Annotated in this window: 50 protein-coding genes, 1 tRNA gene and 2 pseudogenes (1 of these 53 running past the window's edge); 23 read left to right on the forward strand and 30 right to left on the reverse strand. The window is 33.1% G+C overall.

The annotated features are described in order from the left end of the window. Window positions 1-279 precede the first annotated feature (279 nt). Window positions 280-975 carry a LytR/AlgR family response regulator transcription factor gene (locus AC061E_RS08125; protein WP_478285774.1) on the forward strand — a complete coding sequence of 232 codons (696 nt, stop codon included), beginning with the start codon at window positions 280-282 and terminating at the stop codon, window positions 973-975. A gap of 12 nt (window positions 976-987) precedes the next feature. Here the strand turns inward: AC061E_RS08125 and priA are convergent, their stop codons facing one another. The 4 genes from priA to nadC form a co-directional block, all read right to left on the reverse strand. Beyond that, window positions 988-3,438 (reverse strand): replication restart helicase PriA, encoded by a 2,451-nt coding sequence (gene priA, locus AC061E_RS08130; RefSeq protein ID WP_478285775.1) that lies wholly within the window; start codon window positions 3,436-3,438, stop codon window positions 988-990. A 69-nt stretch (window positions 3,439-3,507) separates the two neighbouring features. Continuing rightward, entirely contained in the window at window positions 3,508-3,936 is a 429-nt protein-coding gene (locus AC061E_RS08135; RefSeq protein ID WP_478285776.1) for a DUF2147 domain-containing protein, read from the reverse strand. Between the two features lie 63 nt (window positions 3,937-3,999). Beyond that, on the reverse strand, window positions 4,000-4,908 hold the full coding sequence (locus AC061E_RS08140; protein ID WP_478285777.1) for a YihY/virulence factor BrkB family protein: 909 nt from the start codon (window positions 4,906-4,908) through the stop codon (window positions 4,000-4,002). Then, on the reverse strand, window positions 4,905-5,762 hold the full coding sequence (nadC, locus tag AC061E_RS08145; RefSeq protein ID WP_478285778.1) for a carboxylating nicotinate-nucleotide diphosphorylase: 858 nt from the start codon (window positions 5,760-5,762) through the stop codon (window positions 4,905-4,907). The genes AC061E_RS08140 and nadC overlap by 4 nt, the downstream gene beginning before the upstream one ends. A gap of 471 nt (window positions 5,763-6,233) precedes the next feature. Here nadC and AC061E_RS08150 point away from each other — a divergent pair. From AC061E_RS08150 to rlmH, 3 genes and pseudogenes are all read left to right on the forward strand, one after another. Next, window positions 6,234-6,476, forward strand: a pseudogene (locus AC061E_RS08150) (hypothetical protein); the annotation flags it as partial. Between the two features lie 33 nt (window positions 6,477-6,509). Continuing rightward, the gene (locus tag AC061E_RS08155; RefSeq protein WP_478285779.1) at window positions 6,510-7,001 is read left to right on the forward strand and encodes a CIA30 family protein; all 492 of its coding nucleotides are present in this window, start codon (window positions 6,510-6,512) and stop codon (window positions 6,999-7,001) included. Window positions 7,002-7,059: 58 nt separating this feature from the next. Further along, window positions 7,060-7,533: a 23S rRNA (pseudouridine(1915)-N(3))-methyltransferase RlmH gene (gene rlmH / locus AC061E_RS08160; protein WP_478285780.1), complete on the forward strand. Its 474-nt coding sequence runs from the start codon at window positions 7,060-7,062 to the stop codon at window positions 7,531-7,533. 39 nt (window positions 7,534-7,572) lie between these two features. Here the strand turns inward: rlmH and AC061E_RS08165 are convergent, their stop codons facing one another. Together AC061E_RS08165 and folP are read right to left on the reverse strand one after the other, a co-directional pair. Beyond that, window positions 7,573-8,193 carry a hypothetical protein gene (locus tag AC061E_RS08165; protein ID WP_478285781.1) on the reverse strand — a complete coding sequence of 207 codons (621 nt, stop codon included), beginning with the start codon at window positions 8,191-8,193 and terminating at the stop codon, window positions 7,573-7,575. A gap of 3 nt (window positions 8,194-8,196) precedes the next feature. After that, the gene (folP, locus tag AC061E_RS08170) at window positions 8,197-9,021 is read right to left on the reverse strand and encodes a dihydropteroate synthase (RefSeq protein WP_478285782.1); all 825 of its coding nucleotides are present in this window, start codon (window positions 9,019-9,021) and stop codon (window positions 8,197-8,199) included. 159 nt (window positions 9,022-9,180) lie between these two features. Here folP and AC061E_RS08175 point away from each other — a divergent pair, with 159 nt between their 5' ends. From AC061E_RS08175 to tpiA, 5 genes are all read left to right on the forward strand, one after another. Next, entirely contained in the window at window positions 9,181-9,726 is a 546-nt protein-coding gene (locus tag AC061E_RS08175) for a DUF1599 domain-containing protein (RefSeq protein WP_478285885.1), read from the forward strand. Window positions 9,727-9,745: 19 nt separating this feature from the next. Next, window positions 9,746-10,846: a BT_3928 family protein gene (locus AC061E_RS08180; protein ID WP_478285783.1), complete on the forward strand. Its 1,101-nt coding sequence runs from the start codon at window positions 9,746-9,748 to the stop codon at window positions 10,844-10,846. 181 nt (window positions 10,847-11,027) lie between these two features. Continuing rightward, window positions 11,028-11,219, forward strand: coding sequence for a cold-shock protein (locus tag AC061E_RS08185; RefSeq protein ID WP_478285784.1), 192 nt, complete (start codon window positions 11,028-11,030; stop codon window positions 11,217-11,219). A 218-nt stretch (window positions 11,220-11,437) separates the two neighbouring features. Then, a complete protein-coding gene (locus tag AC061E_RS08190) occupies window positions 11,438-11,938 on the forward strand; it encodes a TlpA family protein disulfide reductase (RefSeq protein ID WP_478285785.1) in 501 nt (166 codons plus the stop codon). A gap of 45 nt (window positions 11,939-11,983) precedes the next feature. After that, on the forward strand, window positions 11,984-12,736 hold the full coding sequence (tpiA, locus tag AC061E_RS08195) for a triose-phosphate isomerase (protein WP_478285786.1): 753 nt from the start codon (window positions 11,984-11,986) through the stop codon (window positions 12,734-12,736). A 51-nt stretch (window positions 12,737-12,787) separates the two neighbouring features. Here tpiA and AC061E_RS08200 read toward each other — a convergent pair whose 3' ends face one another. Continuing rightward, the gene (locus AC061E_RS08200) at window positions 12,788-14,011 is read right to left on the reverse strand and encodes a porin (RefSeq protein WP_478285787.1); all 1,224 of its coding nucleotides are present in this window, start codon (window positions 14,009-14,011) and stop codon (window positions 12,788-12,790) included. Window positions 14,012-14,103: 92 nt separating this feature from the next. On the opposite strand from AC061E_RS08200, the gene prmA reads away from it, so the two are divergent. Further along, window positions 14,104-14,937, forward strand: a complete 834-nt coding sequence (prmA, locus tag AC061E_RS08205; RefSeq protein ID WP_478285788.1) for a 50S ribosomal protein L11 methyltransferase — start codon at window positions 14,104-14,106, stop codon at window positions 14,935-14,937. 34 nt (window positions 14,938-14,971) lie between these two features. Further along, window positions 14,972-15,247, forward strand: a complete 276-nt coding sequence (locus AC061E_RS08210) for an ATP-dependent Clp protease adaptor ClpS (RefSeq protein WP_478285789.1) — start codon at window positions 14,972-14,974, stop codon at window positions 15,245-15,247. A gap of 161 nt (window positions 15,248-15,408) precedes the next feature. Here the strand turns inward: AC061E_RS08210 and AC061E_RS08215 are convergent, their stop codons facing one another. Together AC061E_RS08215 and AC061E_RS08220 are read right to left on the reverse strand one after the other, a co-directional pair. Further along, window positions 15,409-15,825, reverse strand: coding sequence for a DUF6691 family protein (locus tag AC061E_RS08215; protein ID WP_478285790.1), 417 nt, complete (start codon window positions 15,823-15,825; stop codon window positions 15,409-15,411). A 14-nt stretch (window positions 15,826-15,839) separates the two neighbouring features. After that, the gene (locus AC061E_RS08220) at window positions 15,840-16,400 is read right to left on the reverse strand and encodes a YeeE/YedE family protein (RefSeq protein WP_478285791.1); all 561 of its coding nucleotides are present in this window, start codon (window positions 16,398-16,400) and stop codon (window positions 15,840-15,842) included. 169 nt (window positions 16,401-16,569) lie between these two features. On the opposite strand from AC061E_RS08220, the gene AC061E_RS08225 reads away from it, so the two are divergent. From AC061E_RS08225 to AC061E_RS08235, 3 genes are all read left to right on the forward strand, one after another. Beyond that, window positions 16,570-17,019: a 2-dehydro-3-deoxyphosphooctonate aldolase gene (locus tag AC061E_RS08225; protein WP_478285792.1), complete on the forward strand. Its 450-nt coding sequence runs from the start codon at window positions 16,570-16,572 to the stop codon at window positions 17,017-17,019. A 146-nt stretch (window positions 17,020-17,165) separates the two neighbouring features. Next, on the forward strand, window positions 17,166-17,984 hold the full coding sequence (kdsA, locus tag AC061E_RS08230; RefSeq protein WP_478285793.1) for a 3-deoxy-8-phosphooctulonate synthase: 819 nt from the start codon (window positions 17,166-17,168) through the stop codon (window positions 17,982-17,984). An 18-nt stretch (window positions 17,985-18,002) separates the two neighbouring features. Next, complete coding sequence (locus AC061E_RS08235) at window positions 18,003-18,848, forward strand: hypothetical protein (protein WP_478285794.1); 846 nt, start codon at window positions 18,003-18,005, stop codon at window positions 18,846-18,848. 510 nt (window positions 18,849-19,358) lie between these two features. On the opposite strand, the gene AC061E_RS08240 is transcribed toward AC061E_RS08235, so the two are convergent. From AC061E_RS08240 to corA, 5 genes are all read right to left on the reverse strand, one after another. Continuing rightward, a complete protein-coding gene (locus AC061E_RS08240; RefSeq protein ID WP_478285795.1) occupies window positions 19,359-20,738 on the reverse strand; it encodes a M28 family peptidase in 1,380 nt (459 codons plus the stop codon). Window positions 20,739-20,877: 139 nt separating this feature from the next. After that, entirely contained in the window at window positions 20,878-22,974 is a 2,097-nt protein-coding gene (locus tag AC061E_RS08245; RefSeq protein ID WP_478285796.1) for a glycoside hydrolase family 97 protein, read from the reverse strand. 7 nt (window positions 22,975-22,981) lie between these two features. Next, complete coding sequence (locus AC061E_RS08250) at window positions 22,982-24,181, reverse strand: acetate/propionate family kinase (RefSeq protein WP_478285797.1); 1,200 nt, start codon at window positions 24,179-24,181, stop codon at window positions 22,982-22,984. An 84-nt stretch (window positions 24,182-24,265) separates the two neighbouring features. Next, entirely contained in the window at window positions 24,266-26,359 is a 2,094-nt protein-coding gene (pta, locus tag AC061E_RS08255) for a phosphate acetyltransferase (protein ID WP_478285798.1), read from the reverse strand. A gap of 49 nt (window positions 26,360-26,408) precedes the next feature. Next, a complete protein-coding gene (gene corA, locus AC061E_RS08260) occupies window positions 26,409-27,479 on the reverse strand; it encodes a magnesium/cobalt transporter CorA (protein ID WP_478285799.1) in 1,071 nt (356 codons plus the stop codon). Window positions 27,480-27,789: 310 nt separating this feature from the next. On the opposite strand from corA, the gene AC061E_RS08265 reads away from it, so the two are divergent. Then, on the forward strand, window positions 27,790-30,351 hold the full coding sequence (locus tag AC061E_RS08265; protein WP_478285800.1) for a zinc-dependent metalloprotease: 2,562 nt from the start codon (window positions 27,790-27,792) through the stop codon (window positions 30,349-30,351). 556 nt (window positions 30,352-30,907) lie between these two features. Here the strand turns inward: AC061E_RS08265 and AC061E_RS08270 are convergent. Beyond that, a complete protein-coding gene (locus tag AC061E_RS08270) occupies window positions 30,908-31,633 on the reverse strand; it encodes a bacteriorhodopsin-like (protein ID WP_478285801.1) in 726 nt (241 codons plus the stop codon). A gap of 107 nt (window positions 31,634-31,740) precedes the next feature. Between AC061E_RS08270 and AC061E_RS08275 the strand changes: the two genes are divergently transcribed. After that, window positions 31,741-32,640 carry a Brp/Blh family beta-carotene 15,15'-dioxygenase gene (locus tag AC061E_RS08275; protein ID WP_478285802.1) on the forward strand — a complete coding sequence of 300 codons (900 nt, stop codon included), beginning with the start codon at window positions 31,741-31,743 and terminating at the stop codon, window positions 32,638-32,640. Between the two features lie 107 nt (window positions 32,641-32,747). On the opposite strand, the gene dnaK is transcribed toward AC061E_RS08275, so the two are convergent. The 4 genes from dnaK to AC061E_RS08295 form a co-directional block, all read right to left on the reverse strand. Then, on the reverse strand, window positions 32,748-34,631 hold the full coding sequence (dnaK, locus tag AC061E_RS08280) for a molecular chaperone DnaK (protein ID WP_182651308.1): 1,884 nt from the start codon (window positions 34,629-34,631) through the stop codon (window positions 32,748-32,750). 253 nt (window positions 34,632-34,884) lie between these two features. Next, on the reverse strand, window positions 34,885-35,268 hold the full coding sequence (locus AC061E_RS08285) for a YchJ family protein (protein ID WP_478285803.1): 384 nt from the start codon (window positions 35,266-35,268) through the stop codon (window positions 34,885-34,887). A 28-nt stretch (window positions 35,269-35,296) separates the two neighbouring features. Next, entirely contained in the window at window positions 35,297-35,527 is a 231-nt protein-coding gene (locus tag AC061E_RS08290) for a hypothetical protein (RefSeq protein WP_478285804.1), read from the reverse strand. Between the two features lie 6 nt (window positions 35,528-35,533). Continuing rightward, window positions 35,534-35,683: a hypothetical protein gene (locus AC061E_RS08295; RefSeq protein ID WP_478285805.1), complete on the reverse strand. Its 150-nt coding sequence runs from the start codon at window positions 35,681-35,683 to the stop codon at window positions 35,534-35,536. A gap of 248 nt (window positions 35,684-35,931) precedes the next feature. Here AC061E_RS08295 and AC061E_RS08300 point away from each other — a divergent pair, with 248 nt between their 5' ends. Next, window positions 35,932-38,775 carry a PAS domain S-box protein gene (locus AC061E_RS08300; protein ID WP_478285806.1) on the forward strand — a complete coding sequence of 948 codons (2,844 nt, stop codon included), beginning with the start codon at window positions 35,932-35,934 and terminating at the stop codon, window positions 38,773-38,775. Continuing rightward, entirely contained in the window at window positions 38,772-39,167 is a 396-nt protein-coding gene (locus AC061E_RS08305; RefSeq protein ID WP_478285807.1) for a response regulator, read from the forward strand. Before AC061E_RS08300 ends, AC061E_RS08305 begins: the two co-directional genes overlap by 4 nt. Before the next feature lie 15 nt (window positions 39,168-39,182). Here the strand turns inward: AC061E_RS08305 and AC061E_RS08310 are convergent, their stop codons facing one another. Then, on the reverse strand, window positions 39,183-39,725 hold the full coding sequence (locus AC061E_RS08310) for a hypothetical protein (RefSeq protein ID WP_478285808.1): 543 nt from the start codon (window positions 39,723-39,725) through the stop codon (window positions 39,183-39,185). Window positions 39,726-39,809: 84 nt separating this feature from the next. Between AC061E_RS08310 and AC061E_RS08315 the strand changes: the two genes are divergently transcribed. The 5 genes and pseudogenes from AC061E_RS08315 (at window position 39,810) to AC061E_RS08335 (ending at window position 42,303) form a co-directional block, all read left to right on the forward strand. After that, window positions 39,810-40,055 carry a hypothetical protein gene (locus AC061E_RS08315; RefSeq protein ID WP_158728551.1) on the forward strand — a complete coding sequence of 82 codons (246 nt, stop codon included), beginning with the start codon at window positions 39,810-39,812 and terminating at the stop codon, window positions 40,053-40,055. A gap of 162 nt (window positions 40,056-40,217) precedes the next feature. Then, window positions 40,218-40,658, forward strand: a complete 441-nt coding sequence (locus AC061E_RS08320) for a KTSC domain-containing protein (protein WP_144891936.1) — start codon at window positions 40,218-40,220, stop codon at window positions 40,656-40,658. A 221-nt stretch (window positions 40,659-40,879) separates the two neighbouring features. Next, a complete protein-coding gene (locus tag AC061E_RS08325) occupies window positions 40,880-41,644 on the forward strand; it encodes a DUF4369 domain-containing protein (RefSeq protein WP_478285809.1) in 765 nt (254 codons plus the stop codon). A gap of 18 nt (window positions 41,645-41,662) precedes the next feature. Further along, window positions 41,663-42,049 (forward strand): annotated as a pseudogene (locus AC061E_RS08330) (TlpA family protein disulfide reductase); the annotation flags it as partial. A gap of 173 nt (window positions 42,050-42,222) precedes the next feature. Further along, window positions 42,223-42,303, forward strand: a tRNA-Tyr gene (locus AC061E_RS08335). Window positions 42,304-42,449: 146 nt separating this feature from the next. Here AC061E_RS08335 and AC061E_RS08340 read toward each other — a convergent pair. The 10 genes from AC061E_RS08340 to AC061E_RS08385 all read right to left on the reverse strand — a co-directional run. Beyond that, window positions 42,450-45,578, reverse strand: a complete 3,129-nt coding sequence (locus AC061E_RS08340) for a TonB-dependent receptor (RefSeq protein ID WP_478285810.1) — start codon at window positions 45,576-45,578, stop codon at window positions 42,450-42,452. Between the two features lie 579 nt (window positions 45,579-46,157). Then, complete coding sequence (locus AC061E_RS08345) at window positions 46,158-46,889, reverse strand: rhamnogalacturonan acetylesterase (RefSeq protein WP_478285811.1); 732 nt, start codon at window positions 46,887-46,889, stop codon at window positions 46,158-46,160. A 7-nt stretch (window positions 46,890-46,896) separates the two neighbouring features. Further along, on the reverse strand, window positions 46,897-48,243 hold the full coding sequence (locus AC061E_RS08350; RefSeq protein WP_478285812.1) for a glycoside hydrolase family 28 protein: 1,347 nt from the start codon (window positions 48,241-48,243) through the stop codon (window positions 46,897-46,899). Window positions 48,244-48,474: 231 nt separating this feature from the next. Next, window positions 48,475-50,484: a pectate lyase gene (gene pelA, locus AC061E_RS08355; RefSeq protein WP_478285813.1), complete on the reverse strand. Its 2,010-nt coding sequence runs from the start codon at window positions 50,482-50,484 to the stop codon at window positions 48,475-48,477. A 10-nt stretch (window positions 50,485-50,494) separates the two neighbouring features. After that, window positions 50,495-52,120: a glycoside hydrolase family 43 protein gene (locus AC061E_RS08360; RefSeq protein WP_478285814.1), complete on the reverse strand. Its 1,626-nt coding sequence runs from the start codon at window positions 52,118-52,120 to the stop codon at window positions 50,495-50,497. Window positions 52,121-52,123: 3 nt separating this feature from the next. Next, window positions 52,124-53,323 carry a glycoside hydrolase family 88/105 protein gene (locus AC061E_RS08365; RefSeq protein WP_478285815.1) on the reverse strand — a complete coding sequence of 400 codons (1,200 nt, stop codon included), beginning with the start codon at window positions 53,321-53,323 and terminating at the stop codon, window positions 52,124-52,126. 24 nt (window positions 53,324-53,347) lie between these two features. Further along, window positions 53,348-54,505 (reverse strand): glycoside hydrolase family 88/105 protein, encoded by a 1,158-nt coding sequence (locus AC061E_RS08370; RefSeq protein ID WP_478285816.1) that lies wholly within the window; start codon window positions 54,503-54,505, stop codon window positions 53,348-53,350. Between the two features lie 68 nt (window positions 54,506-54,573). Further along, entirely contained in the window at window positions 54,574-55,524 is a 951-nt protein-coding gene (locus AC061E_RS08375; RefSeq protein ID WP_478285817.1) for a DUF4861 family protein, read from the reverse strand. Window positions 55,525-55,699: 175 nt separating this feature from the next. Then, the gene (locus AC061E_RS08380; RefSeq protein ID WP_478285818.1) at window positions 55,700-57,355 is read right to left on the reverse strand and encodes a RagB/SusD family nutrient uptake outer membrane protein; all 1,656 of its coding nucleotides are present in this window, start codon (window positions 57,353-57,355) and stop codon (window positions 55,700-55,702) included. Window positions 57,356-57,366: 11 nt separating this feature from the next. Then, a protein-coding gene (locus AC061E_RS08385) for a SusC/RagA family TonB-linked outer membrane protein (RefSeq protein ID WP_478285819.1) crosses the window boundary here: on the reverse strand, window positions 57,367-57,671 show its final stretch. Its footprint extends 2,836 nt past the window's final position; the window shows 305 of its 3,141 coding nt (coding positions 2,837-3,141); the start codon falls outside the window, past its right edge; the stop codon is at window positions 57,367-57,369.

Genomic DNA, 57,671 nt, shown 5'->3' on the forward strand with positions numbered 1-57,671 from the left:
GTGATCTAAGCCATAAGCGCCCGGTTCATCGAGCACGAATCGATATTTTAAATCCCGTTTTACCTGAACTTCAGATAAAACGGGATTTAAAATGAAAACAGTTTCATAATGATTCATAAAAATATATTTATTGTTAATTTGTGTGCAAAAGTAGCAAAAAAATTAAATAAAAAAAGCTTTTATAAGTTTTTATCGATGTAAAGTAAAAAAATCCGATTAATTGAAACAACTTAAAAAAAAAGTAGTACATTTACACGATCTAATAAATAAAACTTTATTATGAAACTAAACTGTGTAGTAGTTGATGATAGTTCTATACAAAGAATGATTATCGCAAAGTTAGTAAATAACCATCAAAACCTTAATCTACTTGGGGATTTCTCTAATGCAATTGAGGCTAAAAATTATATATCAATACATAACGTTGATCTAATCTTTCTAGATATTGAAATGCCTGTAATTAGTGGTTTTGATTTTTTGGATGGTTTAAAAACAAAACCTCAAATTGTTTTCATTACATCAAAAGCTGAATATGCTATGAAAGCCTTTGATTATGATGCGACAGATTATCTCCAAAAACCAATTGCAATAGATCGTTTTAATGCATCAGTTAAAAGAGCTATTGATAATTACCAATTAAAAAAAGAAAACAAAGAAGAAGAAGGCGAACATATATTCATTAAAAGTAACCTGAAAAAACTTAAAATTTTTACGTCTAAAATCAAATGGATTGAGGCTTTTGGTGATTATGTAAAAGTTGTTACTGAAGACGACAGTAATTTAGTGCTCTCTACTATGAAAGCTTTTGAAAACGATTTATCCAAAGATAAATTTGTTCGCGTACACAAATCATATATCATTAACATCGACAAAGTAGAACGCTTTAATAGTAAATTTGCCGAAATTGGATCTACAAAAATACCTTTAAGCCGTCACAAAAAAGAGGATTTAGTAAAAGCTTTATCTTATTCTTAAATCATCCCAATATCAATAGTAATCAACATTTAGAATTACTTTTATAGCTCTAAATTGTGCAACAGCCTCAAAACTATTCATTATTTTATGGATAGTTTTTTTTGTGTTTACAAGAGATGTAGTATTCGGAATTTTAATAAGTATCGTACGAATGTATTCATTCCTAATTCTACTTATTGCAGGTTCCTCCGGCCCTAATACAGGCATATTTAAATTTTGACTTAATACCTGATACAACCAAGCTGAACCTTCGTTAACTTTGTCATAATTACGCTGTTTAAGTGTCAGCTTGATCAACCTAAAATAAGGAGGATATTTATAGATTTGACGGTCATACAGTTGCTCCTGATACATTCCGTTGTAATCATTATGAGTTACTTGTTGGATTGTATTATGATTGGGATTATAGGTTTGAATAATTACTTTACCTTGTTTTACAGATCGTCCCGCACGTCCTGCAACTTGTGTCATCATCTGGAAACTTCTTTCAAACGCTCTAAAATCCGGATGAAATAACATATTATCTGCGTTCAAAATCCCAACTAAAGTGACATTATCAAAATCCAAACCTTTGGCAAGCATTTGAGTACCTACTAAAATATCGATTTCTCTATTTTTAAAACTATCAATAATTTTTTCAAAACCAAATTTCCCTCTTGTAGTGTCTTGATCCATCCTACCTATTTTGGAATTCGGAAATAATACTGCTAATTCTTGTTCTATTTGCTCCGTTCCAAACCCTTTTGTAGTCAAATCTATACTTGAACAAGCATGACAATTTGTAGGCTTAGCCATACTATAGCCGCAGTAATGACAACGCAACTGATTCTTATTTTTATGAAATGTTAAACTTACATCACATTGCTGGCAATGAGGCACATGCCCACAAGTAATACATTCCATTATAGGAGAATACCCCCTCCTATTTTGAAATAAAATAACTTGTTCTCCTAAAACTAACGCATCAGTAATAGATTGAATAAGATTATCACTGAAATGGCCATGCATTTTCTTTCTAAAATATTTATCTTTTAAATCAACTAATTCTATCTGTGGCATCATCACATTTCCATGACGCTTTGTTAGTTCTACAAGTCCAAACTTACCTGATTTAGCATTATAATACGTCTCTAAACTTGGAGTCGCAGATCCTAATAATACTTTAGCTTTATGGGCTTGAGCCAAAACTATAGCCGCATCACGGGCATGATAACGTGGTGAAGGATCAACTTGTTTAAAAGTTTGTTCATGCTCTTCATCAACAATCAACAATCCTAAATCTTGAAAAGGCAAAAACAAAGCCGACCTTGCCCCTATTACAACTTGCGCTTTATCTGATTTTTGTAAAACTTGATTCCAAACCTCAATACGTTCATTATTATTATATTTCGAATGAAAAACAGCCACCTTATTACCAAAATAAGCTCTTAGTCTACCTACTAATTGAGTCGTCAAGGCTATCTCTGGAAGTAGATACAATATTTGACTTCCTAATTCTAGGTATTCTTCTATGAGCTTTATGTAAATTTCTGTTTTACCGCTAGAAGTTACCCCATGCAACAAGCAAACCTCTTTAGTAGAAAAATCAGCTTTAATTTCACTTAATGCAAGCTGCTGATACGTATTTAATTCAAGCAAATCCTCAGTCAATTTGCCCTCAAAAAAAACTCTGTCTTGTTGTAAATAATAATCTTCAAAAATCTCTTTCTCAATTAATGCCTTAACAATCACAGAAGACGAATGGCTAACTTCAATTAATTTTTTTACAGTAATAGGCTTTTTCTCGGTTGCACTTATTTGAAAATAAGACATCACAACATCTCTTTGCTTTGCCGCATTTTTTAAAGTTTCTAATAATTCATTCAATCCCTGATTCGAATCAAATTTAGGATGCAATCGAACATAGCGAACCAACTTAGGCTTATAATTTTCTTGAACTTCTTCATGAAGAACTAGAATATTTTTATCAACTAATTTTTGAATAACAGGAAAGATATTTTTTTTATTCAAGATGGAAATTATATCCTGAATTTTTAATGAATTTTGTTGCTGAAGTGCTTCGTAAACAAGAAATTCATCATCTGTTAATTGACTTGGATCAACAAAAGAATTACTTTTTTGGGAAATAACAGTTTCGCTCTCTAGGAGCAAAGCACTTGGTAATGCTCCCCTGTATACATCTCCAATAGCACACATATAATAAGATGCGATCCATTGCCAATGCTGAATTTGAATTTCAGTTACAATAGGAGTTTCATCAAGAATTTGGTTGATTTCCTTTGCTTCGTATAATGATGGTTCGTTTTGATGAATTTCAATAACAAGTGCAGTGTAAACTTTACTTTTCCCAAACGGAACAGCTACGCGCATTCCCTTTTTTATAAAATGGAATTCTGCTTCAGATACAGCGTATGTAAAGGTTTTAGCTAAGGAAAGCGGCAAGATTACTTCAACAAAATACATCAATTTTGAAATTAAGAGTTATGAATTTGAGCTATGTATTACTGTAAACTCATAACTCTTACTGCTTATTTACTTAACGCGATTCCAGGTTTGAGTTCTTCCAAACAAAGATACACCGATGTAACCACGAACATTTAATCTATCATTACCTTCAAGAGCAATAAAACATTTATATTGTTTACCTGTAACGGGATCTAATATTTTTCCAGAATTATATTCTTTCCCCTCTTTTTTTAAACCTTTGATAATAACAAGCCCCATAATAGGTTTGTTTTTCTCTTCTCCAGTACAAGCGGTACAAACACTTTTCTTTTTATCTACATCAATAATATCAATAATTTTACCATAGATCATACCTGATCTTTCGTAAATTTCAACAATTGATTTAGCTTTGCCTGTTTCATCGTCAATTGTTTTCCATTTTCCTAAAACGGAGTTATTTTGACCATAAAAACTCATTGCTACAAATAATGCAAAAATTGTAATCGTATTTCTCATCGTATTCATTTTTCTTGCCGTTGAAAAGACAAAGCTGCACTAACAGCTATTTTAATTAAACATTTACTCTTTCTTTAACTTCAATTTATTGATGGTAGCATTCAACTCAAATCCTAAAAGCAAAATCATGCAATTGATCCAAATATAAAACATCAATATTAATAAGGTCCCTATTGAACCATACAATTCATTATATTTTGAAAACTTTACAACCCAAATACCAAATAGGTACGAATCTAAAATAATTAAAATTGTAGTAAAAACGGATCCTATTGAAATAAAAGCCCTGTTTTTATCTTGTTTTGTTCCAAATTTAAATAAAATAGAAGTTGTCATTAAAATCATCAAAATAACAAAGACATACCTTCCTATTACTATCAATTGAATTTGATCACTAAAAACTGTCTTCTGCAAAAGTACTTCAAATACAACGATTGTTGCAACCGTTACTATTAACAAAAAAGACAACAACATTGACATTCCTAAAGCAACTATATACTGCCTTATAAATCCTCTTTTTACCAGCACATGTCTTGATGTTTCAAAACCTCCTAAAATCCCATTTAGTCCATTTGCCATTAAAAAAATAGATAAAATAAACCCAGATGACAACAAACCCGAGTCACTATTATTTAAAATGTCACTTATTATTTTATAAATAGCATCATACGTATTTGGAGGAACTCCATCTTTTACAAATAGTAGAAAATCTTCCTGAAAACCATCAATAGGTATGAACGGAATAAGATTTAATATGAACAGCGCAAAAGGAAATAAAGCCATAAAAAAACTAAATGCAACAGCACTAGCATGATAGGTCACCGCACTTTCAATAATTCCTATTACATAAAGCTCTATTAAATAATACAAAGACAAGCCCTGTAGCCATGGTAGCTTTATTTTTTTTAAACCAATAACTACATTCCTTATTACTGGAATTTCAAGTAATTTGTCTTCCGTTTTTTTACTCATATTGCTTTTAAACTCAAGTCCATGTTGTAAACAGAATGCGTTAATGCACCTGATGAAATGTAATTTACCCCACACTCAGCATACTCACGTATCGTAGCTTCATTAATATTACCTGATGATTCAGTCAAACACTTAGCTCCTATTAATGCTACAGCTTTTTTTGTATCCTCAAAATTAAAATTATCAATTAATATCCTGTAGACACCATCGTTTTGCAAAATTTCTTTAATTTCATCTAAATTTCTAGCTTCTACTATAATTTTTAAATCCAAAGAATTGTCCTTAAGAAAAGATTTGGTTTTGGCTATAGCCAAAGAAATGCCACCTGCAAAATCATTATGATTATCCTTGAGCATTATCATATCATACAAGGCAAAGCGATGATTTTCACCACCTCCAATTTTTACGGCCCATTTTTCACAAGCTCTAAATCCCGGTGTGGTCTTTCTAGTATCTAAAATTTTTGTATTTGTACCTTCAAGTAAAGCAGCAAACTTTTTTGTTTTTGTTGCAATTGCTGACATGCGTTGCATGGCATTCAAAACAACGCGTTCTGATTTTAAAATGGATTGAGAACTACCCGATACATAAAACACAACATCTCCTTTAACTACAGCAGCACCATCTTCAATAAAGGTTTCAACAATCAAACGAGGATCAACATATTGAAAAACCATTTTTGCAAATGCTACTCCTGCAATGATACCATTTTCTTTTACTAATAATTTAGCTTTACCGCTAGCCGTCTCAGGAATACAAGCTAAAGAGCTGTAATCACCAGGCCCAACATCTTCTCTAATGGCATTTTCGATAAGTAATTGTAACTCTTCTTGAAATTTTTCTTCGCTAATCATAGTAAAAAATTTAACTGCTAAAGTAAGATATTATTTCTCTAAAATAAAACATCTCAAGCGCCTTATTTTAAAAACTGTTGCTTAAAAGTGTAACCAATTGATATTTTGACTAATCCCCTTTTTCAATACGAATCAAATAAAAAAATGCAACCATCAATAAACTTGAAACTATTCATCAACAAGATTTGAAATTTAAGAAAGCCTCCTTGTAAAACTTTGTGAATTTTGTATCTTTGAAAGGAATTTTTTAAACCTATCATGAAAAAAATATACGCTTTAGCACTCCTATCTAGCTTGTTAATTGTTTCTTGTAAAAAAGAAGCTGAAACGACTCCTACTCTAAAAAAGAATGTAGTCCCATTTACTGAAGTGGGAAATCAAATGAAAAATGAAGCCGCAATTGTAAATCAGCCTCAACAAAAAGTAGTAACAAACTCGGTGCAAAATACTACTCCTGTACAAAAAGGTATGAATCCTGCGCACGGACAACCAGGTCATCGATGTGATATTCCTGTAGGCGCACCTCTAAAAAGCACTCCTGCTCCTAGCGCTACAACACCTAGACCACAAACTGTAACTGCACCTATAAACACAGTTACAACTGTTACAAAACCTGCAGAAAACACTGTTACTCCCGAAGGAATGAATCCTCCTCATGGTCAAGAAAACCATAGATGTGATATTGCTGTGGGAGCTCCATTGCCTAAACAATAGTTAATAGAACTTTTATCTTTCATACACTTACACATGGAACCTTTGCTGCTATTTCAATTTGATCATAGTTGTGACTTGTCACAGTGGAAAATTGTAAATGACTCTGTGATGGGTGGCGTTTCTAGTAGTTTCATTATTTGTAATACCGATGGAAAAGGCCTGTTTACTGGAATCGTTTCTTTGGAGAATAACGGCGGTTTTTGTGCTGTAAAATACACTTTTGATCAGTTATCATTGCAAGATGCAAAGTCATTTTCTGTGAGATTGAAAGGTGATGGAAAAGCATACCAATTTCGAGTGAAAAATAAAATAAGCGAAGCTCATTCTTATGTTTTTGCATTTGAAACCACAACAGATTGGCAAACTGTAAATATTCCTATCAGTGAATTGAAACCAGCGTTTAGAGGTCAAAAACTGAACTTACCGCAATATAATGGAGAACAACTTGAAGAAATTACTTTTTTAATTGGCAATAAAAAAAACGAAACTTTTGAGTTAGCAATAGAAAGCATTACTATCATATAAGTATTACAATCGCCAAGAAAAAAAACTTAAATTTTCTGTGTGAAATATAAAAAATCAGATGAATATCAAACTAATAGCCATTGGCAAAACAGACAATAAAGAATTGCAATCTTTAATTAATGATTACACCAAACGATTGTCCTTTTACATCAAATTTGATTTAGAAATTATTCCTGACATCAAAAATGTGAAGAATTTATCTGAAAGTCAGCAAAAGGAGAAAGAAGGCGAATTGATTTTAGCAAAAATAAATCCTACTGATCAACTTATTTTGCTAGATGAAAATGGGAAAACCTTTTCGAGTGTACGTTTTTCCGAAGAATTACAAAAAAAAATGAATTCTGGAGTAAAAACTTTAGTTTTTGTTATTGGCGGTCCTTATGGTTTTTCAGATACTGTTTATGTAAAAGCACAAGGAAAAATATCATTGTCTTTAATGACTTTCTCCCATCAAATGGTTCGGTTGTTTTTTATTGAGCAATTGTATCGCGGCTTCACTATTTTAAGAAACGAACCGTATCACCATCAATAATTATTTTGTTTAAAGCTTTCTTTGTTTGAAGTTTAGAGTTTAGTAAATAAATTCCTGATTACTTTTCATTTGCACTTTTAAACTTTTGATAAAAATTTTATTTTGTATATAACTTCCAAAGCTTAAATCTTTATCAAACCTAAATAAAAAAGCAGTTGCAACCTCTTTAGGTAAAACATTATTAATTAAGTCTTTAAGCTTTTCTTTTTTATAAACTTGGTTATCAATTAATATCTCATTATTCTTATTGAAAAATATGATGGTTCCAATTGGTTTTTCCATTTCATAATACACATTGGTAAACGGAATAAAAGCTAGATTTTTACCGATCGTATCTGCATAAGAATAATAATTTTCGGCCTTTTCGTTCTTGTGTGCTTTATCTTCTCGCTTTTTTTGTTGCAATTTTATTATTTCTGGAATTACGAGTCGTAACGGCAAGCGTTTGTCAACATTTAAAATCCAATTAGTCGAAATAATACTGTTTTTCCTGTTCACTAGTGCAAGTGTATCTTTGCCCTTTGTCTCAAAAAAAATATAAATGGGTGATAAATCCGTTACATCCTTAACAATAGTCAAATTAGACTTTGGTAACAAAACCTCCTCTTGTTTTTCGCATGAAAAAATTACAAATAATGCAATAACTATAAAATATTTCATCTTTTAAGAATTAAGTTTGTTGTACAAAGTCACACATTCCATAGCTTCTTTAACATCGTGTACACGTAGAATTTTGGCACCCTTGGTCAATGCCAAAGTATTCATAACAGTTGTGCCATTGAGTGCATCCTGAGCTGAACAATTTAATGATTTATAAATCATAGATTTTCTTGATACCCCAGCTAAAACGGGGACATTTAAACTAGAAAATAATTCTAATTTACTAAAAACTTCAAAGTTTTGAGCCGTAGTTTTGGCAAAGCCAAAGCCAGGATCAACAACTATATCATTAATCCCCAAACTTCTTGCAAATGCTACTTTTTCAGAAAAATAAGATAAAACATCTTTAACAATATCGTCATAGTCCGTGAGTGTTTGCATGGTTTGAGGATTTCCCCGCATGTGCATCATTATATAAGGAATATTATACTTAGCGATGGTTTCAAGCATTTTAGTATCTAAATTCCCTCCGGAAATATCATTTATTAGGGCTGCGCCACTCTCAAGTGTGGCCCGAGCAACTTCGCTCCTAAAAGTATCTATGGAAAGAATTGCATCTGGAAAATGTTTTAGAACCAAATCTAAAACAGGCACAATTCTAGAAATCTCTTCGTTTTCCGAAACAAATTCAGCATTTGGTTTACTAGAATACGCACCAATATCTATAAAACTTGCACCGTCAATTCGCATCTTCTCGACTTGAGAAAGAATATCCGATTCATTTTTATATTTTCCACCATCAAAAAAAGAATTAGGTGTTACATTTAAAACTCCCATTACTTTGGGCGTTGATAAGTCAATAAGTAATCCTTTGCAATTAATAGTCATTTTGTGTTTTTCAGTGTTCGTTTGTAGGTAAAAGTTCAAATGCCAACATCATTTACATTCAAGCATGATAATCAAAGTATGGTTAAGCGTTTTTGTGCTTTGTACTTCAATCATAATTCTTTACTTTTGAAAAAATTTGAATACAAATATACATCAATAATGAAGAATACTTCAAAAGAATATGACGGGGTTATAACCATCTGTAGAACCCTATTTGTTAATAAAATGAAAGATTACGGTTGTGCATGGCGCATACTTAGACTTCCTTCGTTAACAGATCAAATTTACATCAAAGCCCAAAGAATAAGAAGTTTACAAGAAAATGAAGTTCGTAAAATTGATGAAGATGAAACTGGTGAATTTATTGGGATTATAAACTACTCCATCATGGCTTTGATTCAACTGGAACTTGGAGTGGTAGATCAACCCGATTTAGAAGTGACACATGCTACTCAATTATACGATGCAAAAATTGAATTAACTAAAAAACTCATGGAAAATAAAAATCATGATTACGGAGAGGCATGGCGTGAAATGCGCGTAAGTTCTCTTACTGATTTGATTTTACAAAAATTACTTCGCGTGAAGCAAATTGAAGACAATAAAGGAAAAACATTAGTCTCTGAAGGGATAGATGCTAATTATCAAGACATGATAAATTATGCTGTTTTTGCATTAATTTTAATGGGTTTTGGAAATAAATAAGAACAACTAAGTACTCAATATGAAAAATATAATAACTCAATTTTCAAGAATTTTTGTTGGAATCCTATTCATTATTTCAGGATTGATAAAACTCAACGATCCGATAGGCTTTTCATACAAACTAGCGGAATATTTTAGCGAACCCGTTTTTAATATGCCTATTTTTATACCGCTTTCATTATCACTTGCCTTATTTCTTGTGATTCTAGAGGTAGTTTTAGGGATCATGTTACTCATTGGTTACAAATCTAAATTTACAATTTGGAGTTTACTTATACTAATTGTTTTGTTTACCTTTTTAACCTTTTACTCCGCTTATTTTAATGTGGTCAAAGATTGTGGTTGTTTTGGCGATGCTTTAAAACTAACACCTTGGCAATCCTTCACCAAAGACATTGTCTTATTGTTTTTTATACTTGTCTTGTTTTTCAACAAAAAACTAGTAAAACCATTATTTCCTGGAACTGTTCAAAATTCCATTTTTATATTGAGCATCTTAGCTTGTTGCTTCTTGGGATATTGGGTATTAAATCATTTACCAGTAATTGATTTCAGACCATACAAAGTAGGGAATAACATTCAAAAAGGAATGCGAATTCCTGATGGTGCTCAAAAATCAGTTGTTGAAATGATTTTCATTTACAAAGTGGGTGGTGTAGAAAAAGAATTTACCGAAAAAGATTTGATGTCAATTCCTGCAGGTGCTGTTTTTGTGGATCGTAAAGACAAGATAATTTCTGAAGGGTACGTACCTCCTATTCATGATTTCACAATGGAAAAAGACGACACTGATTATAAGGATGAATTTCTACAAGAGCCAAAACTTATTATGATTACAGCGTATGACTTAGATCTAACCGACGCCACTGGGATGCAAAAAGTAGAAAAACTAAAACAAGAGGCTGTAGCCAAAGGATATAAAGTAATAGGTTTAACTGCCTCTACTCCAGAAAAATTGGCTTCTTCAAAGAAAAAATTCAATTTTACATTTGACTTTTATTTTTGTGATGCCATTACGGTAAAAACTATTGAAAGAGCAAATCCAAGTATCATAGTTCTAGATAAAGGAACTGTCATTCAAAAAGTTCATCATAATGATATTGATCAATTAAAACTGTAATTTCAATATAAATCAAAGTTAAAAAGTCCTAAAGCAAGTGTGCTTTAGGACTTTTTTGTTTCAGAAGCGTGTAAACAAATACTAACTTATTATCAATGATTTATAATCTTTACACCTTTAAATAGATTTGCTAAGATTTTTAATTGTAATTTTATTCTTTATTAATAAAAAAAACAATAACATGATTAAAGGAGTAGTTAAATTCTTCAATGAAGATAAAGGGTTCGGATTCATTACAGAAGAAGGTTCAGGAACAGATCATTTTGTACACATTTCTGGTGTAAAAGATCAAATTCGCGAAGGTGACCAAGTAGAATTTGAATTGCAAAATGGAAAAAAAGGATTAAATGCAGTTAACGTTGTAGTAATCTAATAGTTGTTGTACTAAAAAATTAAAGCTCGTTGGTTTTTCCATCGAGTTTTTTTTTGCTTCAAACTCTCGTTATGAAAGAGCGACACATCAAAATTATTGCATGATCTTAAAACTATATCGATATTGTAGTATTAATTTCGAAAAATGACATCAAATTCTATTTTTAGGACTACAGCTTTCAAATTCTTTGATTAACTTTGTTTAAAACAAAAATGAAAATGAAAAAAATAATAGCTTTATTAATAGTATTTGTTACCTATTCCTGCACAACAAATGCTCAAAAAACTGAATTCACAAAGAAAGCATTGACCGAAACACTATTAGCAACTGAAGGTAATCAAGTAGCATTTAAAAACATTCTAAAAAAACACAAAGGAAAAACACTTGTAATAGAAGTATGGGCCTCTTGGTGTGGTGACTGTGTAAAAGCAATGCCAAAATTAAAGGAGCTTCAAGCAAACAATCCAGATGTTGATTATGTATTTATATCAATGGATAAAACCGCCGATAAATGGAAAGAAGGAATTGAAAAACACCAACTAAAAGGGGATCATTACATGGCTAATGACCAGATGAAAGGTGTATTTGCAAAAGAAGTTGACGTTGATTGGATTCCGAGATATATAATAATAGACAAAAAAGGAAAAATTGTTTTGTACCGAGCTATAGAAACTGATTTTGAAAAGATTAATGAAACTTTAAAAAGTTTAAAAAAATAACAATTAAAATGCTTTTAGCATTATAAATTATAAGAAAACCGTACCATGAGAAAAAAAATTGTAGCTGGAAATTGGAAAATGCATAAAAATGCAGAACAAACTGAGGATTTATTGAATGAGTTAATTGCAAAATTACCTACCGAAACTAATGCACATGTTATGGTAGCACCCACGTTTGTAAACCTAGCATCTGCAGTAGATCATTTAGAGTTTACCAATATTGAAGTTGCAGCACAAAATCTTCATGCGGCGGAGGGCGGTGCATTTACTGGAGAAATTTCGGCAGATATGTTGAAAAGTGTTGGTGTTACAAATGTCATCTTGGGACATTCAGAAAGAAGAGCTATGTTTCACGAAACTGACGCTGTGATTGCTGCAAAAGTGGATACTGCATTAAGACATGAAATGACTGTTTTGTTCTGCTTTGGCGAAGAATTAAAAGACAGACAAACTGGAAACCATTTCAATATAGTAGAAAATCAATTGCGTGATGGATTGTTTCACATTGAAGCAAAGGACTGGGACAAAATTGTATTGGCTTATGAACCCGTTTGGGCAATTGGAACTGGAGAAACAGCCTCTCCAGATCAAGCACAAGAAATGCATGAATTCATAAGAGAAACCGTTAGAAAATCTTTTGGAAATGATATTGCTGACGATGTATCTATACTTTATGGAGGTAGCGTAAAACCAGACAATGCTGTTGAAATATTCTCAAAGCCAGATGTTGATGGAGGATTAATAGGAGGAGCAGCATTAAAAGCTGATGATTTTGTTGCAATTGTAAATGCAATATAAATCCATAAAAACTTAAACTAAAAGCGGTACATTCTAGATGCACCGCTTTTTTTATATCCCAATTTCAATTTGAAAGCGCAAAAACCAATTGTTTCTTTTGTCACCATTATAATAATTAAGTGTATCAAAAGTGAGTTCACTTTGTACTTTAAAAGCATGTTCCCAAATATACTTGGTCACACCGATACTGTATTGTTTGGAATTTGGAGATAAAGTTTTAATATCATCACCCACTTTTTGATTGGAGAAACGACCGATGAATTCATAATTTGATGGAAAATTATAACTCAATTGATAATCAAATCCTTCACCAACAAAAGCATAACTCACCTGAGAATTATCTAATGGGTTTATAGTAATTGCATTTTTTGATGTAGTACGCGACATATAACTAGACATTGCAGCCCACCCATTATACTTGAACATGGCATCAATCAAAACTGATTTCATAGTTCTTTCTTGGAATAAATCATTTCCAAGTTGACCTTGTGTGCGTTTTGCATTATTATTTTGCTGAAAAGCACCAGACAGCATGAATTTAGGCTTCTTTTCGCGTACAATATCTCCCTCAAAATAAGTTCCATCTCTTGAAAAAGCTCCAAATGGCAATAGCTCTACTTTTGCAGTAACTGCAATACCTGCATCAGCATTTCCAGTTATATTACGCCCCTCGCCTGTTGATAATGCTCCTTTAAAATTATAAGAGAAATTATTTTGAAATTCATTGATATTGTGAACTTGAAACCCAAAATCCCTATCAATTGTAAATTTAGAATTATTAATTGATCTATCTGTAAGTTGCAATCCTCCCGAGGAGTTTACACGTTGCCTATTTCCTGGAAGTTTTGTTTGACCAAAACTTAAATTCCAATTTTTATTTGGTCTATAAAAAACTACTGCATCTCTTATTATATTTAGATTTTCACCATCTTTGATTTCGCCTACATCACCCGGAGCAAATGAAAGTTGAATGGCATATAAAAAGTTTGGCGAACCCACATACCCATCAAAACGCAATCTCAACCTTCGTATTTGACCGTCAAAACCAGCTGCTTCATCATCATTATTAATGTAAGATACTCTGTTTTGTAAACGGAATCGAATATTCATTTGAAATAAACTGTCTGGAGATGTAATTCCAATACCTTTTCCAAAACTATAATAAGGCAAAGCTGATAATTTTAAATCATTATCCTGCTTGTTTTGTTGGATTGAAACCTGAGCAAAAACAACTACTCCAGTCATAAGGAATAGCAGTAAAATAAGTTTTTTCATTATAAAACACTGTTTGGTGCACAAATGTAAAATAAATTTTAAATTACAAATGCCAATTAGTGCGTGATTCTTACCTTTGCAAAAAAACTATCATGTCAAACATATATATTGGATACCATTTTACAATAAGCCCAAAAGAAATTGGGTCTGAAATATTAATAGCTGAATTGGGCGAAAAAGCATTTGAAAGCTTTACCGAAACTGAAAATGGAATTTCTGCCTTTGTTCAAAAGGATTTGTGGGACGAAATGATTTTGGATGACATCCAAATATTACAATCTGAGGAGTTTACAATTGATTACACTTTTGAAGAAATTGAGCAAGTAAACTGGAATGAAGAATGGGAAAAAAACTTTGATCCTATTGATGTCGATGGAAAATGCCACGTTCGAGCTCCTTTTCATCCAAAAACCGATGCAGAATATGATATCATTATAGAACCAAAAATGAGTTTTGGAACGGGTCACCACGAGACAACCCACATGATGATTCAGCATTTATTAGAAATAGATGTTACCGGAATGAAAACACTTGACATGGGTTGTGGTACTGCTATTCTTGCCATTCTTGCCGAAATGAAAGGAGCTCAACCTATTGATGCTATTGATATAGACAACTGGTGCTACCTTAACTCAATAGAAAATGCAGAACGCAATAATTGTACTCATATTACCGTTTATGAAGGTGAAGCTGCATTACTTGAAGGTAAAAATTACGATTTAATAATTGCAAACATCAACCGTAACATTTTACTTAATGACATGAGTGCTTATGTAAAGAGTTTAAACACAAACGGAACCTTGCTCCTAAGCGGCTTTTATGAAGAAGACATCCCTTTTATTGATGCTTCTTGTCAAGAAAACGGTTTGAAATATGTCAAAAAATTTCAAAGAAACAATTGGGTCTCATTAAAATATACAAAATAATTCATTTTTTTTTTAATAATTTAAAACGATTAAGATGAGTACAAAAGAAAAAGTTAGAGAACGAGTAAGTACGAAAGAATCAGTTGTATTTAACAATGAAATTGTAGTATATAATGACGATGTAAATACTTTTGACCACGTTATTGATACATTAATCCGCGTTTGTGATCATACTCCAGAACAAGCAGAACAATGCTCATTGATTGTTCACTACAACGGAAAATGTACCGTAAAAACTGGTCCGTATGATAAATTAAAAATGCAATGTACACAATTACTAGAAGCCGGTATAAACGCCGAAATAATTTAAAGTATTTACTACAAATAAAATGAATTTTGGGAGTACAATAAAAATATGTTGAAAGCCAACTTAGAAAAACAACATGATACATATTTTATCATGTTGTTTTTTTTTATTTTTCTAATAATGAGGCCTATAATGAGAATAGTAAAAATTAATTTATTTCTATTTTAATGAGGTAACTTATTTTTCAATAACCCATATAAATAAGTTCCCAAAAGAGCCCCGAACAACACTATAAGAACGTTCCAAAAACCAGCGCCAAGCAAAATGAATATAGGACCGGGACAAGAACCTACTAATGCCCAACCCAAACCAAAAAACAATCCGCCAATCCAGTAGCGAGTAGATCCTTTTTCTTTATCGGGAATTTCTATAGATTCTCCTTTGATGTCTTTGATGTTATTTCTTTTTATGATTTGGATCCCAATAATTCCTGTCAAGATAGCTACCGAAATAATTCCGTACATGTGAAACGACTGAAATTGAAACATTTCATAAATTCTATACCAAGAAACTGCTTCGGATTTTGTTAAAACAATTCCAAAAATGAAACCAACCGCTAAAAATTTTATACTATTTTTCATTTATATAATGAGGATTAATTTAGGATTAAAGGAAGTAAAAAATGAGCCATAATAAGACCTCCAATAAAAAAACCGACAACCGCTTTTAAAGAAGGTAATTGTAAATTACTCAAGCCAGAAATGGCATGTCCTGACGTACATCCACCGGCATAACGGGAACCAAAACCAATCAAAACACCACCAATAAGAAGTATGAAAATACTTTTTGGGGATTCTAAAATAGCTGTTCCAAAAAGTGCATCCGGCATTAATTTTCCGTTTGGAGCTTCAATACCCAGTTGTGCTAATTGTGCTATTGTTTTAGGATTAATATCCACATTTGAAGCATCACTCATGAAATGAACGGCAACAAATCCACCTAACATAGCTCCAAGAACGACTACTAAATTCCAGCGTTGTGCTTTCCAATCAAAATCAAAAAATGATACGCGTTTGCCTAAACCCGCAATAGAACAGAGCGATCTTAAATTAGAAGACATACCGAAAGACTTCCCAAAATAAATAAGTGCTAACATAATAAATCCTATCAGTAAACCAGAAACATACCAAGGCCATGTTTGAAAAACTACATCCATATTCTATTTATTTAATTTCTGCAAATATAATAAGCATTGACACACACTTGGAAATAAAAATTGGCTAAAGCCCAAACATAATAATTTACGACAACAAAAACCGTTATAATAAGGGTTCTGATTATATTTGTATTATAAAATCAAGATCAAATACACAAAAATTTAAACTATGAAAAATACACTAGTTATATTTATCCTCTTCATTACTTTATCGGGGTGTACGAGTACAAAATCTACGTTACAAAACACCGATGACAATGCTCCAGACTTACAACTCACACAGAAAAATACATTTATTATAACTGAATATAGCACGGATAAAAAATACGGTTACAATAAAGATTATCCTATCAATATTTTTTTCAATAACACCAACAACGAAACCATTAATCAAGAGCGTTTTATAAATGCACTTGCTGGACCTAGAGGAGAAAAAATCACCTTTACCAAACTAGAAAGTTGTTGCCCTTTTCCAACTAAGCGAAGTGACATGGGTGCGGGTCTCCTTGATGTTTATGAATTAAAATGGGATGGACAAAAACAACCTGTACTACTATATCTAAATATCTATGAAAAAGGAGTCATCAAAGTTCCTGTAGGTCTTACTTTAAAAAAATAAAGAATTTCTATTAGGTTATTATCTCAAAATAAGTTTGAAAAACAGAATTAGCATAGTAATTTATTATTAAAATACTTTTAAAAACTTTATGATTTCATCAATTTAAAATAAATCATAACTACATTTGCAAACTGAAAACACACACTATGAATATTCAAAATATCCCACAAATCAAACATACTGACAGCGGTAATTTCTTTTTACTTGCAGGCCCTTGCGCTATTGAAGGCGAGACAATGGCTTTACAAATAGCTGAAAAACTAGTTGGAATTACTAATGATTTAAAAATACCTTTTGTTTTTAAAGGTTCTTTTAAAAAAGCAAATCGCTCCAGAATTGACAGCTTTTCAGGAATTGGAGATGAAAAAGCATTAAAAATACTGAGAAAAGTTTCTGAAACATTTAATGTACCAACTGTAACTGATATTCATACCAATGAAGATGCTGCAATGGCGGCACAATATGTTGATGTACTTCAAATTCCTGCTTTCTTGGTAAGACAAACTGACCTTGTAGTAGCTGCGGCTAATACTGGTAAAGTTGTAAACTTAAAAAAAGGACAATTTATGAGTCCAGAAAGCATGAAACATGCTGTTCAAAAAGTATTGGATTGCCAAAACACAAATGTAATGGTGACAGATAGAGGTACTATGTTTGGGTACCAAGATATGATAGTAGATCTTAGAGGCATACCTACTATGCAACAATATGCTTCAACTGTTCTAGATGTTACGCATTCTTTACAACAACCAAATCAAACTGCAGGTGTCACAGGTGGCCGACCAGACATGATAGAAACTATTGCGAAAGCCGGAATTGCTGTAGGAGTTGATGGAATTTTCATTGAAACTCATTTTGATCCTGCAAATGCAAAAAGTGATGGCGCAAATATGTTGCATTTAGATTATTTTGAATCGCTTATGGTTAAACTTGTTGCAATAAGACAAACTATTAATAACTTTTAATTTAGAAAATTTCAATCATTGAAAAAATTAGCTTTATATATCGCAATAGTAGCATTTTCAAGTTTACAAATTGTAAATGCACAACAAGACGAAAAGATTCAAGAAAGATATACCGCCCATAATAAGAGTAAATTTTTTGTTTCATGGGGAGGTAATAGAGATAGTTATACCAAGTCTGATGTTACCTTTAAAGGAAAAGATTACAATTTTACATTAGAAAACATTACTGCTGATGACAAACCGAAAGGCTGGCATATTGATTATTTGAATCCTACAAGAATGACCATACCACAAACTAACCTCAGGTTAGGATATTTTATCAATGATAATTACAGTATTGCAATTGGCGTAGACCACATGAAATATGTCATGACACAAGGGCAAACTGCAAATATCTCAGGTACTATTTCAGCTGGAACTCCTTATGATGGTGTTTATAACAATAGTACAATTGTTTTATCAAAAGATTTTTTAATGTATGAACATACAGATGGTTTAAATTATGTCAACACTGAATTTTCTCGACACGATGACATTTCTAAATTATTTAAAATTAAGAACACAGATAAAATTCAAGTTAATGTAACAGAAGGTTTAGGTCTTGGACTACTATATCCTAAAACCAATACTACATTATTAGGAAAAGAAAGACATGATGATTTTCATGTTTCTGGCTTCGGTACTTCACTTAAAGCAGGATTAAATGTTACTTTTTTTAAACATTTTTATATTCAAGGAGAATTAAAAGGAGGATATATTAATATGCCGGATATTAGAACAACAAAAAGCGCTGAAGATAGTGCATCACAGAATTTTTTCTTTTTTCAAAGAATCATTGCATTTGGAGGGATTTTTAAAGTCTAACATTGTATTAATACCCAACACATAAGCTATCAAATTGATAGCTTTTTTTTTATAAAAACAAGTTCAAGTTCACTACATAAATTTACACCCATAATTGAATTATATTATTTTGTGAGTTAAAGTAATAAGTACAATCTATAAATTTAAGTAAAATCCTAAATCTTAAAGGAAAAAATAAATGAAGTCTCTGCAAGCAACAACTATCATTGAGATATCTCAGCTGATCTCATAGGTATGACTGGTTTTGATGGATATTTCAAAAGAATTAATCCTGGTGTTTCAAAATGATTAGGTGTTACAGAAGAGAAATTATATTCAAGATCAATTGGTAGTTTTTAAAAACAGTAGATATTAAAGATGGTAATGCAACAGGATTTCCTTTAGTTTAAAATCCTATAACCTGCTTAGAGGGAAGAATTACAGCAGAAAGTAAAATTAATGAAGGCGCCACATTTATTATTTCATTCAAATATTGAAAAAATAAATGTGGCGCCTTCGCAAGGAATTAAATTATTTAGCTATTCCGTTTTGATCCATCAAATATACGAGTGAAGCCATAGCTGCAGCGCCTAGTTCTAACTCTCTTTTATGAACTGCATCAAAAGTATCATTCGACGCATGATGATGATCAAAATAACGTTGTGAATCTGGCTGTAAACCTACTTTTACAATGTGTTTTGATTGCAATGGACCTATGTCAACGCCAGAATGACCTTTGACGAACTTATGTATTAAAAAAGGTTCAAATAAAGATCCCCAACTTTTTATCTGATTAAAATTAACCTCATCGGCATCTATAGAAAAACCTCTTGGAGAAAATCCACCAGAATCACTTTCTAAAGCAAAAATATGATTTTCTTTATTTTTACTAGATTGAACTTCATATTCCTTACCGCCTTTAACACCGTTTTCTTCGTTCATAAATAAAACTACTCGCAAAGTATTTTTTGGCTTATACCCGATATTCTTGAAGATATTCAGTACTTCCATACTTTGCACGCAACCTGCACCATCGTCATGAGATCCGTCTCCAAGATCCCAAGAGTCAAGATGACCACCTACAACCATAATTTGCTCTGGATGTTCAGTACCAGTCATCTCGCCTACCACATTATAGGAAAGTACATCCTCAAAAGTTTCACAAGATTGTTTTAAATAAAAACTAGCATTCGGATTGGTTTTTAAACTTTTACTTAAGAGTTCGGCACCATTGGTACTAATAGCAGCAGCAGGAATTCGTTGTTCTTTGGCAATATCTCCGTAATTTGTAGCGCCAGTATGCGGTAAATCATCTAAACGTAAGTTCATGGATCTCACAATTACGGCCAAAGCACCGAGTTTACCTGCCTCTCTAGCACCAGATGATCTTTGGTCTACACAACCACTGTATGCTTTAAAAGTCTCTACAAACTCAGGATTCATGGGTCTGTTAAAAAAAATAATTTTTCCTTTTACTTTGGCTTCGCCAAGTGCTGCAAGCTCTTCTAAGCTTTTCACCTCAATAACGGTGGCTTGCAATCCTTTTTTAGGAGTTGCTACTGAACCTCCCAAGGCACAAATAGGAAAACTAATTTTTTGTTTCCCTAATTGTAAATAGCCAATCTCTTTATCGCCTCTCACCCATTTTGGCACCATTACTTCTTGAAGGTACACTTTATCTAAACCCAAAGTTTCTAATTGTGCTTTAGTATACAAAACAGCATTTTCTGCTCCTGTGGAACCTGATAATCGGGACCCAATGGTATTGGATAAATAGTCCAGCCAAGGATAACATTTAGCATTGGTCAGGGATGATTTGTAAATATCTTTTAACGCTTGTTCGTCTTTAGTTTGCGCGAATACGGTGATTCCACCAAATAAAAGTGCGGCTAAAACAATTGATTTTTTCATAATAAATTTAGACTTTCTGGGTATTCATATTTATAATTATGGTTTTGGTTGCTGTCGCAATTTCGTAATTCCAAACGAATAATTTACATTAGATTAAAAAAAAATCCTGCAAGTTTAAAGTTCTTGCAGGACATCCTTATTATTTTATTGGTTCGAAACTGATTGCTGTTCCTCCACCTGGAGCCAAATTCAATTTGATTTTTGATTTGCTGGTCACCACAATTGTCTTGATTTGATATGCAATTGGATTGTTTTTCCAATCAGCATTTTTAGCATCCTCATAAATAATGGCTTTGTATTTTTTTCCTTTGGTTAAAAAATCTAACTTTATTTCTGATGTTCTGGCATTCTCATCGGTGATTCCTCCTAAAAACCAAGTTTCTTTTCCTTTTGTTTTTCTCGCTACTGTCAAGTAATCTCCAGGTTCTGCTTCTAAATATTTACTTTCATCCCAATCTGTTTCAACGTCTTTGATAAACTGAAAAGCATCCGGGTATTTCTCATAATTCTCTAGCAAGTCGGCTGCCATTTGCAAGGGGGAATACATCGTTACGTACAAAGCCAGTTGCTTGGCTAAAGTGGTATGAACCTGCTCTGATTTATTTTTATCGTAATAACTCATCTTGATTTCGAATATTCCTGGCGTATAATCCATAGGTCCACCCAAAAGTCGAGTAAATGGCAAAATAGTTTCGTGCATAGGAGGGTTTCCTACGCTCCATGCATTGAATTCGTTACCACGAGCAGCTTCGGCAGCAATATAATTTGGGTACGTTCTTCCAAAACCAGTTGGTCTTGACGATTCATGAGAGTTTACCATAATCTTGTTATCGGCAGCGCGCTTTGCAACGAAATTAAAATGGTTTACAATGGATTGCCCGTCATGAAACTCTCCACGCGGAATAATTTTACCTACATAACCCGATTTTACTGCTGGATAATCGTATTTTTTCATCAAATCAAAAGCGCGATCCAAGTGTCTTTCATAATTACTGACTGAACCCGATGTTTCATGATGCATGATCATTTTGACGTTTTTTTCTTTGGCGTAAGCCGAAAGTGCTGCGATATCAAAATCTGGATATGGCGTTGTAAAGTCAAAAACTTCCTCTTTCCAGTTGCCATTCCAGTCTTCCCAACCTACATTCCAACCTTCAACTAAAACGCCATCAAAACCGTTTTTAGCAGCAAAATCAATGTATCGTTTGGTATTTTCGGTAGTAGCACCATGTTTTCCTGAGGCTTTTGGCGCATCCGCAAAATTAGTGGCATTTTGAGATCCTGCATAATCCCAAGTAGATTTCCCTACGTGCATTTCCCACCAAAATCCAACATATTTCATGGGTTTTATCCAAGAAGTATCCTCAATTTTTGACGGTTCATTCAGGTTTAAAATCATCTTTGATCCAACAATATCTCTAGCGTTATCGCTAATCATGATGGTTCTCCAAGGCGATACACAAGGCGTTTGCAAGTAGGCTTTGTCACCAATGGCATTTGGAACTAATTCGGCTTTTAATTTGTAATTTGTCACATCAGCATTCAAATGCATGACTGGATAATTGACAACCGCTGCTTCAAAAATATTGAGATACAAACCTGATGGTGCTTTCATCATCAAAGGCGTTTGCACCATATATTTTCCCGGAATGGATTTCACTCCAATTCCGTTGTTCATATTGATCTTGCTATTATCAATTTCTGAAAATTTAGTTTCGTTGTATTCGTATTCATTACTATCGAAATCACCTGGAATCCAAAATACTTTATTATTTTCAGTAAGATTAAATTGGGTAACCTCATCAGAAATAATGAAATAATTCAGCTCCGCTTGTTTTGGAAAATCATATCTAAAAGCTACCCCTTCATCAAAAACTCGAAAAATGATATTCATTTTTACCTTCGTTTCCTTATTAAAAAGCGAAACAGTAAGTTCATTATAGTGATTTTTAATACTCGATTGTTCTCCTAACACCGGTTTCCATGATTCGTTGAAAGTGGAAGTTTTTGAATCCAAAATATTAAAATTGGCATCTAAAGCTGGTTTTTTCTTTAATCTGATACCTAAAGCACTTTCTAAAACGACCGTCTTGTTTTTGTAATTTACAGAATAGCTGGGTTGACCATTAGGAGCTAGCTTAAAATTTACAGCTATTTTTCCCGATGGGGATTGAACGCTTTGAGCATAGCCAAAATAGGACAAGACCAGCAAGGAAACAATTATAAATTTTTTCATATTTTTTTTAAGTTGTCAACAATTCAAATACTTGTTTCGCAATTTCTACTTCTTCATTAGTAGGAACCACTAAAATTTTTGTTGGTGAATCAGCGGCATTAATTTCTCGAATTTCTTTGGATCGAATTTCATTTTTGGATGCATCCAATACAATCCCGAAATACTCCATATCAGTGCACACTAATTTCCGGATGTAGGATGAATTTTCACCTATTCCTGCGGTAAAAACAATAGCATCTAATCCGTTTAAAACCGCTGCATAAGAACCTATGTATTTCTTGATACGGTAGGCATTCATGGCCAAAGCCAATTGGCAATCAACATCTCCGTTTTCAGCATTGGCTTCAATATCCCTTAAATCACTGTAACCGGTAAGGCCTAGCATGCCACTTTGTTTTTGAAGCATGGCATTTACAGCATCTAGTGAATAGCCTAAAGTATTCACCAAATAAAAAATCACGGATTGATCCACATCGCCACTTCGTGTACCCATAATTAATCCGTTCATGGGACCAAAACCCAGCGTGTGATCCATACTTTTTCCGTCTTTTATTGCTGTCATGCTACAACCATTTCCTAAATGAATGGTTATAATTTTAGAACTAGAGGTAAGCGAATTTTGTTTTAAATATTGAATGGCGTTCTCCGAAACATATTTGTGACTCGTGCCGTGAAAACCGTATACCCTAATTTTATTTTCGGTCAAAAGATACTTTGGAATTGCATATTGATGCGCCACAACGGGAATACTTTGATGAAAAGCCGTGTCAAAAACAGCTACTTGTTGTGCTGCTGTAAAAATTTCTTCAGCAACAATTATTCCTTCAAGATTAGCAGGATTATGCAAGGGAGCCAACTCAAATAGTTGTCTTATTTTATCTTTAACAGCATCATTAATAAGTACGGTATTCGAAAAATCATTCCCGCCATGTACCACTCGATGTCCTACCGCTTTAACTTCATCAGTACTTTGAATAACTCCGATAGTAGGATTCATCAGGAGCTGAGCAATTTTCTCTAAGCCGATTTTATGATTGGGAATTGAAAGTGTTTCTTCTAATTTTGTGGTACTGGTTACGTATGTTAAATTGGAAGTTTCCAAGCCTATTCTATCAATCATCCCTGAGCAAATAACCTCGTTTGCTGGCATGTTAATCATTTGGTATTTTATAGAAGAACTTCCTGAGTTTATGATAACTGTTTTCATTTAAATTTTATTAAAAGTTTAAAAAATTGAAATATTATCTGATTAATTTTTTAATCTTTTAATACTTCAATCTTTAAATTAAAACTACAATCCTTGTGCTTGAATTGCTGTAATTACAACTGTATTTATGATATCATCAATGGTACAACCCCTACTTAAATCATTTACCGGTTTATTCAACCCTTGTAACATCGGACCAATGGCTAGCGCACCTGTTTCTCTTTGAACTGCTTTATACGTGTTATTTCCTGTATTTAAATCCGGAAAAATGAGTACACTGGCTTGACCTGCCACTTCAGAATTGGGCAATTTACTTTTCCCAACGGTCATATCCACAGCGGCATCATATTGTATTGGACCTTCAATTTTTAAATCAGGACGTTTCTTTCTAACAATTTCTGTCGCAGCTCGAACCTTATCCACTTCATCCCCTTTACCAGAAGATCCAGAAGAATAAGAAAGCATGGCAATTTTGGGTTCAATTCCAAAAGCCAAACTCGAATCGGCAGAAGAAATGGCTATTTCAGCGAGTTGCTCTGCAGTAGGATTCGGATTAATGGCACAATCCCCAAAAACGGAGACGCGATCCTCCAAACACATAAAAAATACTGAAGAAACCACTGAGGAATTGGGTTTTGTTTTAATAAACTGTAAGGCTGGCAAAATAGTATGCTGTGTAGTATGTGCAGCTCCAGAAACCATTCCGTCAGCGTGACCTTTGTAGACCATCATGGTACCAAAATACGAAACATCTTCCATCAAATCTTTAGCCATTCCTAACGTCACATTTTTGGCTTTTCGCAACTCAAAATAGGTATTTACATAATCCTCATAATGTTCTGATTCAATGGGATTAATTATTTTAATTTTCGAAAAATCAAAATTCAAACCCAACTCAACAACTTTATTTTCTATTTGTTTTTTGTTGCCAATGATAGAAATATCAACTACATCCATTTCCAGTAAGCGGGAAGCTGCAGCCAAGATTCTATCATCATTGCCTTCGGGCAATACAATATGTTTGCGGTGTTGTCTGGCTCTTTTTACCAAGTTATACTGAAACATTTTAGGAGTCATTCCGTCGGCTTCAAACGTAATTAGTTTCTCGGATAATGTATCTACATCCATATACTTCTCGAAAGTAGCAATCGAGATTTCAATTTTTTGTTTATTGTTGGCATAAATTTTAGATTTGATACCGCCTATTTTATTCGTAATATAATACGTTCCTTCTTCTACGGCAATGATCGGCACTACGGTTGAGAGTCCTTCAATTAACTTTAAAATACTTATTTCTGGCAGAATGTTTCCAGTTAATACAATACCAGAGATACTAGGATAGTTGATCGATTCATTGGCTTGTAAAGCCCCTAGGATTATATCGGCTCTGTCTCCTGGAGTAATAACAAGACTGTTTTCTTTGAGATGTAATAAATAATTCCTCAATTGCATAGCTCCTACACTAAAGTTTCCTGTTTGATTGTTCAAGTGGGCTTCTCCAAAAAGTACTTTTGCTCCCAGCTCTTTGACAATTTCTTGCACCGTAGGATTATTTAAATGATGAATCATAGGAATACTACTCACCATCACAGTATCTGGCAAGGTTTTTAATAATCCATTGGTAACTAATGTTATGTTTTCAGGTTGTACTTTATTGGCAATTACGGCAAGGACTTCAACATCCTTCACTTTGAATGAATCATAAGCTAGATACAAACTGTCTAATAATTCTTCGAGAGTTTTCCCTACTCCAGATCCTACAATTATGGTAGGAATCCCAAGATTTTTGGCAATGAGCACATTCATATCGAGCTCAATAACGGTTCCTTCACCACTAAACCCCGTTCCTTCTACTAGTATAAAATCAAAACGTTCTTCTAGTTTTTTATATTTTTCGATAATTAAATCTAGGACCTCCCCTATTTTTCCTTTATTTTTTTTCTTGATTAATTTACTTTTGGTAATAGCAAAGGCATCTTCAAAAGCGATATCAAGACCAAAATGACCTAGTACGGTTTCAATATGATTGTCAAAGCCTCCTTCCTCGATATCCTCAATGATGGGCCTAAAATAACCTACTTTGGCAGTTTTACCTATAAGCATGCTCATAAGACCAAGAGTAACAATCGATTTTCCACTATTTTGCTCGCTGGTTGCGATATATATTGCTTTGTTCATTTTTTATTTTTTTAATTATCAAAAGGAAAACTAAAGTTATTAAACAGTATTAAAACCAACGTCTTTTTTTAAAATAAATAATCATTCCAATTACTATTAAAAACATGAAACCCATTACGGTTTGATAGCCGTATTTGTACTTTAATTCTGGTAGATTTTCAAAATTCATTCCATAAACACCTACAATAAATGTAAGCGGTATAAATATGGCCGAAACAATAGTGAGCGTTTTCATAATTTCGTTCATCTTATGCGTTTGAGCCGAAAAAAAGAAATTAGAAGCACTCTCCAATGAGTCCATATCCGAATCAATTTGCTCTAAAAGTTCTAAGCACTTTTGATGTAAACGAGCAAAAAAACTAAAAGTATCTGCCTCAACTACATTAAAAATAGAATCATCTTTTATGCTTTTAATATCGTACAAGGAATCTCGAAGCGGAATAATAGCGCGTTTTAAGACATTCAAGTTGTCACGGTGTTTCTCTATTCGCTCTAAAATTATTGGATCGGGATTTTCTTTAGTTAGATTTATAAGCTCTTCTACTTTATCCTCTTCGCTTTCTAGTGTAATGTAAAAATTTTCAATAATGGCGTCTAGCAATATATACAATAAGTAATCAGGACCTTTTACGCGTACAAGACCTGAATGGATTCTAATCCTTTCTCTAATGTGTGAAAAAAAATCACTTCTTTTTTCCTGAAACGAAATTAAAATTCCATCTTTTAACAAAAAACTAATTTGTTCAATACTAATGTTCTCTGAATTCTCAAGAGGTAACAGCGATTTAATGTTGAAGAATAAAAAATCATGTGATTCTTCAAATTTTGTTCTTCGTACCGTGTTTAAAACATCGGATAAAATAAAATTATCAATCCCAAAATTCATTCCAATGGCTTGCAACCAATCTACATTATTAAGTCCGTGAATGTTAAGCCAGTTTGTTTTAGAAACATCAATTAACTGATCTAATTGCTCTACCTTAAAATCAGTGTACTCAGTAAAATCAATATCATTATAAACAAACAATTGCATTTCTGACTGCATGTCCTTGTGAATACCAGTATATTCAAGATGATATGGCACTAATTTCTTGCCCTTTTTGTATTTAATTTTTCTCATTAGTATTCAGTAAACATCTTGTATATCGGTTTAGGGTTGTTGTAGTGATTTTAAGTAAAATCGACACTATTTCTCACTCAAAACAAAAGTAATGAGAATTAAATGACTACGTAATAAAATGACTCTCGAAAAATAATAAAGTTTCAAAATTCAAACGAATGTTAATTTATGTTAATTATTATCGTTTGGAAATTTTAAAAGTTCATTATTAAAAATATATCAATAGATTTGATAATTAAAGATGAATAAATACGAATGCACTCTATTTATTTACACAAAACTAATTATTAACTATAATGTGTAGAATTACATGCTTAAAAAAAAACTAACTCTAATTATTGCGTGCATCGCACTTTTTGCTGCTCCTGAAACATTTGCTCAAAGCAAAAAAAAGAAAAAAAATGACAAGACAGCTGTTGCTCAACCAGTAGCTAAACCAGCAGAGGCTAAAAAAGAACCTAAACCTTATAAAAAAGTTATAGACTCCACTTCTGTAACCCAAAAAGGATTAATTGATGTTCATAAAACAGATAATAAGTACTTATTCGAAATTCAGGATAGCTTACTTGGTAGCGAAATTATGACAATCACAAGATATTCTAAAACACCTGCTGGTGGAGGAATTTTTGGTGGTGAAGAAATTAACAGACAAGTAGTACGTTTTGAAAAAGGAATGAACAACAACATTCTTTTACGATCAATTACCTACGTAATTATGTCACCAGATGAGGATAAACCAATGGCACAAGCCGTAAAAAATTCAACATCCGATCCTATAATTGGGAACTTTGACGTTCTTGCCTACAAAAAGGATGAAGCTGGAAAAATTACAGGATATGTACTTGATTTAACTACTACTTTTGATGCTGATGTACAAACTTTTTCACTTGATCCCATCAAGAAACAGTTGTTAAACATTCAAGCTTTTCAAAAAGACAGATCTTATATTTCTAAAATAAGTAGTTTTCCAATAAATACTGAAATTAGAACTGTAAAAACGTTTACAACGGTACCACCTAGAATTAATCTTACTCCTACTCCACAAATTGGTGTGAACCTTCCATCAGCACTAGATGCAGGTGTAGTTACGGTAGAGATGAATACGTCTATGATTTTGTTACCAAAAAAACCCATGCGTAAAAGAGTTTTTGATGCACGTGTAGGTTATTTTGCAAATGAATACAGTGTTTTTGAAGAAGAATCTCAAAAAGCAGAGAATAAAGTATTTGCAGTAAGATGGCGTTTAGAGCCTAAATCTCAAGAAGATGCTCAAAAACAAAAAAATGGTGAATTAATTGAGCCATTAAAACCTATAGTATACTACATTGATCCTGCAACTCCTGAAAAATGGAAAAAATTCATTAAACAAGGAATTGATGACTGGCAAGTAGCTTTTGAAGCTGCTGGATGGAAAAATGCAATTAGAGGAGAATACTGGCCAGAAAACGATCCTACTATGAGTTTAGAGGATGCTCGTTTTTCAGTACTTCGCTATTTTGCTGCCGACATTCAAAATGCTTATGGACCAAATGTACACGATCCTAGAAGTGGAGAAATTCTAGAAAGCCACATCGGTTGGTACCATAATATCATGAGTTTATTGCGTAACTGGTATTTAATTCAAACTGCTGCTGTTGATCCAGCTGCTAGAGCTAAAAAATTTGATGATAAATTAATGGGAGAATTAATCCGTTTTGTATCATCACATGAAGTAGGTCATACTTTAGGATTGCGTCACAATATGGGAGCTAGCTCTGCAACTCCTGTTGAAAAATTAAGGGATGCTGCATACCAAGAAAAAAATGGTCACACATCTTCTATAATGGATTATGCTCGTTTTAATTACGTTGCGCAACCAGAAGATGGAGTAAAACATTTGTTCCCTAGAATTGGAGATTATGACAAATGGGCAATAAAATGGGGTTATTCTTATTTTGAAGACAGCAAAACTGAAGCACAAGAAAAAACAGTTTTGAACGATATGACTAAAGAAGCATACAAAAACAATCGTTTATGGTTTGGAACTGAATCAAGTCCTTATGACCCAAGATATCAAACAGAAGACATTGGAGACAATGCCATGAGAGCATCAGAATATGGTATAAAAAACTTGAAAAGAATTTTACCAAATTTAATAGAATGGTCTAAAGAAGATGGAGAAAGCTACGCTGAATTGGATGAACTTTACGGAGCTCTTACCGGACAATTCAGAAGATACATGGGACACGTAACTAAAAACGTGGGTGGTATTTACGACAATCCAAAAACTTACGATATGACAGGAAATCAATTTCAAATAGTTCCTAAAAGTATTCAAAAAGATGCAGTATCATTTCTTAATACGCAGTTATTCACCACTCCAAAATGGTTATTAGATCAAAACGTTCTCTCAAAAATTAATCCTGATAGTGGTGTTGAAGCTATTAAATCAATGCAAGATGCTACCTTATCTAGTTTAATGACTGGTGACCGTATGGTACGTCTTATGGAAAGCGCTACAGCAAGTAAAGACAACTACAGTGTAGATGAATTACTTTCAGACTTAAATAAAGGGATTTTCTCTGAACTTAAAACAAGTAGCTCTATTGATATATTTAGAAGAAATATTCAAAAAATTTATGTAGATAAAATGATTGAACTTCTAAAACCTGGTACTACAACAGTACGATCTGTACCTGTGGGAGTTACCTACGGTTTCAATACAAGAAGAGTAAACCTAGCGCAAACAGATTTACCATCTATTGCTAGAGGTCAATTAAACACTCTTAAAAACGATTTGAAAATGTCATCATTAAAAATGACGGACAAAATAAGCAAATACCATGTTCAAGATTTAATCTATCGCATAAGCGAAGCTTTAAATCCTAAATAATAAATACAAAAGGGAAACTGTTTTAAATGACAGTTTCCCTTTTTTTAATAAAAAAATGAAATAAACTGTACATTTAATTCTATCCTTATGAAATGAATTAAGCCCAAAAGTATATCTAAAATACTTTTGGGCTTTTTTGGCTTTAAAACAAACCTATACAAATTTTAGGGAAAACATTGAGCAACTAAAAGATCAATCTATTATCAAAATTTATTTCCGTTATTTAAATTTTCTAAAACAAAAAAAACCTACTATCAATACAGCATTGTTGACAATCGAAGTTACATTCAGATCTCAATTAAATTTATATTTTTTTTAAAAAAATTTGCAAATATTATTTATTTAAAAATGAAGTCCGAAAAGTAAATAAATAATACAAAAATATAATTACATATAATTAGCTATTTTTGTTAAAATAACAAAAAAGGCAGTATGGCGTAAAAAAATAATTTTGTTTAATAGTTTGCATAAAAATACAAGCATAAAAACTTATTAAAACAAAAAAACCGAGCTATTACTAGCTCGGTTTACTAAAATCAAATACAGAAAAATGAAATTAATCTTTTGATGATTTTACAGCAAGGTTATAGATAACCAAACCAAAACCTATCTTATTAATTGCATCAGCAATATTATAAGCAACATCTATGTTCCCTTCTGGAATGATTCCGTTGTACCATCCTGTAGTTCCCATCATGTATCCTAATGGATAAATTGACCAACCAACAAGAACAAACCAACATAAGATTTTGTGTGCTTTTTGAACTTCTGCACCAGCTGCTGCAGCAAGTTTTGAAGCTTCACCAAACCAAATTTCATACACAATAGCAAAATATGCTACTCCTGATATTGCACCCCAAAAAGCAGCACTTTCTGGCGCTACAACTTCTCCAAAATAACCTGTAACTAACATAATTACAGAGTAGATAATCATTTTCCACAATAAAGACTGTTTTGCTCCAGCTACCTTTAAAATTAAGTAAAACTCTAAACACATTAACGGCACTGTTAATACCCAGTCAACATAACGGAAGAATGTTGGTGATTCTCCAAACGAAGCCCAATAATCTCTCATGTAAAAATAATGCACTGCTGCAATAAAAGTAATTAAACCTGAAACTAAAACTGATGTACGCCATTTTTTATCAAACTGGCTCAGTGATAAGAAGAAAAAAGCTGATGCAGCCATCATAGCCATACAGCCTACAAAAAAAGTAAATCCTACATAATCTGTTGGTAACATTTTTCCAACTAGTCCTGAAATAAACATAAAATTTGTCATAAAAATAGTTTTTAATATTTTGTTTAACCAAATATACAAAAACTTAGACATACAAATTAATTTTTGTTTAATTATTTTTATGTAATTTTAAACAATAATTAATTTTTATGAAAAATTATTCAAATATCGTAATTGTAGCAAGCTTTTTCGGACTATGGATAGATTCGTATCTTACAAGTCAATTTCAAATAATTCTGGGTTTTTTCTTAATATTTACTTTTGGAATTTTGCATGGTGCCAATGATATTCTTTTAATTCAGCATATAAATCCTGCCCAAAAAAAGAATTCTCAAAATAAAACACTTCTATATTATGTTGTAGTTGTACTTGTGGGTGTTTTATTATTCTACACTCTACCACAGATTGCCTTACTTCTATTTATTATAGTTAGTGCCTTCCATTTTGGCGAACAGCAATGGCATAGTGTTAAAACCAAACTCAATAATTTGGTTTGTATTATGTTTCAGTTTTTATACGGTTTAGTTTTACTGTTACTTTTATTCTATTTTCACAGCAATCAGGTTCAAGATATTGTACATAAAATTACGCATGTGATGGTTCCTTTAGCTGCATTCACTATAGCTTTACAAATCACGGCTTTGCTATTTGGACTTTTTATCTGTTACTTGTTCTGGAAATTTGAATCCTTAAGATGTAAAATTGCTCTAGAAATATTCTTTTTAATACTATTTGCAATACTTTTTAAGGCTTCTAGTTTAATCTGGGGATTTGCTTTATATTTTGTATTATGGCATAGTATTCCATCTATAATTGACCAAGTAATCTTTTTAAATGGTTCATTCAGTATGACACACTTTAAAGCCTATTGCAAAGCTGCTTTCATCTATTGGTTCGTTTCCATCATAGGTATAGCCGTTTTGTTTTTTATTTGTAAAGACGAGCAGTTTTTTAATGCACTTTTTTTCTCATTCTTAGCTGCCATTACTTTTCCGCATGCAGCAGTCATCGCTAATATGTCAAGTGAAGAAAAAACCAACACTCTATAAAACAAAAAAACCGAGTAATTGCTTACTCGGTTTTAATATCAGGATAATTTTAAATCAATTTAAAATGATATCTAAATTGATTTCCATTTAAAATATGGTATATAAAATTATTTTACTTCTTCAAATTCTACGTCTTCTACGTTGTCTCCTTGAGTAGCTTCACCTTGTGGTTGTTCACCTTGTGGTTGTTCACCTTGAGCATACATAGCTTCAGTAGCTGTTTTCCAAGCTGCATTGATGTTATCAAGAGCTGTTTGAATTGCAGGAACATCTTGAGACTGGTGAGCCATTCTCAATTCAGTTAATGCATATTCTACTGCTACTTTATGATCATCAGCTAATTTAGAACCTAATTCTTTCAATTGAGTTTCTGTTTGGAAAATCATAGAATCAGCTTCATTGATTTTCTCCGCTTTCGCTCTTAAAACTTTATCAGATTCAGCGTTAGCTTCAGCATCTTGTTTCATTCTTTCGATTTCTTCAGAAGTTAATCCAGAAGAAGCTTCGATACGAATATCGTGAGATTTACCAGTTCCTTTATCAGTTGCAGATACTTTGATGATACCATTAGCATCAATATCAAAAGTTACTTCAATTTGTGGAACTCCTCTCGGTGCTGGTGGAATACCGTCTAAGTTGAAACGACCGATAGTTTTGTTATCAGCAGCCATTGCTCTAGCTCCTTGAAGAACGTGTAATTCAACAGTTGGTTGAGAATCAGCAGCAGTTGAGAAAACTTGTGATTTTTTAGTTGGTATAGTTGTGTTTGCTTCAATTAATGTAGTCATAACACCACCCATAGTTTCGATACCTAAAGATAAAGGAGTAACGTCAAGTAACAATACATCTTTTACATCTCCAGAAAGAACTCCACCTTGAATAGCTGCTCCAATTGCAACAACCTCATCAGGGTTAACTCCTTTAGACGCTTTTTTACCAAAGAATTTTTCCACTTCGTCAGCAATTCTTGGCATACGAGTAGAACCTCCTACAAGGATCACTTCGTCAATATCAGAAACAGATAAACCTGCATCTTTTAATGCTCTAGCTACAGGAGCCATAGAACGTTTTACTAAAGAATCTGATAATTGCTCAAATTTAGCTCTAGATAATTTTTTAACTAAGTGTTTTGGTCCAGAAGCAGTAGCTGTTACGTATGGCAAGTTGATTTCAGTCTCTGCAGAAGAAGACAATTCAATTTTAGCTTTTTCAGCAGCTTCTTTAATTCTTTGTAATGACATTGGGTCTAAACGCAAATCAACACCTTCTTCTGATAAAAACTCATCAGCTAACCAGTCAATGATTGTTTGGTCAAAATCATCTCCACCAAGGTGAGTATCACCATTTGTAGACAATACTTCAAATACTCCGTCTCCTAATTCAAGAACAGAAATATCAAATGTACCTCCACCTAAATCGTAAACAGCAATTTTTTGATCAGTACCTTTTTTATCTAATCCGTAAGCTAATGCAGCAGCAGTAGGCTCATTGATGATACGCATCACTTTAAGACCTGCAATTTCACCAGCTTCTTTTGTAGCTTGACGTTGTGCATCATTAAAGTAAGCAGGAACAGTAATAACTGCTTCAGTAACTGTTTGACCTAAATAGTCTTCAGCAGTTTTTTTCATTTTTTGAAGAGTCATAGCTGACAATTCTTGAGCAGTATATAAACGACCATCAATATCCACACGTGGTGTATTGTTGTCTCCTTTTACTACACTGTAAGGAACTCTTTTTGATTCAGCCGAAACTTCACCAAAACCTTGTCCCATAAAACGTTTGATAGAAGCAATAGTCTTAGTTGGATTAGTTACTGCTTGTCTCTTAGCAGGATCTCCTACTTTGATCTCTCCACCTTCAACAAAAGCGATGATAGATGGTGTTGTTCTTTTACCTTCTGCATTAGGGATAACAACTGCTTCATTACCTTCCATTACAGAAACACAAGAGTTGGTAGTACCTAAATCAATTCCGATTATTTTACCCATTTTTATTATATTTAATTTTACTTTATACTTATTTAAAGGCTCGAAAACCAATAGTCAATCTTTGTGCCAACACTTTGTCAGTATGTAAAATGTCAGTTTAACCACTTATTGGCGGAAAAATTGCTGACAACTTGACATTTTACTTTCATTTAACCATTTATACAATAAATTAGAAGATAAACATAAGAGTCTAAAAAATTATTCACTAATAAACTTTTAGTTTAAAAATTACGAACAAAAAATGGTGCCTTTTTTAATCAAAAAAAACACCATTTTCGTAAAACCAATCTCCATTTTCATTTACAAATGTAGATCGTTCATGATGAATATGACTTTTATTATACTCATCTTTATAGTACGCCTTAAACTCTACAATAGTAGGCGTAGATTCAATTATTTCTAGTTTAAGCCAAGTATTGCTTTTAGCCCACTGCAAAATATCATTAAAAGGATGCAACACTCTTACATGAGGTACAGTAGTTGCAACGAGATAAGTAGCATTATGAATGGCATAAGCGCTGTACCTAGATCGCATCAACTCCTCGGCAGAAACAGCTTTTACATTATAATTTAGTATTGGTCCACAACATTTTTCAAATGATTGCAAAGCTCCGCAATGACATTTAATTGTATTCATAGATCATTATTATTAAACCTCGTGAAATTTAAAGTTCAAGAGAACTATTTATTTTTTGATGCAACTGATTCAGTAAAACTTGATACTTGCTAATCTCTATTAAGTCCTCGTCATCATCTGAAAAATCAAGTAATTCGTCAAGTGCTTCACTTACTTCTACTAATTTATTTTTGGCGTCAAGCATATTCTTAACAGCAATACAATCTATAATTTCTTGAACACTTAGTTTCAAGCTAGAAAATTTATTTATGTTCTCCATGACACCTTATTGCTCTGTTGTTATATCCTCATTAAATTTTTTGGTAATCAATTTAAGCTTTTCTTTTCGCAATAAAATGGCTTGCTTGGCTTTATCTTGTGCTTTATGCAGCTTGTCATTATGCTTTTTTATGTTTTTTTCATTGTTTCTTCCCATTACAACTCCAATATTTTAAATTAAGTTACAAAGGTCGGATTTATTTGTTAGATTAAGATTATTTCTTGATGATATAGCAAAATCAGGTTCACAACCGGCACATTGTGTTAAAAAAACACATCATTAATTAGTTGTTTATTTTTAAATAAAAAAATAAAATACACTTTTTTTTACATTTTAAAACTACTTAACATTTTTTTGTTATATTTATGTTCTTATTAATCATTACATAAACACTGTTTCTATAGATGATTTTAAAAAGGAAGTACATAAAATTTTTAAGATGGTTTATCCTAAGACCAAAAACAACTGGCGTTCTATCCTTTTTATTTTTAAGCATTATTACAACTTTAATTTCGTTTCAACAATATCAACTGGTTAAAGAACTTGAGCAACGCGAAATGAATAACATTTTAAACGTTGTGGATCAAAACATTAATCAATCTCTCAAAAACTACTATACTGCAACTTTAACTCTAGCCTTAACTCTTGATGACAAGGGAATCCCAAAAGACTTTGAATATGTGAGTAAACAATTAATTAGATCTAACAATACAATTAGGGCTGTAGAACTAGTACCAAAAGGTGTTATAAAATACGTTTACCCTATTAAGGGAAATGAAGCAGCGATTGGTCTAAATATAATAACTACTGAAAATCTTCGGGTAGAAAGCTTAAAATCTATATCTAGTCAAAAAATGTACTTTGCTGGTCCACTTGAGTTACGGCAAGGCGGTATTGCAATTGTAGGACGATTGCCTGTTTATAAAAAAAAAATATTTTGGGGATTTTCGGCTGTAGTCATAAAACTAAATACTTTTTTAGAAGTTTCCGGCATTAAAAACATCGATAATTCAAAGTATTATTTTCAATTTTCAAAGTTTAGTTTAGATAAAAAAAAAGAAACTTTTTATATTAACAACCCTACCAATCTTGAAGGTAAATACTATATTTCAACAAAAATTGCCGATGGAGATTGGAAATTATATTTAATCTCAAAAAATAAATCCTATTTATATTCTGCTATTTTAATACCTTGTATTTTAGGTTTTATTCTCGCTGGTATTTTAGGGTTAATGGTGACAACATTGTTAAAAATACCTAACGAACTACAATCATTAGTTAAACTTCAAGCCAATAAACTATTAGACACTGAAATTAAATTTAAAACTATTTTTGATCAAGCTGCTCTAGGTATTGCAAGTGTTGATCCTATAACAGGGAATTTTCAAGAAATCAATGCCAAATTCTGTGAAATGTTGGGATACTCCCAAAAAGAAATGAAACTTAAAAACTTTCAATCCGTAACACATCCAGATGATTTAGAGAAAGACATGAAAAATGTTGATCATTTAAAAAACGGACGTATTAGTGAATATACCATGCAAAAGAGATATTTTACAAAAAATGGAGATCTCATTTGGGTAAATTTAACTGTAACTCCACTATTTGATACAAACCAAAATCAACAAAATGTAATTGCCATAGTTGAAGACATAACGCTAAAAAAAAATACAGAGAAGTTAATTAAGAAAAGTGAAACAAGATTTAAAAATTTATTTGATGACAGTCCATTACCATTGAGAGAAGAAGATTTTTCAGAAGTAAAAATATACTTAGAACAAAAAAATTTAACTCATAAAAGCACAGAAACGGTTCTAAATTATTTCACAGAAAACCCTAATGATTTAGATAAATGCCATTCTCTAATTAAAGTAATAAACGCCAACAAAGCATGTTTAAAGCTATACAAAGTAAAAAATATTAAAGAATTAATTCAAAATAAAAATGAATTGTTCAACCTAAAATCAAGGAATGATTTTGTAAGTAATTTAATAGCAATTACACAAGGTAAAAAACAGTTTATTATTGATACTCAAATAAAAACAGTCAAAGGTGAATATCGTGATATTAATTTGAGATGGAATCTCGTTCAAGGTTATAGAAAAACATTTGAGCGCGTTATTGTCTCAACCGAAGACATTACCAATAGATTAGCCTCTGAGCGAATTATATTAGAAACCAAACAAAGTGTAGAATCATTAATAAACACTATTGATGGGATTGTATGGGAATGTGATGCATCTACTTTTAATTTTGTTTTCATTAGTGATAAGGTAATTAATATTTTAGGATATACCCCAGATGAGTGGATAAATGACCCTCACTTTTGGAGTAATCATATTTATCAAGAAGATAAAGAATGGGTACAGAGTTACTGCAAAATAAAGGTGGATGAAAACTTAGATCACGATTTTGAATACCGTATGATTGCAAAAAACGGAAAAATTGTATGGCTAAGAGATATTGTAAACATAATATATGACAAAGGAAAACCAGCAATGCTTCGAGGAATTATGATTGACATCACACGAAGTAAAGAATATGAAAATGAAATTAATACCTCATTTGAAATTGTAAGTGAACAAAATAAACGTTTACTCAATTTTTCCTATATAGTATCTCACAATCTAAGATCACATACGAGTAACATTGCATCTATTGTTTCTTTTCTTGAAACTACAGATTCTGAAGAAGAAAAAAATGAAATGCTTCAATTATTAAAAACCGTATCAAATTCACTAGGAGAAACAATGCTTCATTTAAACGAAGTCATAAATATTAGAACCAATATAGGTTTACTTCTTGAACCATTAAACTTAAACGAATACATATCTACAGTACTAAACGTACTCTCTGAACAGATTACAAAAAACGATATTTCAATTATAAACCAAGTTCCACTTGACTCAATAATAAATTACAATCCTGCCTATTTAGAAAGCATCCTTTTTAATATTATCTCAAACTCTATTCGCTACAGACATTGTGAACGAGAAACTATTATAACTATTAGTTTTCGAATGGAAAACAATTTAAAATATTTAGAAATTTCAGATAACGGAATTGGGATAGATTTAATTAAAAATGCCGACAAACTTTTTGGTATGTACAAAACCTTTACTACAAATTCTAATTCTAAAGGGATTGGATTATTCATTACAAAAAATCAAATAGATGCAATGGGCGGAACCATCACTGTTGAAAGTGAACCTAACATAGGAACAACATTTAAAATTTATATTCGATGACAAATAAAACAATATGGATTGTTGATGACGATCCTATTTACCAAATAATTGTTAATAAAATAATAAACAGATCAGCTATGTTCTCAAAAATTATTCCATTTAAAAATGGAAAAGAGGCACTTGATCAACTGCAGGAAGTTATTAATAACAATGAAGCAATACCTGACATCATTTTATTAGATATCAATATGCCAATTATGGATGGATGGGAATTCATGGAGGAATTAAACAACTTAAAACCAAAATCTCTTGATGAAATCCGTATTTATATTGTAAGCTCATCCATAGCTATTGAAGATAAAACAAAATCAAAAAAATTTAAAACAATATTAGGATACATTTCAAAACCGGTTACAGTAAATGATATAATATTAATTGCATCCAGTGAATAAATAAAGAATTTAAAATCACTTACACTCTTTCTTTATTTCATCGAGAGTTTTTTCAGTGTAAATTAATTGTTCTGTAATATGCTTTCGTAAATCGTTAATATCAAATTCAAAATAATTAGCCCAAGATGACAATTGCAATATATTTCTAACTTGTTTGATTCGCTTTCTGGTTTCAGAGCTGGTTCTTAGAACTGCTTTTTTATTAAAATTAGGATTTTTTTTATGCTGGTATTGAACTAGTTCTTTATCATAATTTACTTCAAGATAATACAACAAATCAATTTCATTATCAGGATAAAAACAATCCCAAGATGCAAATCCTAATTTAAATTTCGATCCCGTTTCATGCTCAAGTGGTTCCAATCTCCATTTACAATTGGCTAACCTACCCCAATGATTTGATAAGCGATACATTCCTTTTTTAGTGTAATAATATTTACTACCTGATTTACTATCATACTGCAATTTCAAATTATTTATTGCATCCAATGAAGTTTCTTGGAAAACACAAAAAGTATTTTTGAAAGAATTAGGGCTAGGTTTAAAGTTGTTTTGCATACTACAAAGATAATCAAGAATAGTATTTACTGAGAATTCAAATTAAAAATGATTAAATTTGCCCACTTAAATAAAAAAATAAAGATGACAAAAGCTAACGAAGAAAGAATGTTACAAAAAGGAATCTACACAGGAGTTATTGAAAAAGATGAAAACAACAACTTTTTTTGTGGTGAATATTTGTTAGACTATAAAATGGCAACAAAATTCAATGTAGGTGATATGGTAACCATAAAAACGATCATTGAAAACCCAAGTGACATTAGCCATAACAAATACCCAAAAAAGTCAAAGAATTTTGACAAAGCAAATTATAAGCAACAACAATAAAGATATTAATCATAGCTTATAATATTTTTCATTAAAACTAATAACAGATTTTTTTTAGACAAAAACGCAAAAAATAAAAAAAAGTGTACCTTTGCAAAAAATTTGTCCATTTAAAACAAAATTGTATTCCTTATATACAAAAAGACAAGTAGTTACATATTTATGAAAAAAATAGTTGAATACCGCAAATTGCTAAATGTAGATAAAACTGCTGAGCTAAAAGATTTGAAAACCATTTATCGTAATGCGATGAAGGAAGCACACCCAGATAAATTTCAAGGTGATGAAGCTGGATTAAAAGCAGCTGAAGAAAACAGTAAAAAAATTATTGAGGCTTACCATTTTTTAGTGAGTATTAATCCTGAGACTATTAAGGCCAATTTACCTGAGTATACTGAAACAATTTCAACATCAACAATTACAGATTATAAATTTGTTGAAGGTAGATTAATCATCAATTTTTCAAATGGAAGTGTTTATGAGTACATAAGTGTACCAAAAGCAACCTATGTAAAAATGGTAAATGCTGATTCTCCTGGAAGATTTGCAAAAAGACATATCTTAAACGCTTTTACTTGGAGAAAAACAATCAATCAAGACTAAAACGTTTCTAGTAAGACATACAAGCACTCCAAATGGAGTGCTTTTTTTATATGCATCAATCAAAAATATACACAAACAAAGTTTGACATTTATTGTCTTCAACATTACAAGGCAAATACACAATAAATAGTGATTTATAACAAAAAATTAGATAGTTATTATATTTGTATTTTATTATTTTTAAATACTTTTGCAGATATAACTATATTAACTAATTTATAATGAAAAAAATAATTTTATTACTTTCTGCTGCTGTTGTATTAATTTCTTGTAGCAAAGTTGGCAAAGATGAATACTTGATTACTGGTACAGCTAAAGGCATAGATAATGGTAAGACAATTGTTCTAGAAACTCAAGATGCAACTGGAATGATGCTTGCAAAAGATACTGTTAAAGTAGAAAACGGTAAATTTGAAATGAAAGGTAACATTACTGAACCTGCTTTTTATACTTTACAACTTGAAGGAGCACAAGCTAAAATACCGTTTATATTAGAAAATGCTGAAGTTAAAATTGAAATCAACAAAGACAGTATTCAAAAATCTAAAGTTTCTGGAACATATAACAATGAAGAGTATATGACCTTTAATGAAGAAATGACTAAAGTTCAAAAGAAACTTATGGATTTTCAAACAAAAAACATGGCAGCCATGAATACTGCACAACAAACAAAAGACACTGTTGTGATCAATAAATTAATGCAAGAGTTTTCTAAAATTCAGGAAGAAGTAAATACTGCTTCAAAAAACAAATATTTGACTTATGCTGAAACGCACCCTAAATCATTTATTTCAGCTTTGATTATCCAAGGAATGTTAAATGATCCTTCAACTGATGTTGCAAAATCAGAAAAACTATACAATAGTCTTGAAGAATCATTGAAAAAAACAAAACCAGGAATCGCCATCAAAACTAAAATTGCTGAAAGAAAAGCTCCTGCTGCAGTAGGTGCTGCTCCTGCACCAGCAATGCCAGGAGGTAACTGAAGAGCAGATTTTTCAGCTCCTAATCCTGAAGGGAAAATGATTTCACTAAAGGAAAGTTTGGGTAAAGTTACAATAGTAGATTTTTGGGCGTCTTGGTGTGGTCCTTGTCGACAAGAAAACCCAAATGTGGTAGCTTTATACAAAGAGCTTCATAGCAAGGGTCTTAATATTATTGGTGTTTCTTTAGATAAAGATGCAAAAGCATGGAAAGATGCAATTGCTAAAGATAAATTAACTTGGAACCAGGTTTCAAACTTAAAATTTTGGGATGAACCTATAGCTGCACAATATAAAGTAGAATCAATTCCAGCTACTTTTATAATTGATGCATCTGGAAAAGTAGTAGCACAGAACTTACGTGGCGAAGCGCTACGAGCAAAAGTTTTAGAACTTTTAGCTAAATAGAAACCTATTCTAATAAAAATAAAAAAATCTCCGTAATGGAGATTTTTTTATTTTATTCAATACCAAGTGATTAAAAAAAATAGCAAAATTAAGTTCAAAATTTGTTTGGAAACTTAAAAACTGTTGTTATATTTGCACCCGGTTAGCACAACGAGTTATACTTGTTAAGTCTTGGGGAGATACTCAAGCGGCCAACGAGGGCAGACTGTAAATCTGCTGTGTAAACTTCGCAGGTTCGAATCCTGCTCTCCCCACTAAAGCGTTGCATTTGTAACGCTTTTTTTATGGATTGTTTTAATGTATTATTTCCTGCCTAATATTACAAGTCATGAAAAAAAGAATTATCCATACGTCTCAAAAATATTTCTGTTGGCTCATTTTAGAGCTTAATAAAGCACTATTAAAAGAAATGATAACTCACACTAAGTTGTCCCTGACATCTTGAGTTTAAATTATCAACTAACCAAGGAGTACCTTTAGGATTTTTAAATTGAAAAACGGGCTGTTGATTTTCTATTCGAACAAAATCAAGCAAAGCATAACCTGAATTGTTAATATTAGGAACATAGACTTGAGTTCCCCAATTTTTTGATATTAAATTCCCTATATTAAATAAATCAAGCGCAAACTCTACTTTATTTTTAAAAAGTTTTGTCTCATACATGAGTTTTAAATCTACTTGATGATTCCATGGCGTTCTTACCGCGTTTCTATTGGCGTATTTACCTCTGTTTTTACTCAAATAATCATTATCATTGATGTATTCATTAAGCTGCTGCCATTGCTCAGCTGCTGATACAACAACAGTATTATTCCTATCTACTATATTTTGAAGTTTAATTTCTGATTGATCTCTGGGAATATAGATAATATCGTTCTTAGCAGAACCATCCCTATTAATATCTCCTTCATAAACAAATGTAAAGGGACTCCCTGATCTACCATTGTATAATAAGCCTACTTTAAAACTACTCGATTTAAAATGAATATCATAAAAATGATAGGAAACAAATTTATGACGCAAATCAAAATTTGAAGCAGTGAGTTCAGGTGAATTGGCTACTAAGGCTTGGTTCCATTCAAAATTTGCCGCATGTGAATTTCTATTAGTACTTGAAATGTCTTTACTCACTCCATAAGTATACCCTAAAAATCCATTGTAATTACTTTCTGTTTTAGTAAGCCCTAGAGTTAAATTGTATCTATATCCTTGAGAAGTATTAGTCAATAAAAAAACATTTGTAAAATTAGGATTGATTTTAATGCTCTCTGCTGAGGTATTGTAATACGGACGTTGATCAGCTCCCGTAAAATTACTTTTTTGATCCTCCCTCCTATTTATGGATTGAAACAACAACCCATCTAAAGTTTTAGTATAAGTAGCCTCCAAGTTTAAAGCAAAGTTATTTTTTAAAGCTACATCAAGCGCAATGTTACTTTTCCAATCACGTGGTAAATTGAAATTAGTATCTACTAAATTTACTTCGGTCAACTTTCTATTTTGCAAAGACGCTAATTGGCTTAAATCCTCATTAATGTTTAAACTGGTTGTTGGACGATAATCAATATTAAAATATTTCGTTCCAGAAATGTAATATTCATAAGCATACCACACAAAGGGCATTCTACCTGTAAATAGTCCTGTTCCGCCCTTTAAAATATATTTTCCATCGGCATCAATAGTATAATTAAAACCTAAACGCGGATTAATTATTGGTTTACTATTAATTTTATTTTTATACCCCGAAAACTCTGGTGTACGTTGAATTTCATCAGAAATAGGAAAAGCGGTAGGCGTATTTTGCCAATCTAAACGAATTCCAGCTAAAATATTAAACTTTTTTGAGAGTCTAATTTCATCTTGTAAATAAACACTACCTAATACAACTCCATAATCAGCTGATGGGGTCTTTTTATTAAACTCAAAATCGTTATTCTCAATATTGTAAACTCCACGAACACGATTGGGTTGATCTGCCAAGAAACTAGCTACAGAGTTGTATTGCCACCTACCATTGAAAGCCGTTAAAAAGCGATATTCAATACTATTAATTTCAGATGAAACTCCAGCGGTAAATTTATGATTTCTGTGATAATAAGTAAGATTATCTGTAAACTGAATAGTATTTAAACTTAAACCGTAAATAGAAGCTTCTCTATACGTTCCTGCAAAAACAGTATTTGAGGTATTGTCAATAATTTCTAAATGAGGAAAAACACGACCTTCATAAGTGCGATCATCATTTACCGTTGATAAAGAAACTGTCATTTTATTTGAAAGCCGATTTGTGAATTTACTTTTTAGCTCTGCTACAATACTATTTGTAGTAGAATTGTGCCTGTATCCTTGATTTGTAAAATTAAAAACAGTGGGAGTCCATTCTAGATTATCAGCATAGCCTTTAACAAAATTATTTCTCAACGTTAATTTATGATCATCACTAATGTTGTAATCTAATCTTAAAAAAAGTTTGGTATTCTTGCGCTCTATTTGGGCATTGAGTGCAGTTCCTGGATCATAATTATATTTTGTTTTAAGTCTATCAGCTATAAGGGCAACCGTTTCAGCAGAAATATTGGAAGTTATACTTCCAGGAGTATTAAAGACCGTTTCATTCCTATCGGCCAATTCTGCATTAAAAAAATAAAACAATTTATTTTTAACTAGGCTTCCGCCAAGACTAAAACCGTAGGTATAGTCATTAAAAACTGCTTTTTGTTGCTTAATACCATCAGCGTAAGTACCTACTAAATTTCTATTTTTCACAAAGGTGTAGGCAAGACCAGTTGTTTTATTCGTTCCACTTTTAGTAACTGCATTGATGCTTGCACCTGTAAAATTCCCAAAAGTTACATCAAATGGGGCAGTTTTTACAGAAAGGGCACTAATGGCCCCAAAACCTATAGGTTGTGTACCTGCTAAACCTCCAGGCGTTCCGGAAGCAGTTGATCCTGCAGCACCACTTGCTGGCTCTTGAAAGCCCAAAACATCATTTGTGGAACTCCCATCAATAGATAAATTATTAAAACGATAATTAGCCCCTCCAAATGAATTTAGGTTTGCCTCTGGTAGTAATCTTGTAGCATCTTGAATACTTCTATTTGCTGTAGGAAGGCTTGTGATTACATCAATTTTTAAACGCTTCTCATTTCCTTTTTTAGAATAAGCATTGTTTACCACTACTACTGATTGCAATACTTCTGCTTTTGCAAAAAGTATAAAATCAAGTTTGGTAGTTTTACCTAGTTGTACTTGAATAGCATCTGAAAGTAAGGTATTAAACCTTTCTGCCACAATTTTAATTTCATAATCATAGGCTGGCTGTAACTGATTGAATTCATAATACCCATCTGCTTGTGATTGCGTTGCATATTTTATTCCTGTTGATTTTTGAAGAATAAAAATAGTGGCAAATGGCACGGTATTATTTTGCTCATCGGTTATAGTTCCTTTTACTATTCCGGTAGTTTCTTGAGCAAAAAGTAATCCTGTACAAAACAGAATTAAAAATGTTATAGTATACTTCATTTTAAAAATATAGATTTTATAAAACTACGTAACTAATAGTATTTTAGTTTTTCACATTTATCGTATATTTACGATTATGTATTGATTAAAAACCACTAAAATACTGATTAAAAGAAGCTTATTAAAAATATATAATTAAATATTAACCTAAACTATTTATCTATAAAACACGATTAATATGAAAGACAATAACGTTTTTAACAGTTTAGATTTAGAACTTTCAAAATTGTCAAAATGTTTATCTCATCCTGCAAGGATCCAAATTATAACCCTACTTTCAAGACATAAAGATAGAACTTGCAAGTAAATAGTAGCCGAGTTGCCCTTATCGTAGTCTACTGTTTCAAAACATTTAAAAGATTTACTAGAAGAAAATCTAATTTGTAGAAAATTAAGTGGTACTCAATCTTTATATATGCTAGAATGGAATAAACTAGAGCGCGTTTTCACCATTTTTGAACGTTTTAATAAAAAAACAATGATTCAACGTCTAAAAAGAAATTGTTGTTAACTATATTTAACATCAATTCACAAGCAACCCTTCCAGTAATTTGGGATAAAAACATATTTTTATCTTCTTTATTTCACTTCTTTAGACAAACGAATGTTAAGTACTTTGATTTGTTGTGCAGCAATTTTAGCAATTTCTGTGGCTCCTTTTATAGAGAGATGCGTGTTGTCATCGATTCCTTTTGGGATATAGCTATTTTCTCCCGCGGTAAAGTGCAGATGTAATTCTTTTGATTTTTCTACTCCGTAGGCTTCTTCCAAAAGTTCCGTGTAGTATTGCATGTCAATAAAAGGCACTTTATATTCTTGTGCTACGAGCCTTAATTCTTGAGTATAATCACCATGTGAGTCAATCAAAACACCTTGTTCATTGAAAGTTCTTCGGGTTATGGAGGAAAACAAAATAGGAGTTGCACCTTTTTTTCTGGTTTCCTCTACAAAACGAATCAGATTGTGTCGGTAGCTTGTGTGCGGATTGGTGTAGCGAGTTGGGTCGGTTACTTTGCCATCGTTGTGGCCAAATTGGATAAAGACATAATCTCCTTTTTTAAGTGAATTATATACAGCGTCCCATAATTTTAGATCAATAAAACTACGTGTGCTTCGGCCATTGACGGCTCGGTTGTCTATCACCACATTGTCTGAAAAAAATGTAGGTAACATTTGTCCCCATCCTCTTTCAGGATTTTGTTCTGGTGCTACTTTGTTGGCCATAGTCGAATCGCCAATGGTGTAAATGGTGGTTTTTTGTGCCCAACCGTTTAGGGTGATGCAGGCAATTAGTAGGAAGTACTTTTTCATTTTATTGTTATTTTACAGAGGTTGGAATACTAGCTTTTTCTCCAATAGTGACTTCGTTCAGCACAACATTTTCAGCGTTTTGGCTTGAAATGCCATTTTTAGCCCATTGGATATGAATGTTATTAAAAAAAATATCTTTTATTTTTAAATCGGGATAGCCTTGAATCACAATGCCGGTTTGTGTGGCTTTTTTGCAAACGATATTCGAAAAATTGATGTTGCTAACACTTGATGCAAAGCCACTGCCTTCGCCGTGGTAGTTCGAGGTAATATACAAGGCATCTTCTACCTCGTCAAGTTGCAGATTGTTTACAAACACATCTTTGATATAGCCACCACGATCGGCATTGGTTTTTAGGTAAATGCCTCTTTTGAGGTAGCCAATCGTCTTGCAGTTTTCTACAAAAATGTTTTGAATTCCAGCCGACATCTCGCTGCCCAACACTACTCCGTGCAGTCCCTTAAAATTGCAATTTCGGATGACAATGTTCTGGCTTGGGGTGGCGCTATTGGCTCTTCCTTCGTGGTCTCTTCCTGATTTTATGGCTATATTATCATCGGCATTATCAAAAGAAATGTTTTCGATTAGGACATCGCTAGCATATTCGGGATCGATGCCGTCGTTATTGTTATTGAATGCTTTGTATTTTAAACCACGTATCGTAATGCTTTTACTTTTTAACAAATGAATGCACCAAAATGGTGAATCTTCGATTTGAACATTTTCGACAAGTATATTTTTGGAGTCGATGAATTGAATGAGTTGCGGTCGTAGGTAATGTCCTTCTCCAAAAATTCGTTCTTTGATGGGAATATTTTGATGATTCATGTCCCTACTTAAAAGTTGGTCTTTCTTTTCGAGTGGTTTCCATTTGATCCAAGTGTTTTTTGCCTCTCCATCGATAGTTCCGTTTCCGGTGATGGCGATGTTTTCTAATCCATTTCCGTAAATCAACGGACTGTAATTGTATAGCATTGTGCCTTCCCAGCTAGTCAAAACCAGCGGATAATCTTTTGGATTAGAACCAAATCGGATTTTGGCACCATCTTCTAAATGCAAGCGAACATTACTCACAAAATGAAGTGGACCTTGTAATGTAAAAATACCTTTTGGGACAATGATCGTTCCGCCATTTTTCTTTTTACAAAGCGCCATTGCTTTATCAAAAGCGGGTTTTGCATTGCTTATCGAATCTCCTTTGGCTCCCAATGCGGTTACTTTTATGGTAAAGGCAGGAATGGTGGGTAACACGATACGATTTAGGATAGCGTTGACTTTTTCTGTGGGAAAAGGTTTGTTTTGTGCCCAACCACTTAGGCTGATGCAGACAAAGAATAACAGGTGTTTTTTCATTTTCGGTTACATTTATAGTCTTGTTTTAGGTTCTGAAGCCCAACAGTGAGATTTATTTGTTACTAGCCCCGATAGTAGTGGAAATCCTTTTTTTTATACCTGTCAGGTTTCTAAAACCTGACAGGTATAAAAAAAAGATTACTTCGTCAGTTCGCTATCGCTCGGGTGTAACGGATAGCGGGACTTTGTTTCCTGAAAAGCGTTTTGTTGATGCTCCAAAAAAAATAGTAACTAATTACTAGTGGTTACGTACCAATTTTTTATTTTGTCATTAAGAATGTTATCTATGTTGTAATTTTTAGCTTCTTTTTTAGATAGTTGATACGACCACGGGACTCTTTTTTGGGGTTGAAAGCCTGGCCCAGAGCAATTGTATTCGGCATAAAAGCTGGTTTTTTCGGCTTCGGGTTTTGACCAATTGTGCCATCCTTGCGGGAGAATATGGGCATCCATAGTGCAATCTATGAAAACGGTTTTCGCATAGATTCGCCAAGGTCTGCCCAAATAGACTTCTTTGACACTAGTGTCGGCGGTGAGTTTACAGTTCTTAAAAACGTAGCCAAAAGTACTGTCTTGAGGGGTCGAAGCAGCAGTGATATAGGAATCTTTTTTGCTGTGTAACCTACAATTTTCGAAAAAGACCGTGGCATCGCCAAAAATGAAATCGGTAGTACCTTCGATGTAACAATCTTTGAAATAGTTTTTAGTGCCCTCGCCTGAGGTATAAAGCGTGTCTTGGTTGCCCAAGAGATTGCAGTTTTGAATTTTTACCCGATTGGCGTTTACATTGAGTGCAACTGCTTGTCCAACCTCGCCAGCAGCATTTTCGATGGTTATGTTTTGGGCGATAAAATCATTTCCTTCTACCAAAACGGTGTAAGTGTGAAAGGTACTGTTTCTTCCCACATTCATTTTTTTGAAGTGATCATCAAAAGTGATAATGGTGTTTTCTTTGCTTTCGCCGATGAGGGAAATTTTGGTATTCCAAGCGTGGATTTTTACTTTTTCGTAGTATTTTCCGTTTTTGACATAGATTACAATGCGTTGATTTGGATAAGAACGAGCCGCATTTATAGCGTCTTGAATTTTAGTAAAGTTGCCAGAGCCTTTAGCATCTACTACAAAATAATTCTCATTGCTTGGTTGTATATCTTTTTTTTTTGGCTCGTTCGTTTGGATTTTTTTTAACCAATTGGGATATTTTTTTAGCACTTCTTTTGGTTCGTTCGTATACCAAGCATAACCGTTTCGTCTTTCGGAACCAATTTCTTCTATTGTTTTTTTCTTGATACCATCTCGGTCGCAAAAGAAAGGTTCATTGGTGTCAAGCTCCATAAATCGGGCCCAAATTGGCTCTGCATTTTCGGTGGCAATCATTTTTTTATTGGTGATTTTTCCAGCTTCATTCAGGATTCGTTCCTCTTTTAAGTTGGTTATTTTGGTGGTTTCAAACCAAGTTACCGCACTTTTTACGGCTTGAATGATTTCAGGAGATGGATTCTCGATGGACATCAATAGCAAAACAATTTTTGCTGATTCTTTTCCGCTCAGCGAAGGCAATTCATACGCTCTGGCTTTTGCAGGAAGCAAGGTCACTTCGTCGTGCTGCGCGCACCAAGCAGTTAAAGTATTGTTTTGTTTGTATTGTGTTTTTAAGATACAATCGATGCCTTTATCAAAAGCTACCTTGATTTTAGTGACCAATGGTTCTGAGAGTTTTATGGCAAAATAGTCGCTTTTGTCTTTCAATTCTTTGAACATAAAAAGCAGATTGGCCATTGCATCATCATTGAAAGTGATGTGGGTGTAATAGCCTTTCTTCTTAGGGAAAAACTGTGGCCAACCTCCATTAGCGTATTGTGCTTTGAGTAAGTAATCTAGACCTAACAAAAAAGCTTTCTGATAGCGTTCGTCTGGATTTTGGCGATACATTTTGGATAGAAAAAGCATTTCCTGCGAGGTAGCACCATTGTCTATAGTGATTTCGTCTGTACTGTCTTTTTCGGAAAGTAGCTTTTTTTTCTCGGTATCGTTTAGGTCTTTTTGCATTTGTATGTTTTTTGGCCAACCGCCAATAGAGCGTTGGTACAACAATACATTTTCGGCAATGGCAATGGCTTCAGGGCTGCTAAACCAAGGGCCTTCTTTCATTTCGGTAATGGCTTTCCAACTCTTATTCAAGACTTGCGCATGGGTCAAACTTCCGATGCAGATACATAAAACAAGAATAATTTTCTTCATTTTTTGCGGTTTATTTTGTTACTCTAAACCAATCGATGACTACATTTCCAGCATCGTTGGTCGTTTCATTTCGTAGGGCTAAAAAGCCAATTTTTGCGCCAATCCATTTTCCTTCTTCGGCACTAAAAGCCGTTCCGATTGGCAGGAATTTTTGATTGTCTTCACTGAAATAGAAAAGGCATTGTCCACCAGCGGCTATTTGTACTCTTAAGTAGCAGGTATTGCTTTGTATGGGGATGCTTTGGCTTTCTTTTTCGATTCCTTTTTTATCCGCGCCGAGGCAAGTTACTTGAGATAACCAATAGCTGTTGTCAAGTTTTTTCATTTTGAGATAACTGTAATTCAATCCCATTATGACTAAGCCTGTTTGTTCTCCGTCGGCTCTTGCATTGAAGGTGATTTTGGTTGTGATGGTCGCTTTTTCGGCTGGAATTTTTTGTAGTAATAAATTCCCAATATCGAATAAATTAGTACTGTTTTTGGGTTTTGTTTGACAAAATAAAGTGTAATAGCCTAGAGTAGAAGGGAAGCCCCAACTCACTTTTGGATTGGCGTGCCATTGCCATTGTAATCCTAGTTTTGGTTCGCTGAACTCATCACTTTCTGCGGGAGTTTTTACTGGGAATGATTTTCCAATGTTTGGTTTTTTGAAAACACTCACGGGTTCACCAATGCCATTTCCGTTGGTATCAGTTCCTATGACAGGCCAGTCGTTTTTCCAAATCACAGGTTGTAAATGCACGATTCTTCCATAGGCTTCTTTATCCTGAAAATGGAAAAACCAATCTTCTCCTTTTTGTGTTTGTACCCACGCACCTTGATGGGGCCCATTGATTTTTGAATTCCCTTGTTCGAGTACTACTTTTTTTTCATAAGGTCCGTATACGTTTTTGGATCTTAATACCAATTGCCAACCCGTAGCTACGCCTCCTGCAGGAGCAAAGATGTAATAGTATCCGTTGCGTTTGTAGAATTTTGGACCTTCAACAGTAGTGTCATTCGGGTGACCGTCAAACAGAATGACATCATCATTGTTGGCCAAAGTTCCTTCTGCATTGAGCGTGCAAAGTGCCAAAATACTTTTGATACCCGCACGACTTCCGGCAAAAGCATAGGTGAGGTATACTTTTCCATCTTCATCCCAAAGCGGGCTGGGATCAATTAATCCTTTTCCTTCCTTGACTAAAACGGGAGCAGACCAAGCCTGCTTTGGATCTTTGGTTTTGACCATATAAATGCCATAATCAGGATCTGGGTAGTAAATGTAAAATTCGTTATCATGAAACCGAATGCAAGGCGCCCAAACACCATTGCCGTGTTGCGGTTGGTCATAAACCTCCAAAGGCGGCTGTTTTTGAAGTCCATAATTTATAATGGTCCAATTAATCATATCCTTAGAATGCAGAATTGGCAAACCCGGTATACAGTTAAAGGATGATGCCGTCATATAATAATCCTCATTGACCCTAATAACATCAGGATCTGAATAATCACTATGAAGTATAGGATTTTGATAGTTTCCATTGCCCAAATCGGCTACCCAAACTTGCGATGGGGCGCCGTTTGTACTTTCTTGGGCTGTAATTATGCCACAGATGCTGAAAATAAGCAATAAGAAACTAATTTTGGATGCCATGATTTATCGGTTTAATTCTAAGGCAGCAAGAATAAAAGGGCCCGTAGCTTTTGGGTCGTTGTCTTTTTTCTTTTCGTTTACATAGTATTCAAACGAGCCATCACGGTAGGGATTTCCACCAAGTCCAGCCACAGCACAGGCTTGAGTGATAATCACTTCACCATTAGCGCCTATTTTGATTAATTGTTTGGTCATACCATCAAAGGCTTTCTGAGCGATTTTTTTATATTTTTTGGGTAAGTATCCTTTGTTGGCTCCTTTGGCAAAAGCATAAGCAAACATAGCCGTTCCAGACGCTTCTAAATAATTTCCACCTACAGCACCTTTGTCGGTTACTTGGTACCAAAGTCCAGAAACATCTTGAAAAGGAGTTAATGCCTTGGCCAATTGGTTCAAATAGCTTACTAATTCCTTATGTTTCGGATGATTTTTGGGCATATAATCTAAGACATCAACCAATGCCATAGCGTACCAACCCAAAGAACGAGACCAAAAATTTGGAGACGTTCCAGTCGTTTTATTGGCCCAAGGCATTTGTTTGCTTTCGTCCCAACCATGATAAAGAAGTCCAGTCTTCGGATCACGATCATTTTTTTGAATGAGTTCAAATTGTTTGGCGATGTCGTCTAAACTTTTTCCGTTTTCAAAAGTCATAGTGTATTGGGTATAAAAGGGCTCTCCCATATATAATCCGTCCAACCACATTTGGTTAGGATATATTTTTTTGTGCCAAAATCCACCACTAGGAGTTCTGGGTTGTTCCTCGATTTGTTTTCTGAGCGTTTGCAATGCTTTAAGATACTTTTCCTCTTTGGTTTTGGCATAAATGTCAAACAATAATCTACCGGCAACTACCATATCAATATTGTACGAATCGAATTTGTAGCTATCAATAGTTCCATCGTTTTGGATGAGTTTGTCTACATACGATTTTATGTATTCTGTGTATTTTGGGTTAGGATGTTTTTTATTCAATTCTTCCATTGAAGTCAAAACTAGTCCATGAACGTAATCCCATTTTGGAGAAGTAGCGTGATCGATCATGAAGGATTCTTTGTGCTGCAGCATTACTGTAGCTGCCATACGTTCTGACCATTTTAGTTTTTTAGATATTTCTTGAGCTTGGAGATTATTACCAATCAAAATAAGGAGTAACCCTTGTAATAGGTATAGGAATTTGTTTCTTTTTATGTTTTTTTTCATTGGAAATGATTTAGAATAGTAATTTTATTTATTTAGTTCGAGGGCTGCTAGCATAAAAGCACCAACGCCCGCAGAACTATCGTTTTTGTTATTTGATTTTGTATAAAATTGATAAGAACCATCTCTAAAAGGGATTCCCCCAAGACCAAAATTAGAGCATATTTGAGTGAGATGAAGCTCACCATCATCATCCACTTTGCAATATTTTTTGATGATTTCATCAAAGGCTTTAGTTGCATTAACTTTATATTTGGATGGTAAATAGCCTTTTTTAATTCCTTTTGCTATGGTGTAAATGAACATACAAGTACTAGAAGTTTCCAAGAAATTACCCGTTTCATTGGCTTTGTCTGTTACTTGGAACCACAGGCCAGAAGGGTCCTGATATTCGATTACCCCTTTGATTAATTGGTTCAAATTGCCTACTAATTCTTTATGTTTTGGATGTTTCTTTGGAAAATAATCTAATACATCAACTAACGCCATAGCATACCAACCAATGGCTCTTGACCAAACGGTTGGCGAAGTCCCTGTTACAGGATTTGACCATGCTATTTGCTTGCTTTCGTCCCAAGCATGATAAAACAGACCTGTTTTTGGATCTATGAAATGCGTTTGTACAAGTTGGAATTGAAGCGCAATATCATTTAGGTTTTCACCTTTCTCATAAGTTACAGTATAACGTGTGTAAAAAGGAGTTTGCATATACAAACCATCCAACCACATTTGATTGGGATAAATTTGTTTGTGCCAAAAACCACCACTAGCCGTTCTGGGTTGTTCCTTGAGTTGGTTTCTCAAAAGTGTTAAGGCTTTTAGGTAGCGAATCTCTTTGGTTTCCTTATAAATGTTGAAAAGCAATTTTCCAGGTTCGATTAAATCAATATTGTATTCTTTTGAATTATAGTTGGCAATAGTTCCCGAAGTATCAATAAAAGAATCTATATATTCTTTGCTATAGTTTTGATAGACTTGATTATGGCTTTTTTGGTATAACTTTTCAAAAGCACCAAGAACAAAACCAATTTTATAATCCCATTTGGGTTTTTCATTATTGTCTATTTGCCAAATTTTGGGATGACGTTTCATTATCGAAAGTGCCATTCGCTCTGACCATTTTAGCGTACTATCGATTGTATTGGTCTTTTTGGAATCAATTGTAAGGCTTTGGTTTTGAGCCATAGTTTTGTTATTGACAGAAATCAATAACGCTAAACAACAATAGATCCATTTATAGATAGCCATTTTTATTAAATTTTACCTTTTTTGTTGAGTTCGTTGAGTTTTTCATCTAAGTATTTTACAAATGCTTCTTTGCTTTTAATACCGTCTTTTTCTTGTTCCCAGGCACCTAAAAAGTAAAAGGTTACGGCTTGGGTTGAAGGTTTGAAAACTAAAAGATGATCAAACTCTGCATCAACTTCTGATTCTATGCTAGTAACTTCGTATAAAATGGCCATCCCTAGTTGATCCGGAATTAGCGATTGAGTGCCATAAGTGGCGAGATAAGCCCATTTTTTGTTTTGGCTCACTTTTTTTAAAATTTCCGTATTTTTTTGCTTTACAATTCCTGTACAAATACCACTAATTGCTTTAGAGGCTTGAATGGTATGTTGGGTATGACGTTGGTTTGGGCTAATCGTTAATTTAGACGTAAAATCAATTTTTTCCCCCGCTGTTTTCCAACCGTAGTAATTGATTTTTACCCCAGATGATTTGGATTTGTTCTCTACTTTTGCTAAGGTAGAATCGACCTCATAAAAGTGCAATCTTTGGTTGTTAACATATCGATCTATGGAACCAATTCCAATTCCTTTTCCCGCTTTAAGGATGTCGGCACCCCAATCACTCATTTCGTGATAGGAGTCAAAACCATCTTGTCCGACTTGTGGCAAAACAATCGCTTCGGTTTTTTTTCCGAAAATATCAATGGCATTTCTCCAATCTAGGTACAATCGGTAGCCAATTTTGTTGCTTTCCCAGCCTGGACCTTCGTAGCGGATATCAAAGGAATGATCTGTATGTTCTGGTGCTAGTTTCAATTTTTGAACATTTTTGAAGGTACCACCAATGTATTTTCGACCTTCCCATTTGCCGCCTTCTTTTACAGAGATTTCAGCGTAGTTCTTTTTATTTGCATATGGTTTTTGTGCAATTGTTGCTGTAGAACTCAACAAAAACAGACCTATTATTATTTTCATGTTTTTCATAATTGTCTTTATCTAAAAAAATGAAACGAAAATGTTTTACATCGTTCGCATTTTTTGGTTTCCTTGTATGATGATGAAATGTAAGAGAAAAAGGAGCTTGATACAAACATCAAACCCCTTTTTTAACAAACTCAAAAAAAAATATTTAACCTAAACTTTTAAATTATTAATAAGCTGGATTTTGAGGATAATTTGTACTTCTATTCAAATCTAATACCGTTTGAGGAATTGGTCTTAGAATTTTAAGATTCCCATTTTTACCATTAAAAACTGCTGCACTTGTAATTTTAGGATTGTATAAGACCGTTCTGGCTACCAAAGTTCCTGTTCGTTTTAAATCAAACCATCTGTGGTATTCTCCCAGTAATTCGCGACCTCTTTCATCAAGAATAGTATTAATATCAATAGTTGTAAGCACTGGTATTACTCCTGCAGTACCTCCTCCAGCTCTTCTTCTTACTTCGTTAAGACGTTGTAAAGCTGTTGCAGGATTACCCGCTTTTAAATATGCTTCGGCAGCAACTAAATACGTTTCTCCCAAACGAGATATGATAAAATCACGTGTACTTACTCTATTACTAGTTGCTGATCCATAAGGAGCTATAGGGTCATCAAACTTTCTAACAGGTATCGTTGCATAATCTGCACTTACATTTGAAGATGATGCAAATGTCCCCCAATTATGATATCTAAAAGTCGCAGCATTTTGATATCTAGAAGCATTAGCTGTTTTCCATGCTGCTCTGTCTGCAAGTGTAAACCAACTTGGTTCGTAAAAATCGGTTATTTTTAAATTCGTTCTATCAGCTACCTCATAAAAAGCGTAATATCTTGTGTAAATTTCAGTCATAAAAGTTCCTTCCCAGCGACGATCACCTCTTTCAAATAATGACAATGCATAGGTTGTAGGTAATAAAGTATAACTTCTGTTTGGATAAGGATTCCCTGTTGCTGCAGGTCCTAAATAAGGTCCAAAATAATAGCCTTGAGCATTTCCTAAAGTTGTAACTCCTGTTGAATTTGCAAGTGGTGAAAATTGAACTGAAAAAATAGTTTCAGCATTCATTTCATTTCCTGGTCGAACAACGTTATCAAATGAAACATTTAACTGTTGACCATTGATAACTTGGTCTGCCAATGATGCAGCTGTTGCAAAATCATTTGAAGCTCCAAAAGTTTCATACCCTCTTGTTAAATAAACTTTTGCTAGCAAATTTTGAACTGCACGACGGTTAACACGTCCTGTGTATCCACCAGTAACAACCGCAGGCAAAGCTTCGGTTAAATCTTTTAAAATTTGAGTGTACACCTGTTCAGCTGTATTTCTATCAAAGGATTGAACTGGACTTTTAAAATAGTCTAAAACAAGTGGTACACCACCATAGGTTTGAACTAATAAAAAGTAAGCATTAGCACGTAAAAACTTCAATTCTCCTACTCTTGCATTTAAATTTGTGTTTGGTGCGGTTAATGTGGCAAAATACAAACCTGTATTGGCTTGCTGTATTGCGGCATAACACGTTTTATAAAGCTGGTCAACTCCATCCGATGTCGAATCTAAATTAGCGTATTTACTCAATCCATCAGGTTCCATGTTCCTTCCTTCAGAATATAAATCGGTGCCCGCTTCAAATAACCATGGATTACCACCATATATATCTTTGAGCATAAAATAATTAGTATTTACTAACGCTTCAAAGCCAGGAGTGGTTAAGTAATACTCTTCTGGGTTTCCTAAAGATTTGTTGTCTTCCTCAATAAATGAAGAACAAGAATTCATTGATAAAGCTAGAATTCCTATAATTACTATAAATTTTTTCATTTTGATTTAATTTAAAATTTTAAACTTACTCCCATTTGAATAGTTGTAGAAGCTACACGGTTAATTGCTAGTCCAGCCGTAGCCCACTCAGGATCATACCCTTCATAATTGGTAAACACAAATGGATTTAAAACATTGACATACAATCTCAAATATTTAATTTTCAATTTTTCTAACAATTGGTCATCAAAACTGTAACCTACAGACATATTTTGAATTTTAACAAACGAAGCATCTTTATAAAAAGCAACATCATTGTTATTATAATATACACCCGCTGCACGTGGTAAAGGATTCGTATTAGAAAATTGTTGAG

The organism is Flavobacterium sp. GNP011, assembly GCF_056428925.1.

What these genes read in the sequence shown, in the direction of transcription:
- AC061E_RS08350 (WP_478285812.1), bottom strand. Translation starts at nt 48,243, where the DNA reads ATGAAAAAACACCTGTTATTCTTTGTCTGCATCAGCCTAAGTGGTTGG.
- AC061E_RS08325 (WP_478285809.1), top strand. Translation starts at nt 40,880, where the DNA reads ATGAAAAAAATAATTTTATTACTTTCTGCTGCTGTTGTATTAATTTCT.
- AC061E_RS08305 (WP_478285807.1), top strand. Translation starts at nt 38,772, where the DNA reads ATGACAAATAAAACAATATGGATTGTTGATGACGATCCTATTTACCAA.
- AC061E_RS08190 (WP_478285785.1), top strand. Translation starts at nt 11,438, where the DNA reads ATGAAAAAAATAATAGCTTTATTAATAGTATTTGTTACCTATTCCTGC.
- AC061E_RS08375 (WP_478285817.1), bottom strand. Translation starts at nt 55,524, where the DNA reads ATGAAAATAATAATAGGTCTGTTTTTGTTGAGTTCTACAGCAACAATT.
- AC061E_RS08340 (WP_478285810.1), bottom strand. Translation starts at nt 45,578, where the DNA reads ATGAAGTATACTATAACATTTTTAATTCTGTTTTGTACAGGATTACTT.
- AC061E_RS08155 (WP_478285779.1), top strand. Translation starts at nt 6,510, where the DNA reads ATGGAACCTTTGCTGCTATTTCAATTTGATCATAGTTGTGACTTGTCA.
- AC061E_RS08215 (WP_478285790.1), bottom strand. Translation starts at nt 15,825, where the DNA reads ATGAAAAATAGTATAAAATTTTTAGCGGTTGGTTTCATTTTTGGAATT.
- dnaK (WP_182651308.1), bottom strand. Translation starts at nt 34,631, where the DNA reads ATGGGTAAAATAATCGGAATTGATTTAGGTACTACCAACTCTTGTGTT.
- rlmH (WP_478285780.1), top strand. Translation starts at nt 7,060, where the DNA reads ATGAATATCAAACTAATAGCCATTGGCAAAACAGACAATAAAGAATTG.
- AC061E_RS08135 (WP_478285776.1), bottom strand. Translation starts at nt 3,936, where the DNA reads ATGAGAAATACGATTACAATTTTTGCATTATTTGTAGCAATGAGTTTT.
- AC061E_RS08370 (WP_478285816.1), bottom strand. Translation starts at nt 54,505, where the DNA reads ATGGCTCAAAACCAAAGCCTTACAATTGATTCCAAAAAGACCAATACA.
- nadC (WP_478285778.1), bottom strand. Translation starts at nt 5,762, where the DNA reads ATGATTAGCGAAGAAAAATTTCAAGAAGAGTTACAATTACTTATCGAA.
- AC061E_RS08200 (WP_478285787.1), bottom strand. Translation starts at nt 14,011, where the DNA reads ATGAAAAAACTTATTTTACTGCTATTCCTTATGACTGGAGTAGTTGTT.
- AC061E_RS08250 (WP_478285797.1), bottom strand. Translation starts at nt 24,181, where the DNA reads ATGAAAACAGTTATCATAAACTCAGGAAGTTCTTCTATAAAATACCAA.
- prmA (WP_478285788.1), top strand. Translation starts at nt 14,104, where the DNA reads ATGTCAAACATATATATTGGATACCATTTTACAATAAGCCCAAAAGAA.
- AC061E_RS08125 (WP_478285774.1), top strand. Translation starts at nt 280, where the DNA reads ATGAAACTAAACTGTGTAGTAGTTGATGATAGTTCTATACAAAGAATG.
- AC061E_RS08175 (WP_478285885.1), top strand. Translation starts at nt 9,181, where the DNA reads ATGAAGAATACTTCAAAAGAATATGACGGGGTTATAACCATCTGTAGA.
- AC061E_RS08300 (WP_478285806.1), top strand. Translation starts at nt 35,932, where the DNA reads ATGATTTTAAAAAGGAAGTACATAAAATTTTTAAGATGGTTTATCCTA.
- AC061E_RS08180 (WP_478285783.1), top strand. Translation starts at nt 9,746, where the DNA reads ATGAAAAATATAATAACTCAATTTTCAAGAATTTTTGTTGGAATCCTA.
- folP (WP_478285782.1), bottom strand. Translation starts at nt 9,021, where the DNA reads ATGACTATTAATTGCAAAGGATTACTTATTGACTTATCAACGCCCAAA.
- AC061E_RS08225 (WP_478285792.1), top strand. Translation starts at nt 16,570, where the DNA reads ATGAAAAATACACTAGTTATATTTATCCTCTTCATTACTTTATCGGGG.
- tpiA (WP_478285786.1), top strand. Translation starts at nt 11,984, where the DNA reads ATGAGAAAAAAAATTGTAGCTGGAAATTGGAAAATGCATAAAAATGCA.
- AC061E_RS08345 (WP_478285811.1), bottom strand. Translation starts at nt 46,889, where the DNA reads ATGAAAAAGTACTTCCTACTAATTGCCTGCATCACCCTAAACGGTTGG.
- corA (WP_478285799.1), bottom strand. Translation starts at nt 27,479, where the DNA reads ATGAGAAAAATTAAATACAAAAAGGGCAAGAAATTAGTGCCATATCAT.
- AC061E_RS08185 (WP_478285784.1), top strand. Translation starts at nt 11,028, where the DNA reads ATGATTAAAGGAGTAGTTAAATTCTTCAATGAAGATAAAGGGTTCGGA.
- AC061E_RS08220 (WP_478285791.1), bottom strand. Translation starts at nt 16,400, where the DNA reads ATGGATGTAGTTTTTCAAACATGGCCTTGGTATGTTTCTGGTTTACTG.
- AC061E_RS08365 (WP_478285815.1), bottom strand. Translation starts at nt 53,323, where the DNA reads ATGAAAAAAAACATAAAAAGAAACAAATTCCTATACCTATTACAAGGG.
- AC061E_RS08290 (WP_478285804.1), bottom strand. Translation starts at nt 35,527, where the DNA reads ATGGAGAACATAAATAAATTTTCTAGCTTGAAACTAAGTGTTCAAGAA.
- AC061E_RS08270 (WP_478285801.1), bottom strand. Translation starts at nt 31,633, where the DNA reads ATGACAAATTTTATGTTTATTTCAGGACTAGTTGGAAAAATGTTACCA.
- AC061E_RS08310 (WP_478285808.1), bottom strand. Translation starts at nt 39,725, where the DNA reads ATGCAAAACAACTTTAAACCTAGCCCTAATTCTTTCAAAAATACTTTT.
- AC061E_RS08140 (WP_478285777.1), bottom strand. Translation starts at nt 4,908, where the DNA reads ATGAGTAAAAAAACGGAAGACAAATTACTTGAAATTCCAGTAATAAGG.
- AC061E_RS08380 (WP_478285818.1), bottom strand. Translation starts at nt 57,355, where the DNA reads ATGAAAAAATTTATAGTAATTATAGGAATTCTAGCTTTATCAATGAAT.
- AC061E_RS08245 (WP_478285796.1), bottom strand. Translation starts at nt 22,974, where the DNA reads ATGAAAAAATTTATAATTGTTTCCTTGCTGGTCTTGTCCTATTTTGGC.
- AC061E_RS08240 (WP_478285795.1), bottom strand. Translation starts at nt 20,738, where the DNA reads ATGAAAAAATCAATTGTTTTAGCCGCACTTTTATTTGGTGGAATCACC.
- AC061E_RS08265 (WP_478285800.1), top strand. Translation starts at nt 27,790, where the DNA reads ATGCTTAAAAAAAAACTAACTCTAATTATTGCGTGCATCGCACTTTTT.
- AC061E_RS08210 (WP_478285789.1), top strand. Translation starts at nt 14,972, where the DNA reads ATGAGTACAAAAGAAAAAGTTAGAGAACGAGTAAGTACGAAAGAATCA.
- AC061E_RS08295 (WP_478285805.1), bottom strand. Translation starts at nt 35,683, where the DNA reads ATGGGAAGAAACAATGAAAAAAACATAAAAAAGCATAATGACAAGCTG.
- AC061E_RS08315 (WP_158728551.1), top strand. Translation starts at nt 39,810, where the DNA reads ATGACAAAAGCTAACGAAGAAAGAATGTTACAAAAAGGAATCTACACA.
- pta (WP_478285798.1), bottom strand. Translation starts at nt 26,359, where the DNA reads ATGAACAAAGCAATATATATCGCAACCAGCGAGCAAAATAGTGGAAAA.
- AC061E_RS08275 (WP_478285802.1), top strand. Translation starts at nt 31,741, where the DNA reads ATGAAAAATTATTCAAATATCGTAATTGTAGCAAGCTTTTTCGGACTA.
- pelA (WP_478285813.1), bottom strand. Translation starts at nt 50,484, where the DNA reads ATGAAGAAAATTATTCTTGTTTTATGTATCTGCATCGGAAGTTTGACC.
- AC061E_RS08165 (WP_478285781.1), bottom strand. Translation starts at nt 8,193, where the DNA reads ATGAAATATTTTATAGTTATTGCATTATTTGTAATTTTTTCATGCGAA.
- AC061E_RS08285 (WP_478285803.1), bottom strand. Translation starts at nt 35,268, where the DNA reads ATGAATACAATTAAATGTCATTGCGGAGCTTTGCAATCATTTGAAAAA.
- priA (WP_478285775.1), bottom strand. Translation starts at nt 3,438, where the DNA reads ATGTATTTTGTTGAAGTAATCTTGCCGCTTTCCTTAGCTAAAACCTTT.
- AC061E_RS08360 (WP_478285814.1), bottom strand. Translation starts at nt 52,120, where the DNA reads ATGGCATCCAAAATTAGTTTCTTATTGCTTATTTTCAGCATCTGTGGC.
- AC061E_RS08320 (WP_144891936.1), top strand. Translation starts at nt 40,218, where the DNA reads ATGAAAAAAATAGTTGAATACCGCAAATTGCTAAATGTAGATAAAACT.
- kdsA (WP_478285793.1), top strand. Translation starts at nt 17,166, where the DNA reads ATGAATATTCAAAATATCCCACAAATCAAACATACTGACAGCGGTAAT.